The organism is Macrococcus sp. CoH-51_TC_04, assembly GCF_058188655.1.
Map to the genome: position 1 here is coordinate 114,825 of NZ_JBVGOY010000003.1, position 57,671 is coordinate 172,495.

61 protein-coding genes, 1 tRNA gene, 1 rRNA gene and 1 pseudogene (2 of these 64 cut by a window edge) are annotated in these 57,671 nt (G+C 37.0%); 11 read left to right on the forward strand and 53 right to left on the reverse strand.

What is annotated here, in order from left to right; genetic code table 11:
- The 4 genes from ACZ2V4_RS04575 to ACZ2V4_RS04590 form a co-directional block, all read right to left on the reverse strand.
- A protein-coding gene (locus ACZ2V4_RS04575; RefSeq protein WP_490514551.1) for a sensor histidine kinase crosses the window boundary here: on the reverse strand, nt 1-365 show its 5' portion. 526 nt of this gene lie to the left of the window's left edge; only the first 365 of its 891 coding nucleotides appear in the window; it begins with the start codon at nt 363-365; its stop codon lies off the left edge, out of view.
- A gap of 14 nt (nt 366-379) precedes the next feature.
- Entirely contained in the window at nt 380-1,129 is a 750-nt protein-coding gene (locus ACZ2V4_RS04580) for an ABC transporter permease (protein ID WP_490514552.1), read from the reverse strand.
- Entirely contained in the window at nt 1,126-2,034 is a 909-nt protein-coding gene (locus ACZ2V4_RS04585; RefSeq protein WP_490514553.1) for an ABC transporter ATP-binding protein, read from the reverse strand. The genes ACZ2V4_RS04580 and ACZ2V4_RS04585 overlap by 4 nt, the downstream gene beginning before the upstream one ends.
- An 87-nt stretch (nt 2,035-2,121) precedes the next feature.
- Entirely contained in the window at nt 2,122-2,811 is a 690-nt protein-coding gene (locus ACZ2V4_RS04590) for a response regulator transcription factor (protein WP_420493958.1), read from the reverse strand.
- 69 nt (nt 2,812-2,880) lie between these two features.
- Between ACZ2V4_RS04590 and ACZ2V4_RS04595 the strand changes: the two genes are divergently transcribed.
- Nucleotides 2,881-3,576, forward strand: coding sequence for an MIP/aquaporin family protein (locus ACZ2V4_RS04595; protein WP_458620342.1), 696 nt, complete (start codon nt 2,881-2,883; stop codon nt 3,574-3,576).
- Between the two features lie 57 nt (nt 3,577-3,633).
- Here the strand turns inward: ACZ2V4_RS04595 and ACZ2V4_RS04600 are convergent, their stop codons facing one another.
- The 7 genes from ACZ2V4_RS04600 to ACZ2V4_RS04630 all read right to left on the reverse strand — a co-directional run bounded on the left by ACZ2V4_RS04600 (nt 3,634) and on the right by ACZ2V4_RS04630 (nt 6,564).
- Nucleotides 3,634-3,996, reverse strand: a complete 363-nt coding sequence (locus ACZ2V4_RS04600) for a hypothetical protein (protein WP_099482763.1) — start codon at nt 3,994-3,996, stop codon at nt 3,634-3,636.
- Nucleotides 3,997-4,008: 12 nt separating this feature from the next.
- Complete coding sequence (locus ACZ2V4_RS04605) at nt 4,009-4,740, reverse strand: DUF3169 family protein (protein WP_490514554.1); 732 nt, start codon at nt 4,738-4,740, stop codon at nt 4,009-4,011.
- Complete coding sequence (locus tag ACZ2V4_RS04610; RefSeq protein WP_101035854.1) at nt 4,737-4,940, reverse strand: helix-turn-helix transcriptional regulator; 204 nt, start codon at nt 4,938-4,940, stop codon at nt 4,737-4,739. The genes ACZ2V4_RS04605 and ACZ2V4_RS04610 overlap by 4 nt, the downstream gene beginning before the upstream one ends.
- A gap of 105 nt (nt 4,941-5,045) precedes the next feature.
- On the reverse strand, nt 5,046-5,312 hold the full coding sequence (locus ACZ2V4_RS04615) for a hypothetical protein (protein WP_101035858.1): 267 nt from the start codon (nt 5,310-5,312) through the stop codon (nt 5,046-5,048).
- Entirely contained in the window at nt 5,309-5,662 is a 354-nt protein-coding gene (locus tag ACZ2V4_RS04620) for a TIGR04104 family putative zinc finger protein (protein WP_419895117.1), read from the reverse strand. The genes ACZ2V4_RS04615 and ACZ2V4_RS04620 overlap by 4 nt, the downstream gene beginning before the upstream one ends.
- 237 nt (nt 5,663-5,899) lie before the next feature.
- Nucleotides 5,900-6,406, reverse strand: a complete 507-nt coding sequence (locus ACZ2V4_RS04625; protein ID WP_198550632.1) for a GNAT family N-acetyltransferase — start codon at nt 6,404-6,406, stop codon at nt 5,900-5,902.
- Nucleotides 6,407-6,474: 68 nt separating this feature from the next.
- A tRNA-Lys gene (locus ACZ2V4_RS04630) sits at nt 6,475-6,564 on the reverse strand.
- 126 nt (nt 6,565-6,690) lie between these two features.
- On the opposite strand from ACZ2V4_RS04630, the gene ACZ2V4_RS04635 reads away from it, so the two are divergent.
- Together ACZ2V4_RS04635 and ACZ2V4_RS04640 are read left to right on the forward strand one after the other, a co-directional pair.
- A complete protein-coding gene (locus tag ACZ2V4_RS04635) occupies nt 6,691-7,059 on the forward strand; it encodes a hypothetical protein (RefSeq protein ID WP_490514555.1) in 369 nt (122 codons plus the stop codon).
- 6 nt (nt 7,060-7,065) lie between these two features.
- Nucleotides 7,066-7,611 carry a hypothetical protein gene (locus tag ACZ2V4_RS04640; protein ID WP_490514556.1) on the forward strand — a complete coding sequence of 182 codons (546 nt, stop codon included), beginning with the start codon at nt 7,066-7,068 and terminating at the stop codon, nt 7,609-7,611.
- Nucleotides 7,612-7,910: 299 nt separating this feature from the next.
- Here ACZ2V4_RS04640 and ACZ2V4_RS04645 read toward each other — a convergent pair whose 3' ends face one another.
- On the reverse strand, nt 7,911-8,405 hold the full coding sequence (locus tag ACZ2V4_RS04645) for a hypothetical protein (RefSeq protein ID WP_490514557.1): 495 nt from the start codon (nt 8,403-8,405) through the stop codon (nt 7,911-7,913).
- Entirely contained in the window at nt 8,395-8,553 is a 159-nt protein-coding gene (locus ACZ2V4_RS04650) for a hypothetical protein (RefSeq protein ID WP_490514558.1), read from the reverse strand. Before ACZ2V4_RS04650 ends, ACZ2V4_RS04645 begins: the two co-directional genes overlap by 11 nt.
- A 63-nt stretch (nt 8,554-8,616) precedes the next feature.
- On the opposite strand from ACZ2V4_RS04650, the pseudogene ACZ2V4_RS04655 reads away from it, so the two are divergent.
- From ACZ2V4_RS04655 to ACZ2V4_RS04670, 4 genes and pseudogenes are all read left to right on the forward strand, one after another.
- Nucleotides 8,617-9,232, forward strand: a pseudogene (locus ACZ2V4_RS04655) (LysE/ArgO family amino acid transporter).
- 195 nt (nt 9,233-9,427) lie between these two features.
- Nucleotides 9,428-9,637, forward strand: coding sequence for a helix-turn-helix transcriptional regulator (locus ACZ2V4_RS04660; protein WP_420493965.1), 210 nt, complete (start codon nt 9,428-9,430; stop codon nt 9,635-9,637).
- Complete coding sequence (locus ACZ2V4_RS04665; RefSeq protein ID WP_458620345.1) at nt 9,634-10,155, forward strand: DUF3278 domain-containing protein; 522 nt, start codon at nt 9,634-9,636, stop codon at nt 10,153-10,155. Before ACZ2V4_RS04660 ends, ACZ2V4_RS04665 begins: the two co-directional genes overlap by 4 nt.
- Nucleotides 10,152-10,673, forward strand: a complete 522-nt coding sequence (locus ACZ2V4_RS04670) for a hypothetical protein (RefSeq protein WP_120787022.1) — start codon at nt 10,152-10,154, stop codon at nt 10,671-10,673. The genes ACZ2V4_RS04665 and ACZ2V4_RS04670 overlap by 4 nt, the downstream gene beginning before the upstream one ends.
- 13 nt (nt 10,674-10,686) lie before the next feature.
- Here ACZ2V4_RS04670 and ACZ2V4_RS04675 read toward each other — a convergent pair whose 3' ends face one another.
- From ACZ2V4_RS04675 to groES, 10 genes are all read right to left on the reverse strand, one after another.
- Nucleotides 10,687-12,375, reverse strand: a complete 1,689-nt coding sequence (locus ACZ2V4_RS04675) for an IS1182 family transposase (protein WP_490514559.1) — start codon at nt 12,373-12,375, stop codon at nt 10,687-10,689.
- A gap of 158 nt (nt 12,376-12,533) precedes the next feature.
- On the reverse strand, nt 12,534-13,649 hold the full coding sequence (locus ACZ2V4_RS04680; protein ID WP_420496196.1) for an alanine racemase: 1,116 nt from the start codon (nt 13,647-13,649) through the stop codon (nt 12,534-12,536).
- Nucleotides 13,621-14,802: an MFS transporter gene (locus ACZ2V4_RS04685; protein WP_420493968.1), complete on the reverse strand. Its 1,182-nt coding sequence runs from the start codon at nt 14,800-14,802 to the stop codon at nt 13,621-13,623. The genes ACZ2V4_RS04680 and ACZ2V4_RS04685 overlap by 29 nt, the downstream gene beginning before the upstream one ends.
- Complete coding sequence (locus ACZ2V4_RS04690) at nt 14,780-16,423, reverse strand: IucA/IucC family protein (protein WP_490514560.1); 1,644 nt, start codon at nt 16,421-16,423, stop codon at nt 14,780-14,782. Before ACZ2V4_RS04690 ends, ACZ2V4_RS04685 begins: the two co-directional genes overlap by 23 nt.
- Entirely contained in the window at nt 16,408-17,949 is a 1,542-nt protein-coding gene (locus ACZ2V4_RS04695) for an IucA/IucC family protein (protein WP_219493118.1), read from the reverse strand. The genes ACZ2V4_RS04690 and ACZ2V4_RS04695 overlap by 16 nt, the downstream gene beginning before the upstream one ends.
- A gap of 104 nt (nt 17,950-18,053) precedes the next feature.
- Nucleotides 18,054-19,043 carry a FecCD family ABC transporter permease gene (locus ACZ2V4_RS04700; RefSeq protein WP_219493119.1) on the reverse strand — a complete coding sequence of 330 codons (990 nt, stop codon included), beginning with the start codon at nt 19,041-19,043 and terminating at the stop codon, nt 18,054-18,056.
- Nucleotides 19,040-20,035, reverse strand: coding sequence for a FecCD family ABC transporter permease (locus tag ACZ2V4_RS04705; protein WP_256447892.1), 996 nt, complete (start codon nt 20,033-20,035; stop codon nt 19,040-19,042). Before ACZ2V4_RS04705 ends, ACZ2V4_RS04700 begins: the two co-directional genes overlap by 4 nt.
- A complete protein-coding gene (locus ACZ2V4_RS04710; protein ID WP_219493120.1) occupies nt 20,025-20,972 on the reverse strand; it encodes an ABC transporter substrate-binding protein in 948 nt (315 codons plus the stop codon). Before ACZ2V4_RS04710 ends, ACZ2V4_RS04705 begins: the two co-directional genes overlap by 11 nt.
- 444 nt (nt 20,973-21,416) lie before the next feature.
- Nucleotides 21,417-23,036, reverse strand: a complete 1,620-nt coding sequence (gene groL, locus ACZ2V4_RS04715) for a chaperonin GroEL (protein WP_420493972.1) — start codon at nt 23,034-23,036, stop codon at nt 21,417-21,419.
- A 59-nt stretch (nt 23,037-23,095) separates the two neighbouring features.
- Nucleotides 23,096-23,380, reverse strand: coding sequence for a co-chaperone GroES (groES, locus tag ACZ2V4_RS04720; protein ID WP_015912210.1), 285 nt, complete (start codon nt 23,378-23,380; stop codon nt 23,096-23,098).
- A 212-nt stretch (nt 23,381-23,592) separates the two neighbouring features.
- On the opposite strand from groES, the gene mroQ reads away from it, so the two are divergent.
- Nucleotides 23,593-24,348: an intramembrane glutamic endopeptidase MroQ gene (gene mroQ / locus ACZ2V4_RS04725; RefSeq protein ID WP_219493122.1), complete on the forward strand. Its 756-nt coding sequence runs from the start codon at nt 23,593-23,595 to the stop codon at nt 24,346-24,348.
- Between the two features lie 195 nt (nt 24,349-24,543).
- Here mroQ and ACZ2V4_RS04730 read toward each other — a convergent pair whose 3' ends face one another.
- The gene (locus ACZ2V4_RS04730; protein ID WP_219493124.1) at nt 24,544-25,983 is read right to left on the reverse strand and encodes a phosphate--AMP phosphotransferase; all 1,440 of its coding nucleotides are present in this window, start codon (nt 25,981-25,983) and stop codon (nt 24,544-24,546) included.
- 134 nt (nt 25,984-26,117) lie between these two features.
- Here ACZ2V4_RS04730 and ACZ2V4_RS04735 point away from each other — a divergent pair, with 134 nt between their 5' ends.
- Nucleotides 26,118-27,809 (forward strand): M3 family oligoendopeptidase, encoded by a 1,692-nt coding sequence (locus tag ACZ2V4_RS04735; protein ID WP_419895125.1) that lies wholly within the window; start codon nt 26,118-26,120, stop codon nt 27,807-27,809.
- A gap of 64 nt (nt 27,810-27,873) precedes the next feature.
- On the opposite strand, the gene ACZ2V4_RS04740 is transcribed toward ACZ2V4_RS04735, so the two are convergent.
- A complete protein-coding gene (locus tag ACZ2V4_RS04740) occupies nt 27,874-28,782 on the reverse strand; it encodes an LPXTG cell wall anchor domain-containing protein (RefSeq protein WP_490514561.1) in 909 nt (302 codons plus the stop codon).
- A 219-nt stretch (nt 28,783-29,001) separates the two neighbouring features.
- Between ACZ2V4_RS04740 and ACZ2V4_RS04745 the strand changes: the two genes are divergently transcribed.
- Nucleotides 29,002-29,850 (forward strand): VOC family protein, encoded by an 849-nt coding sequence (locus ACZ2V4_RS04745; protein WP_490514562.1) that lies wholly within the window; start codon nt 29,002-29,004, stop codon nt 29,848-29,850.
- 154 nt (nt 29,851-30,004) lie between these two features.
- On the opposite strand, the gene ACZ2V4_RS04750 is transcribed toward ACZ2V4_RS04745, so the two are convergent.
- The 5 genes from ACZ2V4_RS04750 to ACZ2V4_RS04770 all read right to left on the reverse strand — a co-directional run bounded on the left by ACZ2V4_RS04750 (nt 30,005) and on the right by ACZ2V4_RS04770 (nt 33,417).
- Complete coding sequence (locus tag ACZ2V4_RS04750) at nt 30,005-30,862, reverse strand: MurR/RpiR family transcriptional regulator (protein WP_015912217.1); 858 nt, start codon at nt 30,860-30,862, stop codon at nt 30,005-30,007.
- A gap of 135 nt (nt 30,863-30,997) precedes the next feature.
- A complete protein-coding gene (locus ACZ2V4_RS04755; RefSeq protein ID WP_157821018.1) occupies nt 30,998-31,699 on the reverse strand; it encodes a GH32 C-terminal domain-containing protein in 702 nt (233 codons plus the stop codon).
- 68 nt (nt 31,700-31,767) lie between these two features.
- Complete coding sequence (gene tatC, locus ACZ2V4_RS04760) at nt 31,768-32,523, reverse strand: twin-arginine translocase subunit TatC (RefSeq protein ID WP_015912219.1); 756 nt, start codon at nt 32,521-32,523, stop codon at nt 31,768-31,770.
- A 60-nt stretch (nt 32,524-32,583) separates the two neighbouring features.
- Nucleotides 32,584-32,772 (reverse strand): twin-arginine translocase TatA/TatE family subunit, encoded by a 189-nt coding sequence (locus tag ACZ2V4_RS04765; protein WP_099482721.1) that lies wholly within the window; start codon nt 32,770-32,772, stop codon nt 32,584-32,586.
- Between the two features lie 12 nt (nt 32,773-32,784).
- Entirely contained in the window at nt 32,785-33,417 is a 633-nt protein-coding gene (locus tag ACZ2V4_RS04770) for a redox-sensing transcriptional repressor Rex (RefSeq protein WP_041636186.1), read from the reverse strand.
- 151 nt (nt 33,418-33,568) lie between these two features.
- On the opposite strand from ACZ2V4_RS04770, the gene ACZ2V4_RS04775 reads away from it, so the two are divergent.
- Nucleotides 33,569-35,488, forward strand: a complete 1,920-nt coding sequence (locus tag ACZ2V4_RS04775; RefSeq protein ID WP_490514563.1) for an ABC-F family ATP-binding cassette domain-containing protein — start codon at nt 33,569-33,571, stop codon at nt 35,486-35,488.
- A 394-nt stretch (nt 35,489-35,882) separates the two neighbouring features.
- Here the strand turns inward: ACZ2V4_RS04775 and tsaD are convergent, their stop codons facing one another.
- From tsaD to ACZ2V4_RS04890, 23 genes are all read right to left on the reverse strand, one after another.
- Complete coding sequence (tsaD, locus tag ACZ2V4_RS04780; RefSeq protein ID WP_283722410.1) at nt 35,883-36,890, reverse strand: tRNA (adenosine(37)-N6)-threonylcarbamoyltransferase complex transferase subunit TsaD; 1,008 nt, start codon at nt 36,888-36,890, stop codon at nt 35,883-35,885.
- A complete protein-coding gene (gene rimI / locus ACZ2V4_RS04785) occupies nt 36,887-37,309 on the reverse strand; it encodes a ribosomal protein S18-alanine N-acetyltransferase (protein ID WP_490514574.1) in 423 nt (140 codons plus the stop codon). The genes tsaD and rimI overlap by 4 nt, the downstream gene beginning before the upstream one ends.
- Before the next feature lie 11 nt (nt 37,310-37,320).
- On the reverse strand, nt 37,321-37,983 hold the full coding sequence (gene tsaB, locus ACZ2V4_RS04790; RefSeq protein ID WP_101035871.1) for a tRNA (adenosine(37)-N6)-threonylcarbamoyltransferase complex dimerization subunit type 1 TsaB: 663 nt from the start codon (nt 37,981-37,983) through the stop codon (nt 37,321-37,323).
- Nucleotides 37,964-38,425: a tRNA (adenosine(37)-N6)-threonylcarbamoyltransferase complex ATPase subunit type 1 TsaE gene (tsaE, locus tag ACZ2V4_RS04795; RefSeq protein WP_219493134.1), complete on the reverse strand. Its 462-nt coding sequence runs from the start codon at nt 38,423-38,425 to the stop codon at nt 37,964-37,966. The genes tsaB and tsaE overlap by 20 nt, the downstream gene beginning before the upstream one ends.
- Nucleotides 38,426-38,555: 130 nt before the next feature.
- Nucleotides 38,556-38,670: ribosomal RNA gene (rrf, locus tag ACZ2V4_RS04800) — 5S ribosomal RNA — on the reverse strand.
- A gap of 270 nt (nt 38,671-38,940) precedes the next feature.
- Nucleotides 38,941-40,428, reverse strand: a complete 1,488-nt coding sequence (gene lysS / locus ACZ2V4_RS04805) for a lysine--tRNA ligase (RefSeq protein ID WP_219493331.1) — start codon at nt 40,426-40,428, stop codon at nt 38,941-38,943.
- 1 nt (nt 40,429) lies between these two features.
- On the reverse strand, nt 40,430-41,434 hold the full coding sequence (dusB, locus tag ACZ2V4_RS04810; RefSeq protein ID WP_099482366.1) for a tRNA dihydrouridine synthase DusB: 1,005 nt from the start codon (nt 41,432-41,434) through the stop codon (nt 40,430-40,432).
- A gap of 10 nt (nt 41,435-41,444) precedes the next feature.
- Nucleotides 41,445-41,918, reverse strand: coding sequence for a 2-amino-4-hydroxy-6-hydroxymethyldihydropteridine diphosphokinase (folK, locus tag ACZ2V4_RS04815; protein ID WP_219493333.1), 474 nt, complete (start codon nt 41,916-41,918; stop codon nt 41,445-41,447).
- Entirely contained in the window at nt 41,919-42,281 is a 363-nt protein-coding gene (gene folB / locus ACZ2V4_RS04820) for a dihydroneopterin aldolase (protein WP_219493335.1), read from the reverse strand.
- Nucleotides 42,271-43,059, reverse strand: coding sequence for a dihydropteroate synthase (gene folP / locus ACZ2V4_RS04825; protein WP_219493337.1), 789 nt, complete (start codon nt 43,057-43,059; stop codon nt 42,271-42,273). The genes folB and folP overlap by 11 nt, the downstream gene beginning before the upstream one ends.
- Nucleotides 43,060-43,170: 111 nt before the next feature.
- Complete coding sequence (gene cysK / locus ACZ2V4_RS04830) at nt 43,171-44,103, reverse strand: cysteine synthase A (RefSeq protein WP_490514564.1); 933 nt, start codon at nt 44,101-44,103, stop codon at nt 43,171-43,173.
- Between the two features lie 93 nt (nt 44,104-44,196).
- Nucleotides 44,197-45,072, reverse strand: coding sequence for an Hsp33 family molecular chaperone HslO (gene hslO / locus ACZ2V4_RS04835; protein WP_219493340.1), 876 nt, complete (start codon nt 45,070-45,072; stop codon nt 44,197-44,199).
- A 62-nt stretch (nt 45,073-45,134) separates the two neighbouring features.
- Nucleotides 45,135-47,213 carry an ATP-dependent zinc metalloprotease FtsH gene (ftsH, locus tag ACZ2V4_RS04840; protein ID WP_219493342.1) on the reverse strand — a complete coding sequence of 693 codons (2,079 nt, stop codon included), beginning with the start codon at nt 47,211-47,213 and terminating at the stop codon, nt 45,135-45,137.
- Between the two features lie 106 nt (nt 47,214-47,319).
- Nucleotides 47,320-47,859 (reverse strand): hypoxanthine phosphoribosyltransferase, encoded by a 540-nt coding sequence (gene hpt, locus ACZ2V4_RS04845; RefSeq protein WP_283722615.1) that lies wholly within the window; start codon nt 47,857-47,859, stop codon nt 47,320-47,322.
- A 1-nt stretch (nt 47,860) separates the two neighbouring features.
- Complete coding sequence (tilS, locus tag ACZ2V4_RS04850) at nt 47,861-49,072, reverse strand: tRNA lysidine(34) synthetase TilS (protein WP_419895181.1); 1,212 nt, start codon at nt 49,070-49,072, stop codon at nt 47,861-47,863.
- Nucleotides 49,073-49,153: 81 nt separating this feature from the next.
- Nucleotides 49,154-49,540 carry a S1 domain-containing RNA-binding protein gene (locus ACZ2V4_RS04855; RefSeq protein ID WP_219493345.1) on the reverse strand — a complete coding sequence of 129 codons (387 nt, stop codon included), beginning with the start codon at nt 49,538-49,540 and terminating at the stop codon, nt 49,154-49,156.
- A 101-nt stretch (nt 49,541-49,641) separates the two neighbouring features.
- Nucleotides 49,642-50,031 carry an FtsB family cell division protein gene (locus ACZ2V4_RS04860; protein WP_490514565.1) on the reverse strand — a complete coding sequence of 130 codons (390 nt, stop codon included), beginning with the start codon at nt 50,029-50,031 and terminating at the stop codon, nt 49,642-49,644.
- Nucleotides 50,032-50,042: 11 nt separating this feature from the next.
- Nucleotides 50,043-50,309, reverse strand: a complete 267-nt coding sequence (locus ACZ2V4_RS04865; RefSeq protein WP_041636228.1) for an RNA-binding S4 domain-containing protein — start codon at nt 50,307-50,309, stop codon at nt 50,043-50,045.
- Nucleotides 50,296-51,471, reverse strand: coding sequence for a MazG nucleotide pyrophosphohydrolase domain-containing protein (locus ACZ2V4_RS04870; RefSeq protein WP_490514566.1), 1,176 nt, complete (start codon nt 51,469-51,471; stop codon nt 50,296-50,298). Before ACZ2V4_RS04870 ends, ACZ2V4_RS04865 begins: the two co-directional genes overlap by 14 nt.
- A 1-nt stretch (nt 51,472) precedes the next feature.
- Entirely contained in the window at nt 51,473-52,981 is a 1,509-nt protein-coding gene (locus tag ACZ2V4_RS04875) for an oligosaccharide flippase family protein (RefSeq protein WP_490514567.1), read from the reverse strand.
- On the reverse strand, nt 52,971-56,471 hold the full coding sequence (gene mfd, locus ACZ2V4_RS04880) for a transcription-repair coupling factor (RefSeq protein WP_490514568.1): 3,501 nt from the start codon (nt 56,469-56,471) through the stop codon (nt 52,971-52,973). The genes ACZ2V4_RS04875 and mfd overlap by 11 nt, the downstream gene beginning before the upstream one ends.
- Nucleotides 56,468-57,037, reverse strand: coding sequence for an aminoacyl-tRNA hydrolase (gene pth, locus ACZ2V4_RS04885; protein ID WP_099482377.1), 570 nt, complete (start codon nt 57,035-57,037; stop codon nt 56,468-56,470). The genes mfd and pth overlap by 4 nt, the downstream gene beginning before the upstream one ends.
- A gap of 112 nt (nt 57,038-57,149) precedes the next feature.
- A protein-coding gene (locus ACZ2V4_RS04890) for a 50S ribosomal protein L25/general stress protein Ctc (protein ID WP_219493350.1) crosses the window boundary here: on the reverse strand, nt 57,150-57,671 show its 3' portion. 111 nt of this gene lie beyond the right edge of the window; 522 of the gene's 633 nt are visible here — the last part of the coding sequence; the start codon falls outside the window, past its right edge; it ends in the stop codon at nt 57,150-57,152.

The window sequence follows — 57,671 nt, forward strand, 5'->3', positions numbered from 1 at the left end:
AAGTAATGCGTACGCTCCGCTTCTGTCATTGTCTCTTTCTGTATCACTTCCATATATCCACGAAGTGATGTCAGTGGTGTTCTAAGGTCATGTGACACGTTCGCCCACTCTTCTTTTTGAGCCTGCAGATCCTTCTGATAGTGTACACGTTCTGATATTTGTTTATCAATCAGTCCGTTAATACCATCTGTTACGTCGTTCACTCTTTTCAAATGCGTCTCCGTGCGGATGCGTTCATTTGTGTGTGCTCGATGACTCACTTCCGTTAACTGCCGTGCAATACGCTTTAGGTCATAATAGTACATCGCATTCAGTACTACGGATGCGATACATATAAATGTTATAATAATGAATGCGATGCCCATATTTCTCCTCTTTTCTAGAAGTCTTCTTTTTTAAATAGTCGATAGCCAATGAATAAGCTCAAACTTGTGATAATGAGACTGGATATCCAGAAGTCTGCACTTAATTCTACATTATGATTCATAAATTCTGACAGCACTCTATCACTCAGCACTTTTGGTGTGAGGTTGTAGAATACGTCAAAAGCTTTATTTATTTTAGTGAGAATATAAGCTACTGTAGATGTGCCAAGCAGGATGAATATAAATGATACAATTGCTGTTGTTTCTCTTCGAATCACCATATTAAGTGCATGTACGAGACTAAATGCGCCGAGTATTATCGGTGAGAAGTTAATGAGTGAGAGCAGGAACTCCTCTACTGCACGCGTGTCTTTCGGAAAGAACAGCTGTCCACATGTCAGCAGCACAATAGTACCTAGTATACATAGGATTGTAAATGCGATAAGCGCTACTAAATATTTACTGAAGTAGATCGTTGCTCTAGAAATCCCAAACGATATACTTTGTTTTAATACACGCTTACTCTCTTTATTCGTCAGGAATGAATTGATTACTGCACCTATCATCACAATGAAAAGCCACATTCCAAACACATTGTTATAATAGAAATCTGCTCTATAGTACGGGAAGTACTCCCCGTTATGCCCAAAATAATAAAGCGTCAGTGCGGCAATTATCAGCAGCGTAATACAGATTGCATAAGTGATATATATCCCTTTTGTTCTAAGTAACTTATACGCTTCACTTCTCATATAGTTCATCATGGCGTCACCTCTAAGCTTAGGAAGTAATCTTCCAGACTATTGGTCTCGGTCATGATTTCTTTCACATCGATATCATGCTGCATCAATATTCTGTTAATCTGTGCTGCATCTTCTACATGATTATCCAGTTTTAACGTATTATCCGGCAATACTGTATACTTTAAGTCCGCGAAGCTTTCTTCTAATACACGTGCTGCGCGTGATGGATGATCGACAATTAATTTCAGTGATTTACGGTTTCTGTTATGTAATTCTTCTCTCGAGATATCCTCAATAACCTGACCTTTATCGATAAAGAGAAAACGCGTTGCGACGAGTTGTAATTCTGACAAGATATGACTTGATATTAGAATCGTGATATCTTGTTCTTTATTTAACTTGAGCAGTAATTTACGAATATCTGAAATCCCTTCAGCATCTAACCCATTTGTCGGTTCATCGAGTACAAGACAGTCTGGGCCTGCCATTAACGTAAGTGCCAAGCCAAGCCTTTGTTTCATTCCCATTGAATATTCCTTAAAGCGTGTTGCAGGATATTTTGAGAGATCCACGGCTTCAATCACGCGTTTAACCGCATCCTTACTGCTAATACCGCGTTGTAATCTAAAGTAATTCAAATTCTCATAAGCTGTAAGATCTGCAAAGAATTCAGGACTTTCAATCATAAATCCCATACGTTTACGCGCACGATTCGACTCTGTTGCTGCATAATCGAAGAAAGCCATTTCTCCACCAGTTGGCTGTAATTGCCCTGCCAGCAGTTTGAAGAAAGTTGATTTTCCTGCACCGTTCTTACCGATAATCGCACAGATTTCACCTTTGAATAACTGGAAATCAAGTGGTTTTAAGCCTTTATTCGTTGTAAACGTCTTCTCGAGCTGATGTGTTCTGATAATAGATTCCATAATACCCTCCTTAAAGATTGATTAATATCATTGTAATGAAACGACTGTTAAAATCCTTTAAGAAAAGTTTAAAGAAATCATAAAGATTTATATGAGCATGAATCCAATCCCCCATACCGTCTTAATATATGGTTCATCAGTAATCTGACTGAATTTCTTTCGTATATTCGACACATGCACACTGACAGTATTATCATCACCAACATACGTCCCATTCCCGAGTGCGTTGAATATCTTTTGCTTTGATAACGGTACTTCCGGATGCTTCATTAATATCGTCAATATATCAAACTCAGAATTCGTAAGCTGAATCCCTTTATTATTCAGAGTCACTTCACGTTTCTCAGTGTCCAGCTCCAATGCTCTATGCGTGATAAGACTGCCCCCTTTCTCCACATTCCTAAGCTGTACCATAACACGCGCCAGCACCTCCTCCTGATAGAAAGGCTTTGTAATATAATCATCCGCACCAAGAGTCAGCAAGTTCACCTTATGTTCAAGTTCATGCTTAGCCGTAATAATAATCACTTTCGTATTTGTATGATGCTTTATCTCGCCTAGCAACGTTTTACCATTCATGTAAGGCATCATCAGATCCAGCAAGATCAGATCAAACGCCTGTTCCTTAATATACATATAACCTTCTTTACCATCATGTGCCACCGTCACATCATAATGTCCGCTTAATGTAAGCGCTAATAAATCCGCAATATCTCTGTCGTCCTCAATAATTAATATATGTGCCATGACTTCACCTTTTAAGTAAGTTTTACTCATAGTTTAACATCAAATACGATGATGCCAATAAAAAAACAGCATTTGTATTTACAAGTTATTTGTTATAAGATGTACAAATCAGCTTTAGGAGGCAATTTAATGAAAAAGTATTTATCAGAACTATTAGGAACATTTGTATTAGTATTCTTCGGGACAGGGACTGCTGTTATGGCATCACTTAATCCAGACAACAACGTCGGTATATTCGGCATCGCATTTGCATTCGGTTTAACTGTTATCGCAGCAGCATACGCAATAGGTGATATCTCAGGCGGACATTTAAATCCAGCAATTTCGTTTGCGATGTTTTTAGATAAAAGATTATCACTTAAAGACTTTGCGATCTATTCAGTATTCCAGACAATCGGTGCATTACTTGCAACAACATTAATTTGGGCGATTCTTAAGTCATTCAAAACTGAGATTCCATTCTCTTACGGTGCAAACGCGCCTGGCGATTTAACAATCTGGGGTGCTTTCTTAGTTGAAGTTATCCTTACATTTGTATTCGTCTTCGTTGTATTATCAGTAACGAAAACGAAATTTATCGCACCAAGCTTAGCAGTACTTGTAATTGGATTTACATTAACGATGGTACATTTAATCGGAATTCCGTTAACTGGTACATCAGTAAACCCTGCAAGAAGTATCGCTCCAGCGTTATTCACTGGTGGCGAAGCATTATCAACATTATGGATCTTCATCGTAGCACCATTAGTAGGTGCAGCAGTAGCAGCAGTTACACATAACTATTTAGAATCATAAAAAATAATCCAGTACACGTGAATGTGTGCTGGATTTTTTATACACTTTAAAGTTACTTTATTCTTGCTCCGGTTCCATGCCTTTTAATTTTTTCAGCAATACTTTTTTCTGCGACATTGGTATCCAGAAGATTATTTGGCCATCTTCACTCTTTGAAACCTCATATCGATTATAACCTGTTACTTGATACAAACGCTCACGTGGCATATTGAGCCGCTTCACTTCCTGATCAAGCTGTTCATTAATCTCCTCTTCATCGCTTGTCGTGATGAAGAAAGTCATCACTGTACTTATAATAAGGAGCCCATAAGCAATACTCCACCACACACTATCATTTCCCATTACATTAACCATGATATAAATTGTAGATAATATAAGCATAATAATAAATTGTTTCGGTTTTCTCTTTATGTGCCTCATCACGACAGCTCCTTAACGGTTAAACTCTTCGTTCTTCTTATAGTATACAACTGTTGAATAAATAAGTACTGCAGCAATTGCAAACATGGCTAAGTACTGATTTTCCCCAGTAGCTGCTTGATATATTCCTAGCAGCATGAGTATCACTGAAAGCATGAGAATCATAATTTCATATGTCTTTGATAATGAACGTAACATTACTAAGCGTTCACCTTCATCAATGCCATCAATCACTTTCTCCATCAAATTTGGATCTCCAAACTTGATCGACACGTCACTGTTTGTTATCGTCGGATATGCCGTTAACACTTTAGCCGTCTGTTTACTGATGAATGTATAAAATATTGCACAAGCAATAAAGTATACAGCGAATATGATAATATGTGACCTCTCAGGTTCAATTAATATCGTTATACTTAAACAAAGCGATAATAACAATATATGATAGGCATTCACTACATTTGCTGATGCTTTATTATGATGGGTCACTTGGTAGATAAACCGATCATCTTCAGGTAAATTGATATCACTGTTCATCGCTTTAAATTGCTGGACAGACTTAAAGTATAAGTATAAAGCAATCACAAATAATATCGGCACGATATACCAAAGGATTTTTATATTATATGTTGCTTGAAGTGATGTTACTGCATCGTAGAGTGCAGGAATACTGTATCCTGCGATAGCACCGAAAGCCATTCCAATCATTATTTTTAGAAATCCACTATTCTTTTTCTTACTCATAACTCATCCTCCTCAAATATAAATATATCTTCTACCCGCTCATTAAATATTCTAGCGATTCTAACAGCGGTTAGTATAGATGGCATGAAATCATCGCGTTCGATAAGTGAAATCGTCTGCCTTGAAACATGCGCAAGTTTGGCAAGCTGGGTTTGATTATATCCCTCTCTTGCACGGAGTTCCTTTAATCGATTCTTCAATAGGCGCAGCTCCTTTCAATCATTTATAATCTAATTGTAATTTATGATAGTTATTTTGACAATTATATTAGTCAAAACGACTATCACAAATCCCACATGACATTGTCATGCGGGATTATTTTTATCGTAATTTTTGTATTCATAAAGTGTAACTAACGAAATTACAGCAAGTGTGATAGGTACAAAGCTGACATAGCTTAAGAAGATATTATTGTGATTTAATGAATGATATGTATTTCCATCACTATACATATAATCTATATATTCATTTGCAAACCCTAAAATGTATTGCAAAATCACCATCGTTGAAATAACGATGGTATTAATTATGAACATAATAATTGTAGTGATTAGATAATATTGTTTTGTCATAGCGATTTCCTCTTTTGTTTCTTCTCCATCTCCCGAAACTGTTCTTCAAGCAATCCATCTTTCTCAGCGACGAGTTTCAGTGATAACGGAAATAGCACGATGACTAAAGCAAGCGCGATAATCATCAAGACTGTAAGGAGGGGTATGGGTATTTTAATTAGTGGTGCTGCTATGATCAGTATGAGTTCCACTAGCAGCATTAATCCATATGATTTCGCCATTCTTTTGTTTGAGATATATTGTCTACCGCCACACTTCGGACATATGACGATAGTATCCGTAGAAGGTTTCCATGCCGCTTTCATGCGTTCTTTAAAAGTGAATTTGTGATTACAGTGTACGCATTTCATCTTTAAGCCCCCTATTATCTTCTGCTGTTTATTTTGTGCATACACATCATGGCAAGACCAATTTTACCTTTATCAGTATCTAGGCGATGAAAGATTTCATAGGTATTCGTAGAGATAGATTGCTATAGTTAACATCAATACAGAAATTGATAAATAGATCATCATCGCCTTTTTGAATTGGTCACTGAGCACCTAGATCACCTCTTACCTAAAATATACCATATCGAGGATAAAATTCTATATATTTTTTAACATGATAATATCTATCTGTTCGTCGTCGCCCATGAAAAACGCATGTTGGTCGACTTTTGTAAAGCCCATCTTCTGATAGAAATCAATGGCGTTTGTATTCTTCTCCCACACACCGAGCCAGATGTGTTCACATGATAATGCACGCGCTTTTTGAAGAGCATGCTGGTATAGTGCTTTTCCTAATCCATGTTTCTGAAATTGCTTCAGAATATAGATACGCTCAATTTCCAGATGATGTTCATCAAAGGGTTCAGTCTGTGCGTCCTTTATATTTAACTTTAAATAGCCGGCAAGCTGTTCTTCATGAAATATAAAATAGAAGAATGAATGTGGATTTGAAAGTTCTCGTTCTACTTTTTCATCTGTAAAAGCCGTCTTCAAGTAATGATCAATATTTTCTTTTTTATTTTGAGCTCTAAACGTTTCATCAAATGTCTGATATGCGATATGCTGCAATGCTTGCTTGTCCTCTATTGTACATGGTTGAATCATGTCATCACTCCTTTTGTTAAAATATAACACAAAAAAAGACCAGAACATCATGTTCTGATCTCGGTCTACGGAGGGAGAAGGATTTGAACCAACGCAAGCTATAAAGCTTCTAACCGATATAAATATCGGTCCCCTTAACCAGGCTTGGGTATCCCTCCAAAATTCAATTACCTGAATATTATATGATAAAAACAGACATATTTCAAGTTTATTGTTAAATTTTCTTTGTCTAATTTAAAATGTTATTATAAAGTGAAATTAACAGTATATAAAGGAGTGGACACATGAAACGATTAAGCTATATCGTAATATTAACATTATTACTTGCAGCATGTGGGAATGCGAAAGAAAAAGAGGCACCAGATGCATCTGGTGAGAATGTTAAGAAGTATGACCTCGTCTATGCAGAAGTGCTGAATAACGGCAGTGAGAGCAAGATGTCCATGGAAGTCGGTTACAAGGACAACAACAAGTTAAAATCTAAGCGATTTGATACAGAGAATGTCGTAGAACATATTCTTAAAGATGAGAATGCGAAGCCTTATATTTTAGTGAAAAAAGATGATATCCATATCTTCAGACAGCCTTATATCATCTTTGACAACGAAGGCGAATTCGATGCTAAGGTCGAGAAAAAATCTGTTGTGGAGTAGATGACTATGAAGTTATTAAAAATATTTGCGATTGTGATGTTATTGATGCTAATACCCGAAACCATTGATGCAGGGGGTACGACGAGTTCGTCGGGTTCATCGTCAACGAGTTCGAGTGCGAGCAGCAGTGCAGCCCGTGCTTCAACGACTTCAAGAGCGGCAATGAATGCATCACGCATCAACACAATGATTCGAATGAACAGTACATCACGTATGAGTTCTTCGAGAAATATGCAGCGTGCAAAATCAAACGCAGTAACCCTTGCACCTCCTATGCGCAGTAAATTTTCTGGACCAATGAAATATCAAGCTGCTCATAATCAGTTCGTGAACAATCAAATATTTTACGGTGCTATGTACGGACATTCTTCAAACGTGCAAAGACAGCAAGCTTTAATCAGACAACAACTCGGCAACCGAAAAGCGTATACTATCATCGTGAAACGTAATGGGAAAGAACGCTTGTATGTCGTATCAAAAGAAATTTATGACCGTGTTGAAAGTGGCGATACGGTGCATATTAAGAATGGTGTCGTGACATTGAACGAGTGAGGTTGAGACGGTGTTTTGTAGGTGGCGAACTTTTGTGTAGTTCGTCACCTACAGTTGGTTTTGACCTCTTCCACTTGTCTAGGTGTCGGACTTCTGTGTAGTTCGACACCTACAGTTAGTTTTGCCCTCTTCCACTTGTCTAGGTGGCGGACTTCTATGTAGTTCGTCACCTACAGTTGGTTTTGTCCTCTTCCACCTGTCTAGGTGGCGGACTTCTACATAGTTCGTCACCTACAGTTGGTTTTGTCCTCTTCCACCTGTCTAGGTGGCGGACTTCTATATAGTTCGACACTTTTATTTTATAAAAAGCCATTTCCATCTAAACATTCCAGCAAATATTGAAAGTCAGAACTCTGAATATCTTCAGTCATCGTTTCAAAAGGAATGTAGCAAAGTAACAATTCACTTAATTTCTGAGCTTGTCCATAAACTTTAAAATTCGATACCTTTTTTCCGTCTTTTGATTCTAAGACTATAGATACCCCTCTGCCAGAATTATGTCTTCCGATGAGTGATTGATAAGTAAGTTCAGATCCTATAGGGTATGTATCGTCTCCTTTATCTTTATATGCAGCATCTATGATTTTATTAAGTGCATGTTTATCACTAATATGAAATAGTTTATAAATATACAGTGGGTCAACTTCTTCATCATTGTGATAATCATCGTGATGAATTGAATGAACCGGTATTTCAAACGCTTTATATTGTCTCAGCAGTGCTTCAATATTTTCTTTATCATTAGATAACCGCCTCATCTTGTTATAACGTTTGAACATTTCTTCATAAGTCATGATATACCTCCATCAACTTCTTACTTTCAATGATTTCTCTTAGCCACTTTATATTAGGTTCTATCAGCGCTTCATCAATATATTCATATGAAAATCTTATTTTATCTTTATCTGAAGTTGGATAGATTTCTCCTGGTTGACCTGTCATTTTAATCTGGTGGATTTAAACGTATGACTTTTTCTTTATACTATCATAAAGGAGGTCTTTCATATGATTCAATCAATTTTGCACGGATTCTTACTCGCATTCGGGTTAATATTACCACTCGGAGCACAAAATGTATTTGTTTTCAATCAAGGTGCAAACCATAAAAGCTTTAAAAAAAATCATACCAGTCGTCGTTACAGCAGGTCTTTGTGATACTTTGCTCATCTTACTTGCAGTGTTTGGTGTTTCATTATTATTAAATCAATATCCAGCGCTTCAACTAATTATCTATTCTATAGGTTTCATATTCTTACTTTATATGGCATGGTCGCTATGGCATGAATCACCAAGCTCTAAATCTGATAGCCCACCCATGTCCGTAAAGAAACAAATAAGCTTTGCGCTTTCAGTATCTTTATTAAATCCTCATGCCATCATGGATACAATTGGTGTGATTGGTACAAATGCTGCAATGTATCAACACGCTGAAAAAATAGTATTCACTATAACCACTATCTCTGTTTCATGGATATGGTTTATATCGCTCGGACTAATCGGAAAGCTTGTCGGGAACATCGATCAAGAAGGTAAATTCATCTTAGTACTAAATAAAGTGTCGAGCATCATAATTATTGCTGTAGCAGTACTGATAGCGAAAAATATTATTGAGATAATTTAATTTTATTGTTGATTAAAAATGTACTAATAATTACAATTATCAATCCGATGGCGATGTTCAAGACAAGAAGATTAACGTCATATATTACAAGTTAGATTCTTTACCACTCAAAATGTCATATATATTTGACACCATTGTTGTTATGTTATATATTATAAATGTCATATATATACGACTTTCCTAGGAGAAATAAATATGAACAATGTACGTACATACAGAAAGAATCTTAAACTCTCACAGCTCGATCTTGCAAAGAAAGTACAAGTTTCAAGACAAACCATCAATTTAATAGAAAATGATAAATATAATCCTTCATTGGATTTATGCATAAAAATTGCATTAGCTTTAAATACAGATTTAAACACTCTATTTTGGGTGGACATCGAAGGAGAAGATTCAGAATGAAAAGATTGGACACCGATTATCTCTCTTCATTTATGGGGCTAGATATGACAAATGATGAATATCAACGTCAGCAAGGTTATATCATTTTAGCGAACTGTTTTAATTATTTATTTTATCTCATTGCGGCAAGTATGCTTATAAGCTTAATTTGGGATGTCTCTCATCAGATGTTTTCAACTGGCACAATATTAATGTTTTTAATCTTACAAGGAATTAGCATATTCATAATTAATCAAAATAGAAAAACACAATCAGATATTACAGAAGTTTACTCTGATGAAGATTACCAATCCGAAATTAATAAACTAAAGAGACAAAGTGTTAAATTAGGCCTATATTGGGGCACATGCATGTATGTAATGATTGAAATATTATTTAAAATCATTTCCGGAGAAACATATGAGTTTGACTGGTTTAATTTATTTATCTGGATCATCGGTGGGTTATTCTTTGGTTTATCGATGTATTTCATCGGAAAAATGAAAATTAAAAAGGCTACTGAGGATGAGGTGGAATGATGTTTACAATAAACGAAAAATTAATGAAACGTAATGTGGGTTACACTAATGCACGTGATGAATATCAGAAATCAGTGATAGTTAAATTTCTAGCTCAATGTACTGTTATTAGTTTTTATCTATTACTTACGGCATGTTTCATTAGTTTAATTAGTGATGTACTATTTAAACGATTATCTATTGCTACACCTTTACTATTTATGTTACTCCTTTTTGTCTTTATGTATATTTTTACTTTAAGCAATAGATTGGTGAAAACGATGCATAGTCAATATGTGGAGGTTTATGACGCCTCACAATATAATCTTTTCATTAAATCGTTAAAGTTAAAGAGTTTACACATTTTTATTTTTCTAGTTCTATCTAGCCTTATATATGAATTATATATCGGACATTTATTTTTTGAAAAACCTATTATGCTAGATCTATTCGACGTATTAGGAGCAGTTGCTCAAGCATCGATACTAACGGTCTCACTCTACTTTTTAGGTAAGTTGATGATGAGCAGAAAGTTTTAATCAGGATACTCAATCAGAATAGCAAATGAACAAAAATAAGAGTCCGGGACATAAGTACTCCTGATAATAAAAATAGCGATAAAATTTGATGAAAATCAAATTTTATCGCTATTTCTTTATTTTTATTTTTATTTTCACCACGTGAGGTGGCCATTTTCCTTATATTTACTGCCATTAGCGCAAAGCCTATATCTCTCTTCACTTTAGATTTACCACGCACATTCATTCGTGTGTAAACCAAAATAGCTTTCAGAAATCCAAATACTGGTTCTACGTCTATCTTTCTGTTTGCGTAGATTCTTCCGGTATTTTCATCTGAAAGCTTCTTGCGAATCTCTGATTTGAAGTATTCAAGATTATTATTTCTATAAATACTTTTATTGCCCTTAGTATTTTTAGAAATGTATTTATCTCTTAGTGGACAACTTTGACACATCTCACATTGGTATACTTTGGATATACTTCCGAAATCACTATTTTTTCTTTTTGAATAATGAGAGAATCTAAGATTGTGATTTTCGGGACATGTAAAATAATCTTCAATTTCATTATATGGCCAGTTAAATGTATTAAAAATATTTGTTCTGTTTTTCTTTGATTGCTCCGAATAGTATGTATTAAAAGGAATTAAAGGTGTAACTTCAAACTCATCAATCAAAGTCTCATAATTTTCTTCACTTCCATATCCAGCGTCGGCAACAATATATTTAGGAATTTTCTTATGCAAATCTATGAAATTATTCAAGAACGGAGTGAGTGTTCTTGAATCCGCCGGATTTGGAAAGACGTCATAAGCCAGAGTGAATTGATTGTTTGTCGCAATCTGTAGATTATATCCTGCCTTCAATTGACCGTCCTTCATATGGTCTTCCTTCATTCTCATGAATGTGGCATCGCAATCTGTTTTAGAATAGCTTTTTCGATCGCCCAGGATTTTCAATTGCTCATTATATCTTATATTTCTTTCGTAGATATCTTTAATCACCTTATGCGTCTTTTTGATTGGGGTTCTTTCACTTCTTATTCTCTTCTTCTCCGTGACATTCTTTTCATTATCAATCTGAAATATTAAATCTTCGATTTTTTGATTTAGACTTCTTTCGATATGCGCTAAAGAATCTATTGTGATTTCGTCCTTACTTTCATTCTGTATTTCAGGAATGATTTCCTGTTTCAGTAGATCGTCATAGATAGACTTAGCTTTAGAAAGCGAGCCCTCTTGATACGAAAGAATTTTCTTTTTCCATACGAATGTGTACTTGTTAGCACTTGCCTCTAACTTAGTACCATCAATAAAAATTGACTGTTCATCAATCAGTTTATATTCAACAAGTTGTGTTTTGAAATTTACATAAAGAGTTTTCAACAGGTTATCCATCATAGGGTTTACTCGGAATCTATTGATAGTCCTGTATGAAGGCTTCTGTTCCTGTGATAACCACATCATTCGAATACTGTCGTTTAATGATGCTTCAATTCTTCGACCTGAGAAAATAGACTGAGTATAAGCATAAAGAATAACCTTAAGCATCATTTTGGGATGATATGAGGATGCACCTATTCTATTTCTGTACTGTTGATACTCTTCTTCAGGGATTGATTCTACTAGACCATGTACAATGAAACATAAGTCATCCTTTGGAATCTTAAATTCTATATCCATTGGCAGTGTGATTTGATTTGTGTTATAATTTTTGTACATAAAGAAGCTCCTTTTCAATGTTTTTGTGGTGATTACATTATATAAAAGGGCTTCTTTTTTTGCATCAAAAAAGCAGAAATTCCAAATGGAATTTCTGCTTTTATCTTGAGTAGGGTTTGTAAATCGAAGATTTACTTATGTCCCAAACTCTTTCCTCCTCACCCTACAAACACGATTTCTGGTTGTGGGTGTGACAAAAAGTTTATATGGCTGATGTCGTATCCATATGCGCCGGCATTATGGAATATGACCCAGTCTCCTGTGTTTATTGTGTCTACTTCATACTTTTGTCCGAAAACGTCATTTGGTGTACATAGTTTCCCTACGTAATACGTAGAGGCGTTACTCAATGTCTTCTTACGTTTTTGCTGACTATCAGTTTGATATATACTATGTGCATGGTGATGGTTCCATGCTTTTGGAAATCTGAAATGATGTGTCCCACCATTTAGTAGTACAAAGTTTTCGTGATGCATCGTTTTTATGTCATATACATTTGCAGCATAATATCCAACTGGTCCGACGATATAACGTCCGAGTTCAAATTTCATGCGTGGTAATTCATTTACCGCTTCACAAAGCTGTTCAAAATTAAACGTTTCAATTTCCTGATAATCTATTCCAATTCCGCCACCGACATTAATAATTACGTCGCCATCAATTGCAGAATGCTGATAGTTTAATGCCTGTTCAATAAACGCCACGTGTTTTTGTGCATCGAGATTGTTACTCATCGCATGAAAGTGCAGTCCTTCAAAGTGCAGATGTGGCGCATCCTGAATAATGTCCATTGCTTCAAATATTTCTTCTTCCGGCAATCCAAATTGCGTTGCGCCTGACATTTTTAATGTTGCATTTGTGTTCACTGCTGCTAAATTGATACGTAGACTTATATTAAGGTCATATTCATAATATGTTGTTAATGTGCTGAGTGTATCAAGTTCAATCAAACTTTCCACCTGAACAGATGAGACATTTCTTGTAATTGCAAATTCCAGATCTTCACTTGTTTTAACCGGTCCACCGTATATAATTGCTGCATCACTTGATATTTGTCTTACTTTTTCAATTTCACCGATGGATGCGACTTCAAAACCTTTTACATATGGTAACAGTGTATTGAGTATTCGATGATGACTGTTCGCTTTCACAGCATAATATACATCGTGATTGAGCATTGATGTAATGCTTTCGATACGTTCTTCTAATGCTTGTAAGTCGTAAATGTAGTAATCTTTATTCGTATTACTTAACACTTTGTATATATGTTCCATCTCTTTTCTCCTCCCATTTCATATAGATGCATAGTAACGTCACACACACTAATCCGATGAACATTGTTGTAAACATAACATTAATACCGAATGTAGTATATAGATACGTAAGCATCATCCCACCAAGTGGTATAAATCCTCGGTCCATCATCGTAACGGAGAGTACTGTTCCTTTATATTGTTCTTCAGTATATTGCTGCACTAAAACGCGGTGCGTCGTTCTGAATCCTTGCGATGCAAATCCCATTATAAAAATTGCAATCATAAATATATAGGTGTGCTGCACCAGCATCATCACGATGGACAGTGAAAAGAGTACCGACCACTGAATTAATGCGCATATCGTTGTCTGTTTATGCTGATTCATAAAGCACATCAGTACGGTAACAGAACCGAGTGCGAGTACCGCTGTGTACACCGCATACATCAGCGCACCTTGATTTAATGTTTGTTTCACTATAATCGGCAGGACAATTGTGAAGGAAAAGCCGAAAAACATCGATATCATACTCGTAATCATAATATGCAGGATGACTTTATGTGTTTTAAAATATTGCACAATATTATGCTCCTTATATTGGACGTTTTGGTGTGGCAATGTTTTATTGAGTAATATAACGCACACACTGCTTAATACTGGTATGAGCAGCAATAGTTCATATGTCGTGTACGCGAGCAATATTCCACCGATGAACGGACCGATAATTCGCGTTATATTAATGAGTAATGCATTCATGCTGATAATTTGTTTTAATTTGTCTGCTGCTGTAAAGTTCGGCAATACTTTATTTCTCTGTATATTATCAATTGACTGAACGTAAGCACGTACAGCAATAACCGCATAAATCATATAAAGCTGTCGTTCATAAAAACTAAAACAAAGTATCACCGTCAGCAAAATGTTACAAGCATGAACAGTATACATCAGCTTAATGGCCTGCATACAGTCCACTACTTTTCCGGTAATAAACGCGAAGATTAATTGTGGTAATAAGCGCATCATATTCAGCAATGCGAGCGCCATCGGATCATGTGTTATTTGTAGTATCGCCCAGTTAAGTACAATAATATCAATCCAGTCACTCGTCCGCTGTATGAGCTGTCCTAGGAAAAAACGCTGCAGCGGCTGATTATTTCTTAATAAACTGCGCATGTAGCGGGTTTTCCTTATAGATGTATAAATCATTTTTGTCGGACGATAAACGCATCGTCATCAATGCTTTTTGTTTGAGATGCGCTGACGTAAAGCTTTCAAAGTCCTGCTGAATATCATTACCACTCAGCATTTCAAATGTATGCATAAGCAATTCTGCTGCAATGCGCCATAGTTCATCGGGGTGCAGTTCATAATCTTGTGAGATGTGATCGATAACGGTCGTTAAATGATTCGCTATCAACGTATTGACGACCTTTTCGTGCATTCCTTCTGTTGTCGTGCATGTTAGTCCTTCATTTAACTGTAATTTACCTGCTGTTCTTGATATATCAATTCGTAATCCACCGAAGTCTCTATAATATAGATGGACCGGATTACCATTTAAAAATGCGATTGAAATATTCTGCATATGTGCCTCAAGACCAATTCCATACGTCGCCATTAAAGGGATCGCCGTATGGAGCAGCAATTTCGTATAACGATAAAACCATGCTGAAGCACTTTGATTGGACTGATAGATTAAGCGCTTATAAATTTTATCGTCTGTCTCATCACGCTCAAACAGACAAGTCGCAGCGAATACATCATCATACTGTTTGAATTCCTGAGTACTGTTCTCTCTTAATATGAAGGATAAATTACGTTGTTTCGCTTCACTTTCATGTTCATATGTCATACCACCATATTCCATTATCGGCGTACTCAACTGCGCAAGTGCATCATCACTCTCATATATCCACTTAAAATAGTCGCTAATCGCTTTACTGTTGATGACACTATTGTTACTGATGGAACGAATCGTTGATGTCATCTGTGAATGAACAGGTAACTTCACAATCGGATAACGTGCATCAATTGGGCATACCGTCCTGAATGATGATGTACTTTTCACGCGTCCACCTTCGTAATCAAGCATAATAATATCTTGTGCTGCAATCTCTTCTTTGTACACTTCCGGCAATATATGCTCATATTGATACGGATGTACAGGGATCAAATGATATGCATCGTCGATAGCATTCTGATACCCACTGAATGCAATCAACTGCTCTATTTGATCATCTTCTAAATTATTGAACAGTATGTCCTTTTTAACGAGTATCCAGTTCAATTCAAATGTATGATTATACTCAGGCGCATAACGCATGACCGCTTCATATGACATGCCGAGTTTCGTCTTTGCACAAGGATGAATATTGTGACCTGTAACGACCCATTGTTCTCCTTTTAAAAGAGGATGATCCGCCTTTTCTATATGTGCGCAATGAATGAAACTTAATGACTGGTTAATGAGATGATTTTCAATCTTTGCTATAAATGAGGTATAGTCATAAGCTGTTGATTGCGCAGCACACCATTTCAGAAATTCAAGCGGATCAGTAATTGTTTCGTCATTAACAGTTACACTTCCTGTCACTTTATCATAATAAAAGAAAGCATCACTGGTCATAAATGCAGCTTTGTCCTCATGATTTGAAACGAGTGTAAACGGGTGAATTTGTTCTTCTATAATTGCACGGATAATCTTATCCATCGTTAAATGTTTTGCACGCTGTATATCATGTATAATTTTAGAACCTATTTCATTGCTATGAGATTGTACTATGCTTTCCCACATCGAAAGTCCTCCTTCATTAAAGGATTCTTTATTTCTGAATATTTATAATCATAACTATCTCCGTACAGACGCATTTTAAGTAGTGATTTCACTTTAAGTTTTCTTTGTTTCAGAACATTCACAGGTGGCTTATAAGTGTCGTTAATCGTGGCAATCTCCTGATAGATAGTGTCATAGAGTTTTTGTTCATTTGCGAAAGTTGATAAAGGTTTTATGAGCTGGAACAGATGATTGTATAGTACTGCATGTGTGAATACTGAAAGTAAATCTTCAAAATCATTAGTAAATAATCCTGTACGCTTATCAATATGAACCGAATCATCGGATATTCTAATACCTCCAAAGTCACGAATATATATCGCTTTCGGCACACCGTATTCTAAAACGATAGAACTATTCTGCATATGCGCTTCCAGACTGATCTGATGTTCGAGCATGAGTCGATAAGTTGCTTTAAGTAGTATGTGCGTGTACTTTTCGAAGAATATCATTGCTGCCGCTTCACGTGAAATACGCTGATGATGCCTTATAATATCAATCGCCTCAATCACAATTGCCTGATCAGTAATAAAGCTCTTTGAAATTAAGCTTGCACAAACAACCGCATACTGATGATTTTCATAAGAAATGGTTTCTCTCATCATATAACTTAATTTATTTTCGTGTGGTGATTGCTCCAAATAAGTACCGCCCAGATCCTGCTGTATAAAACATCCATCATATTGCTCGTACAATTTGCTGACATATTTCCCAAGTAATACACCGTTATGAATTGATGCTGGGGATACGTTACGCACTGCGCTTGTCGCCTGTGCATTTACAGCAGCTTTAATGACACACTTGAACATTGGTACGTATAACGTTCGAAATGATAACAACGGATAGCCCGTTACTGATAAACTTTCAATCGGGATACATGTTTTGCTATTTAATAACGAGGTATGTTCGTTGAAGTAATGGTTAAGCTGCCATTCATGAATGAATATAATCTCTGGGTGCTTTATATTATATTGTGCTGCTATTTCGTAAATCTGTTCCATATAGCTAACTGGGAGTTGTACAGTTCCGAAGTGTCCTGCTAATGACTTATCGATAATCAGAGGTATAATTTTTACGCAATTTCTGAATTCTGGTGCATAACGGAGTACTGATTCATAAGTTAATCCAAGTTTTGTTTTCGTCATAGGATGAAAAGGATGTCCTAACGTAACACATTGTTCGAATATCGTTGCTTTCACATTAAAATGATGCGCAAATTCGAATATATTTTTAAATTGTCCACCAAATTGCTGTCTGTCTTCTTCGTATTGAATCAAACTTAACGTCAAATTATGTATTGAATCTGTAATTTCTTTTTCAATCTCTCCAAAGTCTTCTGTTTCAATGCGTTCAACAATACTGCATGCTTGAATTCGACCATTGATCTCTCGCTCAGCTTCCGAGTAATATTTCTTTAATGTCTGTTCATCCAAATGTTTAAAGTAATGCAATGCTTTATTTTTTAATGTTTCCGGAATTAAATGCATAAATAAACTCCTTTTTTTGTAAATGAAAAATAAAAGAATCCAGCACAAGACAAGAAAATCATAAAATCATTTTCTTGTCATTGTGCCGGATTCCAATCTATCAATTAACGTTGCTTAAATCGTTTACTAAACAACAAATATATAAAGAATGGTGCACCGATAAGAGCAGTGAATACACCTGCTGGAATTTCAACTGGTAAAAATATTGTTCTACCTATCAAGTCACTTAACAGTAAAATCACACCACCGATGACACCACTCGTAAATACAAACTGCGTAAATGAATGATGCTTTATTTTTTTCGCGATGTGTGGTGCGATTAAACCAACAAACTGAATACCACCTACGAAGCTTACACTTATTGCCGTAAGGATACTGACACAAACAAGCGTTAATATTGTCATGCTTTGATAACTTAATCCTAATCCATGTGACATGCTGTAACCTAACTGATGAATATCCAGATGCCTCGTATAATATGCCATCACAATCATAACGATGATGATGATCAGCGTTATGACAATAACTTGATAATATTCAGCAAGATGTACGGAACCTGTAATCCATATTTGAGCCTGCGCACTTCTTTTATTAGAAGACATAATGAGAAACATTATTATCCCCTGAAAGAAGATATTCATGCAGATACCAAGCAGTATAAGACGTTCCTTTAAGAACGTGCACTTTAATGCGAAGTGATATAACACGAATGTGACGAGAATTGCACCGACAATAGATGCGATACTTTGAAACGCTATCGGAAATAGTAATTGTTCTGTCGCAGTTGTCAGTATAATCAAGAAGAATAAACTACCGACGACCGCTCCTTGTGAAATCCCGATAACGTCAGGTGAAGCCAGTTCATTTTTAGTAATTCGCTGCAGCAAACATCCGGCTACACCAAGCGCCGCACCTGCTATTATAGCAAGCAGTACTCTCGGTAAACGCAGCGAGCGAATAATTAAATTCGTATACGTATCACTCTGACCCGCAAAACTTTTTACAATTTCAACCGGATGAATGAAACCATCACCAAACATTAGTCCTATCATCATTACAAGCAGCAGCAATATAATATTCACGATATATTTCATGACATCTGCTCCTTACGCTTAAGAATCAAATAGAAGAATATCGGTGAACCTATCATCGCTGTTGCAATTCCAACCGGTATCTCCTGAGGAAATAACAGATAACGGCTCAGTATATCACTTGTAACGAGTAGTACTGCACCGATCAGTCCTGCAGCTGGTAACAGCACAATATGATTATGACTTGAAACCATCATTTTCGTAATGTGGGGTGTAATCAGACCAATAAATGCAATCGGACCTGCAATTGCAACAGATGCACCACTGAGTAAAGCAACACTCAGCATAGTAATAAACTTAATACGCAGTATATTCCCACCGACCGACTTTAATGCCGTATCGTCCAGATAATAAACATTCAAATTTTTAATGTTATAAATCGTGAGCGTTATTCCAATAACAATAAAAGGCCATAAATGTGTGAGTATCGATAATTTCTTATTGCTAACTGCACCACTTAACCAGTAGATTACTTGTTCAATCGCTGATTCATTGTAAATGAGTAACCCTTGTGTTACTGCCATACAAAAAGCACTAATACTTGCACCAAACAACGTTAGTTCCATTATTGATAATGGTCTTACCGGTAATGTCGTTGCTCCGACAATCATCGCAGCAACAACACATGCACCGATAAATGCGATAACACTTAATTGAAATGTTCCATTAATATTAAATATGACGATTGCAGTAACAACGAATAAACTCGCACCACTATTAACACCCATAATCCCCGGACTCGCAAACGGATTACGCGTCACGGTCTGAATGAGTACACCACTTATCCCGAGCATCAACCCGATCAGTGCTGCAAGAAGTGTTCTTGGCAATCTTAAGTTCATTAGAATATTGTGATCGTCGATGTGCTGGTTTTGAAATAATGCATGAAACACATCTGACACAGTAAAAACTTTATAACCAAACATTAAACTGCATATCATACTGACAATTAACAGCAATGAAAGTAAAACTAACTTTATGCCATTACTTTGCACTTAAAATTTTGTCCTTTAAATCATCAAGCATCATATGTGCTGATAATACACCACCTGAAGTGTTCCAGATTGAGTCGTCAACTTTCATTGCATGGTTTTGTTTTGAAGCCTTTAATGCTTTGAATGCAGGATCATTAACCCATTCTTTCTCTACAGCTGTAACATCTTCTTTCGGTGTATTGAATGTGAAGTAGAATAAGTAATCGCCATCCATTGCGCTAATACGCTCTTTCGTTAAACCTTTTTCTGCAAAATCATCTTTATCCTGACCTTTAGGACGCTTTAAACCTACTTCATCTAAAATAACACCAGAGAATGTATCTTTATGGTAAATTCTTACGTCACCCGGCATGAAACGAACCATTGAGATTTCTGAATTAATCTTGTCTCCTAAAGCTTCGCGTGTTTTATCAACATGTTTCGTGTAATCAGCTAATACTTCTTTCCCTTTATCTTCTTTGTTTACAGCTTTCGCGTATAATTTGAAGTTCTCTTTCCAGTCACCACGTAACTCTTCAGAGAATACAGTTGGTGCAATCGCTGATAACTTTTTATATTGTGCTTCTTGTCTGAATTTGTTTCCGATAATTAAGTCTGGTTTTAGCTTAACAATACGCTCAATATTGATTTCACTTTCATTACCGACTGGTTCGATACCTTTATATTTATCCTTTAAGTGATCATACCATGGATCTCCAGCGTAAGAATTTGCTGCTCCGACAGGTTTTACACCTAATGCAATAAGCGCTTCAGTACCTTCGTTCGTTAACACGACAACACGCTTCGGATCTTTTGGTACTTCAGTTGTACCCATAGCATGTTTAACAGAAACTGTATCCTTTGAACCGTCTTTCTTCTCTTCCTTTGATGCAGATGGATTACCACATGCAGCAAGTAATGTGATAAATGCGATGAATAATATGTATAACTTTTTCATTCCTTAACCTCCTGTAATTGAGAATTATTATCATTGATAATTCTTCTCAATTGTAAAGATGATAAATAAAATTGTCAACGAAAATTGTACATTTTTTAAGTACATGTTCAAATGATTAGGCTGTTGTCTGAGGAAGTAGCTTTGAGCGAGGAAGATGTTGATTGACTTGGCTCATGTTTTTATTTTATGAGCCAACTTGAGCAGCTCTACTCTGGTCTCAGGGACATCTTGGCTCATGTTTATTTTTTATGGGCCAACTTGAGCAGCTCTACTCTGGTCTCAGGGACACCTTGGCTCATGTTTTTATTTTATGAGCCAACTTGAGCAGCTCTACTCTGGTCTTAGGGGCATCTTGGCTCATGTTTATTTTTTACGAGCCAACTTGAACCACTATCCATAAACAAAAAAACCGACCATCATTTCTGATGATCGGTATATTTTAAATTACATCATTCCTGGCATGCCGCCCATTCCCATGTCTGGTGCTGGGTTTTCTTCAGGCATTTCTGCAACTACCGCTTCAGTTGTTAAGAACATTGCCGCAACACTTGCTGCGTTTTGTAATGCTGAGCGCGTTACTTTTGTTGGGTCAACGATACCTGCGTCGATCATGTTTACCCACTCATCCGTTGCAGCGTTATAGCCGACACCTGTTTCAGCGTGTTTAATCTTCTCAACAATCACTGAGCCTTCAAGTCCCGCATTCTCAGCGATTTGACGGATTGGTGCTTCAAGTGCTTTCAGTACGATCTTCACACCTGTCGCAACGTCGCCCGTTGCTTCAACTGCTGCAACCTTGTTGTAGATAGATACTAATGCTGTTCCTCCACCTGCAACAATACCTTCTTCTACTGCTGCGCGTGTAGAGTTTAATGCATCTTCGATACGTAATTTGCGTTCTTTAAGTTCTGTTTCAGTTGCAGCACCGACTTTAATCACTGCAACACCACCTGCTAGCTTCGCTAAGCGTTCTTGTAACTTCTCTTTATCGAATTCAGAAGTTGTTTCTTCGATTTGAGCTTTTAATTGTCCAACACGTGCATCGATGTTTGAAGCATCGCCGCGTCCTTCAACGATTGTTGTGTTATCTTTCGTTACATGAACTTTACTAGCGTTACCTAACATTTCTACTGTTGTGTCTTTTAATTCTAATCCAAGGTCGTCAGTAATCACTTGTCCACCTGTAAGAATCGCTAAGTCTTCTAACATCGCTTTACGACGGTCACCAAATCCTGGTGCTTTTACTGCTACTGCAGTGAATGTTCCGCGTAGACGGTTCAATACGATGTTTGTCAGTGCGTCGCCATCAACGTCTTCAGCTACGATTAAGATTGGACGTGATGTTTGAACGACTTGTTCTAAGATCGGTAAGATGTCCTGGAATGAAGAGATCTTCTTATCTGTAATTAAGATGTAAGGATTCTCTAAGTCTGCAATCATCTTATCTGAATCTGTTACCATATAAGGTGAAGCATAGCCACGATCGAACTGCATACCTTCAACGACTTCAAGTTCAGTCTTGAATCCTTTAGATTCTTCGATTGTGATGACACCGTCGTTACCGACTTTCTCCATTGCTTCAGAGATGAACTGACCGATTTCTTCGTCAGCTGCTGAGATGCTACCTACTTGCGCGATTTCTTCTTTGCTTGATACTGCTTTAGAGATTGCTGCAAGTTCTTCTAGTGCTACTGCTACTGCTTTATCGATACCTTGACGAATACCAACTGGGTTAGCGCCACTCGTTACGTTCTTCAGACCTTCTTGAATCATGGCTTGTGCGAGTACCGTTGCAGTTGTCGTACCGTCACCAGCAATTTCATTTGTCTTGTTCGCTACTTCAGCAACAAGTTTTGCACCCATGTTCTCATAAGGATCTTCTAATTCAATTTCTTTCGCAATTGTTACACCATCATTTGTAATTAAAGGTGCAACAAACTTCTTATCTAATACAACGTTACGTCCTTTAGGTCCAAGTGTTACTTTAACTGCGTCTGCTAATTTATCTACACCTGCAAGCATTGCTCGTCTTGCATCTTCAGAAAACTTAATCTCTTTAACCATTAGTTAATTCCTCCATTTATTAATAAATTTGTGAATTATATCTTCTATACTTCTATCTGCTATTCTACTATTGCAATAATATCTTCTTCTTTTAATACGATATAAGATTCATCACCAGTCTTAACTTCAGTACCGCCGAATGGCTCATACACGACACGGTCACCAACGCTAACACCAATCTCAACGCGTTCACCATTATTCAGGATGCGTCCTGTACCTACTGCAACTACAGTCCCTTCATTTGTCTTCTCTTTCGCAGAATCTGTTAAGACGATTCCACTTGCTGTCGTTGTCTCTCTTTCAGTCTTTTGAATTACAACACGATTTCCATATGGTTTTAACACGATTTTTTCCTCCTTATAATCACATTAATGATTTTTTAGCACTCTCTTATATGTAGTGCTAATATAATTTCATAATAATCAAAGAAGGTCAAAATTGCAAACATTTTACTTTATTTTTATTAATAATATTTGATTGCTTTCTTATTGCTTTCTAATTAATGGATAGTTACGGTACAATGAATAAGGATATTATTTATTAGAGGAGTTTTAAAGTGAAGCATAATAGAAAATGGATTAACATCCTTACCGTATTACTTTATATCGGATCACAATTATTCGTATTAATACCGACCAGTATCTTTCTTAAGCAAGGGCTTGATAACGATGCAGCGTTCTTAAAATCCATCCCATATTACGTCGGGTCATTTGTCGTAGCAAGTATTCTTGTTATCTATATCAATACGAAAATCAAAAATAAGACACACCTTGAACGTTCAGTTAAGACTGATACGTTATCAACAATCGGGTTAATCATCGGAGGATTATTCATTTCATTATTTACGCAGATGATGCTCGGCATGGTCAATACATATATATTAAATCAACCTATGGAAAGTCAGAATACCACGCAGATTATGGGTATCGCGAAACAAGCTCCTATATTCATTATACTGATTGCAATTGTCGGACCGATATTGGAAGAATTCGTATTCAGAAAAGTTATATTCGGGGAGCTTTATGAACTAATTAAAGGAAACCGCGCCGTTGCTTTTACAATCAGCGTACTCATCAGCGGCTTTATCTTCTCAGCAGCACACAGTGATTTCAATCATACACTCATTTACATGGGCATGTCAGTCGTATTCAGTGGTTTATATGTATTATCGAATCGTATCATCGTGCCAATCGCAGCACATATGCTGATGAATGGATTCGTCGTCTTAATGCAAGTTGTATTCGCTGATAAAGTGATTGAAGCACAGAAACAATTAGAGCAGACAAACTTTATATGGCATTTATTTAACTAAAATAAGCTTGAGACAAATGTCTCAAGCTTATTTTTTAGGATTTTGTTCGTGGCTAAACGCGTGTCACGTCCTTTTTACGGCGTTCCACTCGCTGACCCTTTCGGCATAATGCAAACAACACAGAAAACAAAGAACTTTTTCTTTGCGTTGTTCACATTATGCTTTGGGTCAGGACGCGCGTGTCACGTCCTTTTACTACCAAAGCTTCTTCACATTCCACAGTCGTTCTTCACATACGGAGATGATGGTTTTCAGTGCTTTAATTCGTGCGGCTCGTTTGTTGTTTGCCGGGATAATTACCCACGGTGCATGTTCGGTTGTCGTATTATCAATCATATCTTTACTTGCTTCAAGATATAGGTCCCACTTCTCACGGTTACGCCAGTCTTCATCTGTTATCTTCCATTGCTTCTCAGGGGTAACTTGTCGTTCTTCAAAGCGTTTCAACTGTTCATCTTTATCCAGAACAAGGAAGAACTTAATCACAATGGCACCTTCTATCGTCAATGCTTTCTCAAATTTATTAATCTCATCGTATGCGCGCTGCCATTCTTTATTCGTTGCGAAGCCTTCCACACGTTCAACGAGTACACGTCCATACCAGCTGCGGTCGAAGATTTCGATATGCCCGCTTCTCGGCACATCTGTCGCAAAGCGCCATAAATAGTGATAGCTCAGTTCTGTTTCAGTTGGTGCACTGATGGCATTCACTTCGTATCCTGTTGGATCCAGACTTTCACGGACACGTTTAATATTACCGCCCTTACCTGCAGCGTCCATGCCTTCATATACGAGCATCAGAGGAATTTTACGTTCATACAGTGCATATTGAAGTTCACGGATACGCGCCTGTAATTTCGGTAATAGTTCTTTATATTCTGCTTTAGACATATCATCCGACGTATCCTCGAACATGTCTGTTGAGAAGTCTTCTGTAAAGGCGCCGTCTCGTTCATCTTGCTTAGATTTCTCTTTAGCTTTAAGCGCTTTTTCAAGTCGCTTAATGATGACTTCGTACATTTCATTGACTGCTTTACCACGTTCTGTATAGTCGATATGTGTCCATGGTGCAATCTCTTCTGTCGCTTTCATCAAATCAATCATGCCGTCCTGGTAGACTTTGGTCGGAATACTCGTTTCATATTCCTGAGCTTTCCAGCGTGTCAATGGATTCTTCTTCGTCTGCTCTATATGCTCCTGACGCTTTTGTTCATTTACTGATAGATAAAATTTAATAATCACATAGCCATCATCTGACAACATCGATTCAAACCCTTTAATTTCCTGCGTTAATAAATCATAGTCTTTAATGATATCTTTCTTATAGCCATGCTCTTCAAAATCAAGCTTCTGGGCATACCAACTCCTAAAGAACAGCGTTACCCCGCCTTTTTTCGGAATGTTGTTCCAATATGGGTACAGGAATGGATAGCGTAATAACTCTTCATCCGGACGTTTCGTCGCATAGAAGTTTGTATATTTTGCATCAAGCGTCAGCAAGAGTTCGTTAGATAGTCGTGACTTTCCTGAAGCTGGTATCCCCTCAAATACAATCATAACCGGAATGCCTGCTTCATGTGTCTTTCTTACGAGCTCTGCTGTCGTAAGCTGTAACTGTTTATCTATTTTCGTCATATGACCCCTCCTCAGCGTATTAATTTAATTATACTATTAAATAACAGATTTTTAAGAATTTTTGTATTTCATTATTTCGATTATTGAAGTATTATTAGAATAGTAAGAAAAATTAGACAATGAGGAGCAGCTATATGACAACATTCCAAAACTATAAATATGAGCGACCTGACTTGCATGCAGTTGACCAATCTATCGATCAGTTACTTGAACAGTTTGAAGCAGCATCATCTGCTGAAGCACAAATAAAGCTGATTGATGAGATTAACGTAGTAAGAAAGCATCTTGATACTGCAATGAATCTTGCTTACGTGCGTGCTTCAATTAATACAAATGATGCATTTTATTCTGAAGAGCGAGATTATCTGGATGCACATGGTGGAGAAGTCATTCAGATTGAATCCAAGTTCTATAATGCACTTGCAAATAGTAAATTTAAAGATGAATTGCGTGAAACCTATGGTGACCAGCTGTTTGATCTTGCTGAGCTGTTCGTGAAACAGTACGATGATTCAATCAAGGATCTCTTGAACAAAGAAAATAAAATCTCATCTGAATATAGTAAGCTCGTTGCTTCAGCAGAAATTGAATTTAAAGGTGAAACATACACGTTCGCTCAGATGGGACAATTTCTCGATTCTGCAGACAGATCCGTACGTAAGGAAGCGAAACTTGCAATGGAAGAATATCGTGCTGCGCAGTTAGAGCAGTACGATGCAATCTATGATCGCCTCGTTAAAGTACGCCATGAAATCGCAACGAAACTTGGCTTTAAGAACTTTATCGAACTTGGTTATGTGCGTATGAACCGAGTGGATTACACACCCGACATGGTAAAGAGATATCGTGATCAGATTCATAAGCATGTTGTCCCAGTTGCACAAAGTTTGTATCAGTCTCAAATGAAGCGTAATGGATGGGATAGCTTAAAGCCATACGATGAGAACATTGTGTTCTTATCAGGGAACGAGAAACCAAAAGATGATGGGAAAACAATCTTAGAGAACGGTCGTAAAATGTATAAAGAGCTCAGTGCAGAAACAGATGAATTCTACCAGTTCATGATGGACCGCGAACTGTTTGATGCAGAAGCGAAGAAAGGGAAAGAGGCTGGAGGTTACTGTACGTTTATTCAAGACTATAAATCGCCGTTTATCTTCTCTAACTTTAATGGAACAGATCATGATATTACCGTACTTACACATGAAGCTGGGCATGCATTTCAAGTATACCGTTCACAGGACTTAATTCCGGACTATTTATGGCCGACGCACGAATCATGTGAAATTCATTCAATGAGTATGGAGTTCTTCACATATAAATGGATGGATCTCTTCTTTAACAACCCAGATAAGTTCAAATATAAACATATCGGGGATGCCATCAAGTTCTTACCTTATGGTGTGGCCGTTGATGAATTTCAGCATATCGTCTATGAGCATCCTGAATTAACGCCGCAAGAACGTCGTGCTGAATGGACGAAGCTTGAACAGAAGTATCTGCCGCATAAAGATCATGACGGAATCGCGTCTTTAGAAAGCGGTGCATTCTGGCATCGTCAAGGTCATATCTTTGGGTCGCCGTTCTATTATATTGACTACACGCTTGCACAAGTTTGTGCCTTCCAGTTCTTCAAACGTTCAACAGAGGATTTTGAAGAGGCATGGAAAGATTATCTGCACATCTGTGATATTGGTGGGTCATTACCATTCAATAAAATTGTTGAAGCGGCAAACTTACGCTCTCCATTCCAAGATGGTGCATTAGAAGATACGATGACTTTCCTTGAAGATTATCTTGATGAAATCGATACGAGCAATTTTTAGTTTACTATAAAGATATCCCCATCGATATATTGTATCGATGGGGATATTATTTCATTGTGATACGTTATAATCTTCTTAATAAGATTAATCCTGATAACAACAAACTCACAGATGCTAATACATACATGAAGACATTTTCACCTGTATCGGGCAGCTCAGAATGCTTTTTTACTTTTTGTTTTTGCTTTGAAGTCGTTTTTGAATCCTCGTCTTGATGGTTTTTTTTAGATTTACCAATTTCACGTGTCACGAGGTCACACACTTGTTTATCAAGCACTGCATAATACGCTTCGCCATCTGTTGGTTTAAACTTTCCTGGCTTAATGCCAAGCAAATCATCATCTTCTTCAAGAGAAGGATGTTCCGGCTCACTATCACTAGGTTCTACTGGACTCACCGGAGTATCAGGCAACTCAGGAATATCAACTGTGCCTGCTGACGGTTCATTTAAAGGTGACTTCTCTCTCACCGATTGATTATCACTATCTTGTGGAGGCGTTATTACTGAATCTGTAAACTCTTCACCTGTAGGTGATTCTATCGGTTCTTGGAGTGCTGGACCCTCTGTTGTTGGATGTTCTGTAACGGGATATTCTGCTGTTGGGCGTTCAGTCGGTTGATCGACTTCAACTGAAGGTAATTCTGTCGTTAATGTCTGTTCTTTGGATGGTAATACTGTGGTCATTGCTTCTGTTGTTGGTGCTTCTGTTGTTGGTGCCTCTGTTGTTGGCATTTCTGTCGTCTCATCATCCTTGATAATTTCAGTAGACAAAATTTCAATTACCGGGCTTTCTGAACTTTTGTCTTCAGTCGATTTCAATGAAGATTCGGTATTTATAGATTCTACTTGCTCACTTGATGGCTGTTCTACTGTCACTGAGTTATCTGCTGCTTCAGTCAGCGCTGCATGGTACGACGTTAAACCGAACGTACATACCAATGCCGCAACAGCTTTCACCTTAAATTTGTGCATTTTTAATTCCTCCAATTTCCACTTAGATTAATTATAATGGAGAATGTACACTTTTTCTATGATGAGGATGCATTGTTACACACATTTAACATTTCATATATAAATGAAACATATCAAAATCTAATGCCAGAAATGAATGTTTTGCAATTCTAACAAATTTTAGTATAATTAATATATCAAATATAAAATATATATAATACATTGTAAAGAGGGATAATAATGGAGAAACAATTCTTTTCGAAAGACACACATATTGGTGCTGTACATCTTAACGTTAACTTTATGGATAACAGCGTAAAGTTTTATCATGAAATATTAGGTATGGATATTATCGAGCATACCCCTTCATTTTCAGCACTTGGGGTTAATGATAGCGTTCTAATCTACTTATATCAGACGAATCATGCGCGTGTTCAAACTGCAGGGCTGTTTCACTTTGCACTATTAGTTCCTTCTCGTGCTGCGCTTGGCAATATTTTCTACCACCTCATTAAGACTGAATATCCGTTAGCAGGTGCGAGCAATCATGATGTTTCAGAAGCCATCTATTTGCAGGACCCGGAAGGTAATGGGATAGAGATTTACAGAGATGTGCCAAGCAATGAATGGCAGTTTGAACCAAATGGTGATATCGTCATGGGTACATCTGAGATGGATTATGCAGCTGTTATTGAAGCGAATCATAACCGTCCATTCGATGGTATGCCGAAGGACACAATCATCGGACATATGCATCTATCAGTCATTGATTTAAATCAGTCCATTGCATTCTATAATGAATTGTTTGGATTAGATGTAATGACTCGCTATGGTAGTCAGGCGGCATTTATAGCAACAGCCGGGTATCATCATCATCTCGGATTAAATACATGGCAACATCAGACCGAGCGCGCGCGTCTTGACTATCCAGGATTAAGGAAATTTGATCTGAATATCCCGAACGAAGAAGACCTCCAGCACTTTTTAGAAACATTATCAGAAAAAGGATTAACTCAGTCAAAAGACGAGAATTCAAATATTATATATGACCCTAGCGGCATTGGAATTAGAATAATGACAAAAAATTAGAAGTGTAAACTATGGGATTATTTAAGAAAAATATAGCAAGCTTTTTAGGCACTATGAGAAGAATGAGGACCGTTTCATCATAAAAAATAAAAGCATCTATAAAAAGCTGCAGGTATAGCACCGATAATTCGGTACATACATGCAGCTTTTTATATTATAAGTTCTCTTGTTCGTGCGTAATTTTACGTGTTTCATTTAAATTCTGCATATTAGATAATACTGTATCCTTTAAATACGCACAAACTCTTAAATAAAGTACGTCCACAATTGTAAGTTGTGCTGTACGTACTGTCATATATCCTAAATTGATTTCATTTTCTTCTTTCGCCATCGCAAGTACAATATCCGCCATACGAATAGCAGGAGATGAGAACTTTTGTGTTAATAATATAATCTTAATCCCTTTCTCTTTTGCATATTTACAAATATCTGTAATAACCTTATTCTTACTTGTTTCAGATGTAACGAATAATACATCTCCTGCTTCATAGTGTCCTAATAATGTAATCGCAGATAAAAGATCTGTTGCCAGAATTGCAGACTGATCAATATTCATCAGCTTTACATGCAAATCTGTCGCAACAACTCTTGAGTTCCCGACGCCAAAGATCATAACGCGTTTTGCACTTGTAATTGCCTGGGCCGCTTCATCAATTACTTTAGCAGAAATGACCTTCTCTGTATTATAAAGTGCTTGAATTGTATTGTTGAAGACTTTCTCTTTCATTACTTCTTCATCGTCTGTTAATTCAATCTTCGTCGGTACCTTTTTATCTGCAATTGTGTGAAGTTCACGTGCGAGCTCCACCTTAACCACTTTAATCCCAGATAATCCAAGACGCTTACTGAAGCGTACAATGGCTGCTTCACTTGTATTTGAAAGATGTGCAATTTCTTTGATTGGTAAGTTGACCACCTTTTCAGGGTACTCAATGACAACGTCGGCAATCCTTTTTTCAACTGGTGTAAAGCTATCGTACATCTTTGTAATTTGACCTAATACTGAATACATAATTTCAGCTCCTTACATCTTATTCAATTAATGTTATGCCCTATTTAATTTCAATTCGCTAGCTTCACTTCAGTATAAATATACTATTTGCTGAAAACAATTAAAACAAAAATTTTCTAAAATTTGTGGATGTTTTTATGCATCCTTTAAATCATACTTCCATAGCTTCAAATAAACATCCCCATGAACCGCCGATGTTCTAATGCCATCTGCTGATTCTGATGTATTAATACGCGTGGACATTACTGCTTCTCCATCATTGATAAATATCTCTATCGTCTGTTTATGAACAATGCAGTGTAACTTTGTCAATGGTTCGTGCAACGTAATAAACTTTGTATAGGGTTCATCAATCAAACCACTATCCGAACGATCCACAGTAAATATTCTTTTCTCTGTGTCATAGATCAATACCGTGCGCTCTTTTCTTGAAACACGTAATTCAAGTATATATTCTAAGGCATTATTCTCTATAATCTCAGCGACAAGTTCATAATTATTGCCTTCATAAGGATGCAGGCGAACATTCTTCCTTGTGGCGTAACCTTCTGCTGTTTCAAGTTTGCCTTGCCTACTAGAAGAAAGTAGTGGCCGTTGTCTTAGCTGTCCATCCTCGATTGACACAATCCTTGGTGTAGCAAGTACATCACCAATTCTGCCGATTAATAGGCAACGGTCTTGTTCATCCAGCATAAAGGTGACGGGCTGATAATCGAATCCATGGTCAGCAATATTATAATTCAATTGTGATGGATACACATCTAACTTGCTGCCGACTTGCGCTTCAAGTTCCTCTAATTCCTGCTCTGTTAATGGCACTATCTGGGATTCCTTCATCATAATTCTCCTTGAAATATATTACTTATATTCTATCAGAAAATATAAAAAAAGAAGTAGCTTTGTCACTACTTCTCAAGTTCTTCTTCAATCAGTTTCTGTTCACCTTTTAAATATTGTCTATAGCCGATCTTGCTTATTTGGATACTCACTTCATACAGCAGTAACATCGGCACAGCGAACATTAAATACGTCATAAAGTCAGCAGGTGCAATTAATGCGGCAAAGACAAATAAAATAAAATAAGCATACTTACGGTTCTTACTTAAGAACATCGGTGTGACGATACCAAGTCGTGTTAAGAACAGTAAAAGAATCGGTAACTGAAAGACAAACCCGAAAGGCAGCGTAAAGCGCAGCATTTCGTTAAAGTACTCTCTTACACCAATCATCTGGTTGACACCAATCTCGCTTGCGAGCCCTAACGTAAAGAAGATGAGGTAAGGAAATACTAAATAATAACTGAACAATAGCCCAGCAAGAAATAATATAATACTGATCGGAATATATGCTAACGTAGCGCTTCTTTCTTTGGGATGCAGTCCGGGTGAGATAAACGCCCATATTTGATACAGAATAACAGGCGAGATTAAGATGAGTGCAATTAACATAATCACTGTAATATAAATTGTCAGCGGATCACTTACTTTAAAGTAATGTAAAGTAATTTCTTTTGGCACATCATCCTTCGTCAAGTACTTTGTGACCGGCTTTCCGAAGTAGAATCCGACGATAACGCCTGCTACTAAGAAGTAACAGACTGTCATAATTCGTTTACGCAGTTCTTCTAAATGCTCAACTACTGTTAAATCATCTTTATTCATGTAAGGAATTGACCTCCTCATACAAAAAGCGGCACTACATCGCCGCTTTAAAATTTCAATTTATTTGATATCTTTGTTATCTTTATCTTCGTGATCCTTCATGATGCCATCTGTTGCATCTTTGAATTCTTTAAGAGATGTTCCCATGGCACGACCAAACTCTGGTAATTTCTTAGGACCAAAGATAATTAAAGCGATAATTCCTAGAAATATAACAACTGGTCCTGATAATGCTAAACCTAAAAACATATATTTATCCCCCTAATGATTTTTCATAAAGAAAATTAATGATTGTAATTCTACGCCGAGATCAATGTGATGTACATGTACTCCGCTCGGTACATTTAAACGTTCTGGTGTAAAGTTTAATATACCTTTTATTTGTGCTTTTGTCACTCTATTTGCGACGTCTTGAGCAACACTACCTGGAACCGTTAAGATAACGACTTGAATCCCTGTAGCTTCTACAACCTTCTCAAACTCTTTCATATCCTGAACTTCAATCTTGCCAATCTTACGACCAATCGCTTCATCATTCACATCGAATGCTGCTGTTATCTTCATTCTATCATTAATCGAGAAGTTGTAGTTCACTAGTGCTGTCCCTAAATTACCGACACCGATAATCGCGACCTTCGTAATCATATCTTGCTGTAACGTCGTCTTAAAGAAATTTAGCAGGAATTTAACGTTATATCCGTATCCTTTCTTGCCAAGTTCTCCAAAATAAGAAAAATCTCTGCGTATTGTTGCAGAATCAATCTGTAATCCTTCACTTAATTCCTTACTGCTCACTCGTTCAACATTTGAATTATATAACGTATTAACAAAACGATAATATAAAGGAAGTCGTTTCAAAGTGGCTTTAGGAATCTTGATTTGGTCCTTCGACATCCTATTCACCCGTTTCTATTTTTTGTGATAACTTTCACATCGATATAATTATAACATCTATACTAATAAATGACTATGTGAAATTATGAATTAACGATAAATGATTCCCACTGATATCACACTACTGTACAATAAAAGAGAGGTGAACAAAGTGATACTATTACAAGCTAGTAATTTAACAAAATCCTATTCAGGTGAAAATATATTCTCAAATGTAAAATTTGAAGTTAAATCCAATGACCGTATAGCCATTGTCGGCAGAAATGGTGCCGGAAAGACGACATTAATGAAGATTCTTGCTGGAACTGAAGACTACGATTCAGGTCATCTGTCTATTGCTAAACATGTAAACGTTGGTTACTTAACACAGCAGATGACTTTAAATGCTGAAGGTACAGTCTATGAGGCTATGAAGAAACCCTTCTTACATTTAGAGCGCATGCAGCAGGAGTTAAATAGCATCGCCACTTACTTAAGTGAACAGAGTGAAGATGCACAGAGTGATGCATATCAAGAGAAATTAGCAGAATACGAAAGACTGCAGCAAAAGTTCGAATCACAAGATGGTTATTTATATGAAACGAAGATCAAATCTGTCTTAACAGGATTAAGCTTCACAGAAGAAGACTTCCATAAGAAAATAGATAACTTCTCTGGCGGACAGAAGACACGTCTCGCACTTGCTGAGATGCTACTTCATAATCCCGACTTACTATTACTTGATGAACCGACGAACCATCTTGATATGGATACAACTGCATGGCTGGAAAATTACTTAACGACGTACAACGGTGCCATCGTCATTATTTCACATGACCGTTATTTCTTAGATAAGGTTGCGAATACAGTATATGATGTCGCGCTCGGACAAGTAACGAAATATGCCGGTAACTATTCAAAATTTATTGAACTGCGTGATCAATTCTATGATAAGATGCAGGCCGAATATGAGCGTCAGCAGGCTGAAATCAAACGACTAGAAACATTCGTACAGAAGAATATTACACGTGCATCGACGAGTGGCATGGCAAAGTCCCGCCGCAAAGTATTAGAGAAGATGACAAAGATCGATATGCCAAAACAAGACGACCACTCAATGAACCTGCGCTTTACTATAGATAAAGAAACAGGAAATGACGTACTGCGTTGTACTGATCTTGCAATCGGCTATTCAACGCCTCTTGCAACCAATATCAACTTTGATGTCTCTAAACAAGACGCAATCGCATTTATCGGCCCGAATGGCATCGGCAAGACAACGCTCATCAAAACAATTGCTAAATTATTAAAGCCTCTTTCTGGAGAGGTTCATTACGGTGCAAACTTGTCGATTGGTTATTACGATCAGAAACAAGCTGAATTCTCATCGAACAATACCGTGCTGGAAGAATTATGGCAGTACTATCCTGCAATGCCTGAGAAAGAAATCAGAACTGTGCTTGGACGTTTCTTATTCGTACAAGATGATGTCAAGAAAATCATCAATGACTTATCCGGTGGCGAAAAAGCTCGACTCCAGCTCGCAAAGCTTAGCCTTGAAAATCATAACGTGCTCATACTCGATGAGCCGACGAACCATTTAGACATCGATGCGAAAGAAGTACTGGAAGATGCACTCATCCATTACCCAGGAACATTGCTCTTTGTCAGTCACGACCGTTATTTTATCAACAAACTCGCAACGAAAGTATTCCATATGGATAAAGAGGGCGGGCGTATGTTCCTAGGCGACTATTCTTACTTCATTGAAAAAGAAGAAGAACGTATGGCCATACTTGCACATCAAGCAGAAGAACAAACGAAATCCGTAAATAAAGAGAACGACTATAACGCATTCAAAGCGAACCAAAAAGAGATCAGAAAGCTAGAGCGACAAAAAGAAAAGCTGGAAACGCAAATCGAAACAAACGAAGAGCGTATCAATGAAATTGAACTCGAACTTACAAAGCCAGAAGTATTCAGTGATATCGAAAAAGCAAACACATTCAATGAAGAACTTATTATACTCAATAGTGAAAATGAAAAATTACTTGAAAAATGGTCAGACATCGAAATGGCATTAGAAGGATAATTTTTCATTAATACACGCTATTTTCTGAAAACAGATATTCACACAGTTATACACAATAAAAATGTTATATTATAAGTAATCCACAAAGTTATTATACTTATCCACAGATTTGCAGCAAAAACATATCGCTTTTAATGTGTAAAAAGTACTATTGACATATAGTTATGCACATTTTGTTAACAACTTGTGTACAAGTACGTATGTTCGTGTTTTTTAATCAATATATATTCTATCGGTTAATTTATAATAAATTAGGCATAGCGTGCATGTATGGGAAGCATTATTCTTTCTAAATTATTAGATTTCTATGCTATGATTTTACAATAAAAAGGAAGTCATCCATTACGATGACTTCCTTTTTATTGTGACAGCTACTTTACTATCAACTTTGTAACTATAGATCGATATTTGAACGTCCATTTAAGTCCATCGTTCCAAGCTTGCCTGCAATATATTGATAATAAGCTGCTGCTCCAATCATTGCCGCGTTATCTGTGCATAGATTTAACGGTGGTATTAATAGTTTAACATCATTGCTATCACACATCGTTTCCATACGTGCACGGATGCCACGGTTTGCCGCCACACCTCCACATATAAGTAACTGTTTAATATCATAATCTTTTAGCGCTTTAAACGTCTGTGTAGTTAATACATCAATAACACTTGCTTGAAAACTTGCAGCAACATCTTCTTTGTTGTAGCTGATCCCTTTTTGATTTAAATTGTGCAGTTTATTAATGACTGCACTTTTAAGTCCACTGAAGCTAAAATCATAATCATCCATAATCGGACGTGGAAATTCTAGTACATCTTCCCCACTTGCAGCAAGTCTATCGACATGAGGCCCGCCTGGATAAGGTAAGTCTATCGTTCTTGCTACTTTATCATATGCTTCGCCAACTGCATCATCTCGAGTTTCGCCAATCACTTCAAAAGCCATATGATCCTTCATGAGCACAAGTTCTGTATGTCCTCCGGAAATGACGAGTGCAAGCATCGGGAATGTCAATCGTTCTTCAATATGATTCGCATAGACGTGTCCTGCAATATGATGTACTGGTATCAGAGGTTTACTGTGTGCGAGTGCCAATGCCTTCGCCGCATTTATACCGACAAGCAATGCACCAATTAACCCTGGTCCTTCAGTCACAGCTACAGCATCAATGTCATCCCAAGTCATATGCGCTTCAACAAGTGCTTCTTCAATAACCATCGTAATATTCTCAACGTGATGTCTACTCGCTACTTCAGGTACGACACCACCAAATCGCTTATGTGATTCAATTTGAGAATTGACGACGTTACTTAATACTTCATAGCCATTACGTACAACACTTGCTGCAGTCTCATCACAGCTTGTTTCTATTGCCAAAATCGTTATATCTTTCTCACTATTCATCGTAATTTCACCCACATCACTTTCGCATCCTCACCAGTACCATAATAGTCGCGTCTAATGCCTCCATAGGTAAAGCCAAGACTTTCATACAGTCCTCGTGCTGCATTATTCTCTACTCTTACTTCTAAACTCATCATTTCACATGTTATTCGTGCATAGTTCATTACATACTCTAGTAATAGCTTTCCATAACCAAATCCTCTAAACTGTTCATTCACTGCAACAGTCGTAATTTGCGCCTGATCTACCACAATCCACATGCCTAGATAGCCAATCACTACTCCATCCAGAACAAGTACAAAGTAGTGCGCAAATTCATTTTTCTCCAGTTCATGATAGAAAGCATCCAATGTCCACGATCCACTCGGAAAGGCCTTTTGCTCAATATCATATACTGACGGGACATCTCCCGGTTCCATCTTTCTAATAACTAATCCTGTTTGTTCAGCCAATTGCGTTCTGCCTCCGATATCCTTAAATATGTCGGTTCAAATGTGTGAACGTTCACTGGATGATCTATATCAATTAAACGACGCATTTCAGCACTTCTAGGAATACAATAAAATACAGGACCCTTTAACGTATCTTCAAGTTTCACAGCATCCATCCCTAAGAATATATAAGGTAAGTGCTGGGCCTTTAATTTAGCATTTAATTCATCTATAGAAATATAACAATCCTCTTCAACACGTTCTAATCTAACACCTTTATAACGATACATTCCTGTATACACATGATTTCTACGCGCATCAAATATAGGAATTAACAGGAATTCATGCATCCTTACAGTTGCCGCTAACGCAGCTAAGCTAGAAACTGAATATAAAGGGACATTCAAAGTATACGCCAACGTCTTAGCAGCTGTCACACCGATACGGAGACCAGTATAAGATCCTGGTCCTGAAGCAACGACGATGCCTTCAATATCTTTCATCGTTAACTGTGTATACTTCAATAAACGCTCGATCTGACTCATTAATGTAATAGAATGATTAATACGCATACCACTGTTAAATTCAGCAAGTACACTATCACCATCAGTAATACTCACGGATAAAGGCTGATTACTCGTATCAATATGCAGTAACTTCATCAATAATCTGCTCCTTTAAGCGATTTCCTCTAGAACCCATCGCCTGAATCTCTATTTCACGTTTTGAATCTTCAATATACTTAAGATTAAGCTCAATATAATCTTCTGGAAGGAATTCTTCAATCATCTCAGGCCATTCAACAATTGTGACACCATCTCCGTAGAAATATTCATCAAATCCAAGATCATCTTCCGCACCTTCAAGACGATAGCAGTCCATATGGTGAAACGGAAGCTTACCTTCGTACGATTTTATAATATTAAATGTAGGAGAAGTAATCTTCTGTTCTATACCAAGTGCTTTCCCAAAAAATTGGCTGAAAGTCGTCTTACCAGCCCCTAGATCACCATGGAGCAACAACACGTCCCCACGCGTAACAAGCGTCGCAATTGTTTGTGCGAGACGCTCTGTATCTTCAATTGAATTTATCGTTATTTTCATGTAACACACTCACTTCAATTTATTTTAAATATCTATTATTGTAACACATTTAATTTACTTAAATTAAGACATAAAAAAAAGAGACCTAACAGGTCCCCAATGTGCGGCTCATCGCATCCATTTATATATTGCCCGGCAACGTCCTACTCTCGCGGATCGTAAGACCAACTACCATCGGCGCTAGAGAGCTTAACTTCTGTGTTCGGTATGGGAACAGGTGTGACCTCTCTGCCATCGTCACCAGACAAATTTTCAATACTTATATAAGTATAACAGCTTCGAAGATATTTTCAATAGTAAATTTTACACTGCGTTCATGAACTTTACAATTGATTTATTTTCTTTAATGCCACTCGTTTCAAGCGACTTTTATATCTTACAAAATACTCATGTTAAAGTCAACACTTTTTCAATACTTTTTTTCTCATTCTTAAAGTTTTATTTTTCTGATAAATAATTATGCAATAAAAAAACGCTAAAAACCCTTGTTTAAAGGGATTTAGCGCTTAAATTCATTATTTATGTCTCATGTATGGGAATAATAATACATCTCGGATTGATGCACTATCTGTAAGCAACATTACTAAACGGTCAATACCGATACCGAGTCCTCCTGTTGGTGGCATACCATATTCTAATGCTTCGATGTAATCTTCATCCATTTCGTGCGCTTCGTCATTGCCTTGGGCTTTCTCTTCCATTTGCGCTAAGAAACGTTGTTTTTGGTCAATCGGGTCATTTAACTCAGTAAATGCATTCGCGTGTTCACGACGTACAATAAACAATTCAAAACGATCTGTGAAACGTTTATCTTCGGGATTTTGTTTTGCAAGTGGTGATACTTCAACAGGATGGCCATATATAAATGTTGGCTGCACTAAATTTTCTTCTACTTTTTGTTCGAAGAATTCATTTAATACATGACCGTATTTCATATTCGGCTTTACTTCTACACCATGTTCTTTTGCAAGCGCATGTGCTTCTTCGTCTGTATTTACATTATAGAAATCAACACCTGTAAATTCTTTTACAGCATCAACCATATGCCATCTACGCCATTTTGGTGCAAGGTGAATCTCTTCACCATCATACGTTACTGTTGTAGATCCAGTTACTTTCTCCGCAATATAAGCTACCATCTCTTCAGTTAAATCCATAATATCGTTATAATCAGCATAAGCTTCATATAATTCGATCATTGTAAATTCAGGATTGTGACGTGTTGAAATTCCTTCGTTACGGAACACGCGTCCAATTTCATAAACTTTCTCTAATCCACCAACGATTAATCGTTTTAAGTGTAATTCAATCGCAATACGCATGTATAATTCCATGTCTAACGCATTATGATGTGTAACGAACGGACGTGCTGCGGCACCTCCGGCAATTGTATGCATCATTGGCGTTTCTACTTCTAAGAAGCCTTTTGCATTTAAGTAGCTACGCATCTCCTGAATAATTTTACTACGTGTAATGAACGTCTGTGTTGATTCATCGCTTGTAATTAAATCAAGATAACGTTGACGGTAACGTTGTTCTACGTCTTGTAAGCCGTGGAATTTGTCAGGTAATGGGCGTAAAGCTTTCGCAAGCATCGTAAATGATGTTGCCTTAACAGAAAGTTCTCCAGTATTCGTCTTAAACATTACACCTTCAACACCTACAATATCTCCTAGATCAGCACTGTTCCATAAATCGAACTGTTCATCACCCACTGCGTCTTTGCGAACGTAAATCTGAATTTGTCCTTCTAAATCTTTGACATGGGCAAATCCTGCCTTACCTTTACCACGCTTCGTCATAATACGTCCTGCAATCGAAACGTGAGACTCCGCTTCTTTATCATGTAATTCTTCTTTAGAAAAAGCATCCCAATCTTCTTTTAAGCTTTTAGATGTTGCTGTTCTTTCAAACTTCTGTCCAAATGGATCGATTCCTAAATCCAATAAATCTTGCATTTTTTGACGGCGAACCAGCATTTGGTCATTTAATTCTTCAGTCATATTATTCTACTCCTTCTAAAATTTTAGATTCTGATGCTTCTACTTCTTGTTCGAATGTTCTAAGTATATCAACTAATTCATCGCGTGTCTCAGCCTGATTGATTAATTTTCTTGCTTTACCGTTACCTCTAATACCTTTTAAATACCATGATGCATGTTTACGCATTTCCATTACCGCTACCTTTTCACCTTTTAAATTGATCAGACGGTCTAAATGCAATACTGCAACATCCATCTTCTCTGAAATCGGTGGTTCTGGCATAAGTTCTCCAGTTTCTAAATAATGTACTGTTCTATAAATCATCCACGGGTTACCCAGTGCTTCACGACCAATCATAACTGCATCTACACCGGTCTCATCCAGCATCTTCTTAGCAAGTTCCGGACTTGTAACATCACCATTCCCGATAACCGGGATACTTACCGCTTCTTTTACTTGGCGAATGACGTCCCAGTCTGCATGACCTTCATACATCTGCACACGTGTTCTACCGTGTACTGCTATTGCTGATGCTCCTGCTTTTTCAATCATCTTCGCATTCTCTACAGCGTAAATATGTTCATCATCCCATCCAATGCGCATCTTTACAGTTACCGGTTTATTTACTGCTTCGACTACAGCAGAAACCATTTCATAAATTTTCGGTGGGTCCAATAACCATCTGGCACCCGCTTCACATTTAATAATTTTAGAAACCGGGCAACCCATATTTATATCGATAATATCTGCAGTTGTATTTTGATCAACATATTTCGCTGCTTCAACAAGCGTCTCTTTTTCTCCACCAAAGATTTGAAGTGACAATGGGCGTTCATTTTCATCAATATACAGCATCTTCATCGTTTTTTCGTTGTTAAACAAAATTGCTTTATCACTTACCATTTCAGCGCATACTAATCCTGCACCAAATTCTTTAACCGTCAATCTAAATGCCGCATTACATACACCAGCCATAGGCGCAAGCACTACTTTGTTATTAATTTCAATATCTCCAATTTTCCACATATCATTACCCTCACTTATATTGTCTTACTTCCGGGTCCATAGTTACAAGTTCTCTAATTTTCTTATTTAAGACAGGATGTACTGCTTCAGATGCAATTTCAGCTAACGGGATGAGTACGAAGCTTCGCTCATGCATAAAAGGATGTGGTACTTTCAACCTATCATGTTCAATAACAATCTCATCTATTAACAATACGTCTAAATCTATCGTTCTCGGACCCCAATGAATTTTACGTTCGCGACCTAATTCAAGTTCAATACGCTGAATTTCATTTAAAAATGAAATCGGTGTTAAACTCGTTTCAACAACCGCTGCACCATTTAAAAAGTCGTCCTGCTCAACCCCACCAACAGGGACAGTTTCATACAAAGATGATACTGCTAAAAGCTTTGTATCTTGAATTTGCTCAAGCTTTCGCAATGCTTCGTTTATTTGATATTCTCTATCACCTATATTGCTGCCAAAGCTAATATAAACTTTCATTTATTGACGCTCCCTGACGATTTCTACACCCACACCATCATACACACCAGGTATTGGTGGATTTTGTTTTGTAATCTTTACTTTTAACGCCATTATCTGATTATAGTGATTGAAGAGTGTTTTTGCAATACGTTCTGCTACATGCTCAAGTAGTTTAGACTGAATTTGCATCTCGCGCTTCACATCTTCATATACTGCACCGTAGTTTACAGTATGTTCCAGATCATCTGTTTCGCCTGCATGCTTCAAATCTACATCAAGAGAAACGTCTACGATAAAGATCTGACCTATTTCATTTTCCGCTTCAAACACACCATGATACGCATAGAATTGCATTCCATCTATAAATATTCTATCCATCACAATCTCCTTTTAGTTGATCCATTACACGTAAAAATCTACTATTCATCAAAACATTATGAACGCGCACCGCATCTACACCTGCATTCACACCAATTGCCGTTGTTGCAAGTGTCCCTTCATCACGATCGGCAGGTACTGAGTTGTCGTTCAGTAATTCTTTCACCATACGTTTACGACTAGTAGCTAACAATACTTTATATCCTATTTGCGTAAGTTCTTCAAGCCTTCTCATAACCTCAACTTCTTGATTACGGTTCTTTGCAAACCCAATACCTGGATCAAGCCAAATTTTATCTCTTTCAATGCCAGCTTGTTCTGCTGCTCTTGCTTGTGTACATAAATCTGTGATCATATGTTCCATCACATCACCAACGACTTCCGTCTCTGCATTGTGCATCAATACAATATCTGCATCGTACTGTGCTACAACATCGAACATCGACTGATCAAACTTTCCAGCCCATTGGTCATTAATAATACTGCATCCTGCCTTCAGAGCTTCACGCGCTACTTCACTACGAAAAGTATCTACTGAAAGCAGTACCTTTTCATCTTTCAGCGCTTCTATCACCGGAATAACGCGATTTAATTCTTCTTCGATAGAAATCTCTGTATATCCAGGTCGCGTTGAATAGCCACCGATATCAATAATATCCGCACCTTCTTCAATCATCTCTCGCGCATGACTTACCGCGGTTTGTAAAGTATTATATTTTCCACCATCCGAAAATGAATCAGGAGTTACATTCAGGATTCCCATTACTTGTGTTCGTTTCACTTATCTCACCTCATCTTAGTTTGTAAATATTATATCAAAAATAGACAAGGTATAAAAAAATAACAAAATCCCACAAAAATCAATCGATTTAAGTGGGATTCAATATGGTTATTAATCCGCTAAGTTAGCAAATAATACTGTTGATAAATAACGCTCCCCGTTACTTGGGATGATTGCAATAACATTTTTATCTTCACCAAGTTCGACCGCTTTATCAATTGCAGCTTTGACCGCAGCACCTGATGAAATTCCTACAAGAATACCTTCTTCTTTGGCTATTTTTCGACTCATTTCCATCGCTTCATCATTCGTTACTTGCTGAATGTTTGTATAAACCTCTGTATCTAAAGTTTGAGGTACAAAGCCTGCGCCGATACCTTGTATTTTATGCGGTCCAGGTTGTCCGCCACCTAATACTGGAGAATCGGCAGGTTCTACCGCGACAATCTCAACATCTGGATTATGTTTTTTTAATACGCGTCCAGCACCTGTTAGTGTTCCGCCCGTACCAACACCTGAAATAAAGGCATCAATCGATAACCCTTCCATCGCTTCAATAATCTCAGGTCCTGTCGTCAGTTCGTGCACTTTAGGGTTGGACATGTTTTCAAATTGTTGCGGCATAAAGTAACCATTTTGTTCTTTAAGTTCATTCGCTTTTTGAATTGCACCCTTCATTCCCTCAGCGCCAGGAGTAAGTACGAGCTCAGCACCATATGCACGTAACAATGTACGACGCTCTTGACTCATCGTATCCGGCATAACTAAAGTCGCTTTATAACCTTTTGCTGCTGCCACCATTGCAAGACCAATTCCAGTATTTCCTGACGTCGGTTCGACAATCGTATCACCAGGTTTAATAATACCTTCTTTTTCGGCTGCTTCAATCATCGCAAGTGCGATTCTATCTTTCACTGAGCTTCCTGGATTTTGATACTCTAACTTTACATAAATATTTGCTGCTCCAGCTGGAACAATATTGTTCAACTTAACTAAAGGTGTATTCCCGATTAAGTCTGTAATGCATTCAACTCTTTGTGTCATGATAATTCCTCCAAATTGTAATTTTATTCTTATTACACTTATCGGATTTATTATATCAAATTCACACACAAGATAAAAATATTCAAGCTTATATTAATCTGTAATCAATGCTCTAAGATCTTCTTCAGAATAATGATATTGTTCTCTACAGAAATGACACTCTACTTCTGCACCATGATCTTCTTCAATCATGCTTACAATTTCCGCCTCTCCTAAGCCTTTAATAGCAGCAAGAAACTTCTCTCTACCACAATTACATTTAAATTCTATAGGCATCTGATCGAGTATACGAATATTGTCTTCTCCAAGCACTTCTTCAAGCACTTGTTCAGGAGACAAACCACGATCAATCAAAGTTGAGATTGGAGTTAAGTTCGCAAGACGCTCTTCTAATAAAGAGATTGTTTCTTCGCTCGCACCAGGCATCAGCTGAATGATAAAACCACCTGCTGCTTCAGTAACTTCTTCAGGTGTACATAATACACCGAGACCTACAGCACTTGGTACTTGTTCACTTGTCGCAAAATAGTAGGTAAAATCTTCAGCAATTTCACCATTATGCAATTCAGTAGATCCTGTAAAGTAGTCTCTCATCCCTATATCTTTAACCACTCGTAAAAACCCATTTGCTCCCACTGCGGCACCAACATTCATCTTACCTGGACGAATAGATTCAACTTCTATATGTGGATTTTCTACGTAACCTCTTACTTCACCTTTACCATTCGCATCAACAACGATTTGTCCTAATGGTCCGCCACCATTAATCGTTATCGTCAATTTTTCTTCATTCTTTAACATTGCACCCATCATCGCTCCAGCAGTAATCGTTCTACCTAACGCCGCTGTTCCTACACGCCATGTGTCATGCTTTTGTCTTGCAGTTTCAACTGTATTTGTAGTACGTACACTAAAGGCACGTACTTCATCATTAAATGCTAAGGCTCTTACTAAATAATCTTGTGTCATCTTGACTCTCCTTTAAAAAATCCCTTTTCATCTCATAGTAAAGAAGAAAAGGGATTGGTTTGTTAAAATTTATCTTTATCTAATCTATCTACTTTAGGTTCTGGTTCTTGTTCATTTTCTTCAACAGGTACATCTGGATTTTTTAACTGCTCTTTCACTTCTTCATAAGATGAGCCTGTTTCTTCTTCATCTTCATCCTCATCCTTAATCGTAACACGGCTATTATCTGAAGTATTGTCCATTACTTTCTCATCTTTTTCTTTAATATGATATAAATGAGAATCATCGTAGCTTACTTCTGGTAGTGTCCCGTTTTCAAATAAGCTATTGATTTGGTTGGCAACTAGTGTTTCTTCTGTTAATAACGTCTTAGCAATTAAATTAAGTTTGTCTTGATTTTCAAGTAAAATCTGTTTACAACGTTCGTAACTTTCTTTGATGATACGTTGTACTTCAAGGTCAATCTCATAAGCAATCTGATCTGAATAATTAGCTTCGTGACCCATATCACGTCCAAGGAATACTTCACCTTGTGATTGGCCGAATTGTAATGGTCCAAGCTTATCGCTCATACCATATTCAGTTACCATTTTACGAGCAATTCCTGTCGCACGCTGGAAGTCATTGTGTGCACCTGTAGATACTTCACCGAATGTAATTTCTTCTGCTACTCGTCCACCAAGTAAACCAACAATCTTGTCTAACAACTCAGGCTTCGTCATGAAATAACGATCTTGCTTCGGTAACATCATTGCATATCCACCGGCATTTCCACGTGGAACGATTGTTACTTTGTGAACCATCTCTGCTTCATCAAGTACACAACCGATAATGGTATGACCTGCTTCGTGCCATGCAACAATATTTCGTTCTTTTACCGAGATAACACGTGATTTCTTCGCTGGACCAGCAATTACACGGTCTGTTGCTTCATCAATATCACGCATATCAATTTTAGTCTTACCTTGACGTGCCGCAACAAGTGCTGCTTCATTTAATAGATTTTCTAAATCTGCTCCAGAGAACCCAGGAGTACGTTGGCTAAGTGCCTTTAAGTCTACTGTTTCATCGAATGGTTTGTTACGTGCATGTACTTTAAGTACTGCTTCACGACCCTTAACGTCCGGTGCACCTACTTGAATTTGACGATCAAAACGTCCTGGACGAAGTAAGGCAGGGTCAAGTATATCCGGTCTGTTCGTAGCTGCAATCATAATGATTCCTTCGTTTTCACCGAAACCATCCATTTCAACTAATAACTGGTTTAATGTTTGTTCACGTTCATCGTGACCGCCACCGACACCAGCACCACGTTGACGTCCTACTGCATCAATTTCATCGATAAAGATAATACATGGTGCATTCTTCTTTGCATTTTCAAATAAATCACGTACACGACTAGCACCAACACCGACAAACATTTCCACGAAGTCAGAACCACTAATTGAGAAGAATGGTACGCCTGCTTCACCAGCAACTGCACGTGCAAGCAATGTCTTACCTGTACCAGGAGGTCCTACTAAAAGAACACCTTTAGGAATTCTTGCACCCATCTTCTTAAATTTACGATTGTCTTTTAAGAAATCGACAATTTCAACAAGCTCTTGCTTCTCTTCATCAGCTCCAGCAACATCGCTGAAACGTACTTTTTTCTTCTTATCGTCATATAATTTGGCTTTCGATTTACCGAAATTCATAACACGGCCACCGCCGCCGCCACCTTGTGATTGAGAGAGGAAGAAGATAAAGACGAATGCTAATAATAAAATCGGGATTAGTGTACTTAACATACCTAAAAATACATTTTCTTTATCAGCTGGTTTAATATCAAACTTTAAATCACCTTTTTGATCTTCGGCAATTTTAGTAATCTTCTCTAAATCTTTCTGGTTGTTATACATCAGTACAGAAGTAAATGTTTCATTTGCTTTTGCACCTTTTAACTTTCCTTTTACGAGGTAAACTTCCTGTCCTGGCTGAATTGTCATTTCTTCAACTTCGCCTTTTTCAAGTTCGGACATGAGTTTTGTATATGTCATTTGCTTGGGCATTGATCCAGTGCCGTTAATCATCGAGAACACACCGAATATTACAATACCAACAAGCGCTACCATTAAAATACTACGAAAGGCTTTTTGCATTCAAATTTTCCTCCTACTCCATATATAAAGCTAAAAAGCATTTTACCATATTTAACTATATTCAATCTACTATTTAAACTTAAGGGGAAATAACAACATTTGAGTGTTATTTAGTATATACTTCTTCTTTCAGCAAACCGATATACGGCAGATTTCTATAATGCTCTTGATAGTCAAGGCCATATCCTACTACAAACTCATCCGGTATTTTTTCACCTACATATTTTGCTTCGATATCTACCTTTCTGCGCATTGGTTTATCGAGTAATGTGACGATTTCGATTGAGTTAGCCTTGCGATACTTTAATAAGTCTACAATAGCATTTAACGTAGTACCTGTCTCAAGAATATCTTCTATGATGATCAAATCACGACCTTCTACAGAAACATCTAAATCCTTCAAAATCTTTACTTCTCCAGTGGATTCCATTCCGCCATGATAACTAGACACATCCATAAATTCTAATTCAACATGGGTATCAATATTTTTAATAAGATCTGCCATGAATAAAATTGATCCCTTTAATATACCGATACACAGCGGGTTTTTCCCAGCGTAATCTTTAGTGATTTCACTTCCTAACCGTTTGCAAGTATCTTGAATTTGTTCGCTCGTTAAAATTGTACTTTTAATATCATTGTGCATATTAATACTCCTTTGAAATTTTTATATGTTGATTCATAAAATGGTTACTCGACTTTAAATTTCCAATAGCAATGATTATTCCCTCATATACTATGAGCGGAATAGTGTCTCTTTCATATATGGGAATCTTTAAATCTTTCATTATTCTAGAAACCTTTTGATGATGACCATCAGTAGAGAGCACATCTCCTTCTTGACGATTCCTTACTATTATATCACTTTTTAAATAATTTACTTGAATCATATATTCATTAAATTTATACTTCCCTGGTAACGAAATGTGAAGAAAGTTATTCTTCTCTTCTTGTTTACGCACCGTAATGTGGTCATAGGCCATATACAATGTATATTCTCCAAATGTATATGACGCGTGCGTAGCCTCCGTCTTCATCACTCGTATGATCTCATCAACTTCACGCACACTGATAGATTCATCTATAAAATGACTTAATAATGACTGGATGACATATTGCTGCACAAGATGATTCTCTTTCTTTAGCTGCGTACGGTTAACACTGTTAATTTCTATACCTTCTGAATACTTCACCGCACATTGTCTGACCAATGATTGTGCCAAGTCTATGTAATGGGCAACGTGTAGCAAGTTATCTTTTGAAAGCTTTGCCTCATCTAACTTATCTATAATTTCATTCCTTATGTAATTACGAGTATACTTTATCTCTTCGTTTGATTCATCTTCCATAAATGGAACACGTTCACGCTCTGCATATTGATACAATTCTGATTTAGAATAATTTAATAGTGGCTTCCCGTAATTCACCGTACCCTTTACAATCATCTGCATACTTGGAGGCTGAAAAGTAAAACGGTTAGATAGCAACCTGAAGAATATCGTTTCAATCTGATCATCTTTATGATGCGCGGTCAGAACCCAGCTGATACCTTTTTCTTTTGCAGTCCACTCAAAAAAAGCATAGCGGAGTTTCCTCGCTTTGTGCTGAATACTTTTGCTTAAATCGAAAGTTCCTTGTGGTATCGTATAGACGATAAGTTCGAGTCCATGTAATGTACAATATCGTTGCAACATCTCTTGTTCTTCTTGCGATATATCACGTAACTGATGATTAACATGCAGTACATATAACTGCTTAAAGCACCCTGATTGTCTTATTTTATCGAGTAATACCATACTATCAACACCGCCCGAAACAGCAACGCCAATGTTCTCATCTTTTTTCCAGAAACGTTCCATTTCATCACCTTTTATCAATAAAATAAAACAATCTCACTAAAGTAATATTTAAGTGAGATTGTTTAATGCTAAAAAATAATATTAGCGTTTTGATCCACGACCACCACGACGAGATTCTGATTGTCGCTTAATTGAAGTTTGTCTGTCTTCACTGTCTTTTAGGAAGTTTGATAATTGTTTCTCAAAATCTTCTGGTTTTTTTTCAACTTTAGGGGCTACAGGTTTTTTAGGACGCTCTTTTGCTTTCTTAATAGAAAGACTAATTTTACCATCCTGACCAATCGTCAATACTTTAACTTCTACTTCATCGCCGACTTTTAAATGATCTGCAACATTCTCTACATAGCTATCTGCAACTTCACTGATGTGTACAAGACCACTTTTTCCTTCAGGTAATTCAACGAAAGCACCGAAATTTTTAACACCTGTAACTTTACCTTTTAATTTGTTTCCAACTTCAATTGACATAAGATTAATAAATCCTCCTGATAAAATTCTTCATAATATACCATTATATGCTTACTCACTACTTTTTACAACGCTATAAATCTAAATAGTCAGTGAATTCTTTATTGCCCTTCACTATCTGACTTCGAATCTTTATTATCCGGTAACTTAAAGATTACTTCTCCATCATTGCTCAGGAAATATTCACTTCTTGCTATTTTCTCAATATATTCTTTACTATTGAGTTGTTTTAGCTTTTCTCTAAGTACAATCTCTTTTTCCTGCAATTGCTTATATTCTGCACGTTGCTTAGCATGCTCTTCTTTTAGGTGGTTATTGACACTTATCTGATATAACAACACTCCCGTTAGAAGTAGCAAGATACTCAATAATCCTCCACCGAATACGAACAACCTTTTCTTTATTACTCGATTATTTTTTCTTTTCCTTCGTTCTCGCAACGCTTTTTCTGAAGTATAGTCATTGTCCAGATTACTCACTTTTTTTGCCACGCATAACACCTCTATTCATCAGCGTGTATTTTTTCTTCTGACACCACTTCAAACATACCTTTTGCATTATCTTTTGTTGCATGCTCTTTTAAATCAGTCACTTTAACCGTGATAACACGTTGTCCAAGCCTTACTTCCAATACGTCATCAATCGTTACATTGCTTGAGGCCTTAGCCACATTGCCATTGATTTTAATGCGTCCCTGGTCACTGACTTCCTTTGCTAAAGTACGTCTTTTTATCAACCGTGATACTTTTAAATATTTATCGAGTCTCATTCTCTTCACCTACCAATACTTTAAGTGCTTGCTGAACTGTCATTTTCTGATTGTTAACCAAATCATATAATTTTAAATATAAATCTGCAAAAATTTTCTCTTGTTTTATCTGTTTTTCTTCTTTACCTTCTGATTGCTTTGCATTTTTCCACACTTGATTTAATTCTTCAATGCTGTTTACTTCTACTCCTTCTCCAAATATATGCGGATGACGTCTAATCATCTTTTCGCTAATAGCCTGGACAATTTCACGTGTATCAAACATCATTGACTTCTTGCCAATCGCACCATGGAACACTACTTGAAGAAGTATATCTCCTAACTCTTCAAGTATATGGTCGATATCATCATTATCAATCGCTTCAAATAATTCATATGTCTCTTCCAAAAGGTAACGTTTCAAGCTAGAATGGGTTTGAACTTTATCAAATGGACATCCGTCATCTGCAACTAATCTATCCATAATGGATGTTAAATATTCAAAATCTCCAACATAATGTTCTTGACTTAACGCAGGTACAAAAAGCGAAGTTAAATTAGATAGCTCAAAGTCATGATCCATCTCATATAAAGGGCACCACTTAACTGCTGATCCTTGCCCTCTGGCACCTGTAACTATAGCAACTTTGTGATCGTCAGGGTATTTCTCCATCAATGTAACTTTCACATCTCCTGCTATCATCTGATCGTATACTTGCGTGATGATTAATGCATTTCTAATATTAATCGCTTCACTTGTCATCATCGTCCCGTCCAGCATTTGAAATCCATTATTAGGATCAAATGATACTGCCTGGAATAAGTCATCGATAAAGCTTTTCCCACCTAACACTTCTATATCGATAGCTTTATCCTGTAATAATAACTCCGTTGTAGATTCTGCCACCATTGGATGTCCAGGAACTGCATAAACAATATCATCATCCATCGCTTTTTCTTTTAAAGTCTGAACAATTTCTGCATATACTTCGCTAAATTGATTATGCTTTTCATACACTTCATCGAAACTGATCCACTCGATATCTTCTAAATCTTCTACTACCGGATGCGTTAATGTACGAACATATACTTTATCTACTTTATTTAAAAAGCGATAAATACCAAACGGTAGTTCATCTAACCCATAGTTCCCTAATCCTACCACTGTTATCTTACCCATCAAATCATCCTTTCATTAATTTTATCATTATATTTCCAAACGGTAGATGATACCACTCTTGTACACTGATAATCTTCCATTTCACCATAGCATACAATACAACAGTCAATCCTATAACCACACCCATAATAGATACACCCATAGCTGTAAGTCTTGTACTATAAGGAATCACTAATATGCATTGAATGGCGATACTCATTACAGTAAGTGCTAGCAACCAGCGTTTTATAAAGGTATTTAATTTTAGTTCATATATTTTTTGTACTTTGTAATAAAGACATAGTGTATACATTACAAGTCCAGCCACAGTAGCTATTGATGCCCCTGTGATGTCGAACTGTGGTATTAACAACAAGTTAAGCAGAAACTTCGTCATGATTCCGGCTATGACAGCTACCAACTGAATACGAAATGCGTTATAGATTTGTAGCATGGCTGTAAACATAATAATCAGTGATACGAATATTACAGATAACATATATATGGCTAACGCTTCATATCCCGTTATCGTTTCAAATAAAAATAAATTTAGAGGACGAATTAAATTCATCAATCCTACAGCAGCTGCACTACTGAAAACGATTGTTATCTTCAAAGCACTATCCGCATAAGATTTCATTTCAGTTAATGCATTCTTAGCTCTGCACTCTGCTAATACTGGAATGAGCACGAGCGAAAATGACGTTGTTACTATAAGCCCCACTTGAATTAACGAGCTGCCTCGGTCATAAACTCCTTTTAGTTCTCTTGCTTCATCTAAACTCATTATTTGTTTCAGTTGATTAATCATCGTAAAACTGTCAACCAGCTGCCATAAAATGAGTACTAAATAACTTAAGCTATAAAAAAATATTAAAGTAAAGAAATCGAGATAATAGGTTCGTACCTCATTGTTTTGATAATTACTTTCAAGATGCGTAAACCCTTTTACCTTTAAATAGATATAAGCAGCACTCAAACCTAAAAACGATCCGAATATACTGATGCTACCACTTTCATACACTGAAAAATCAGCTTTTACAAACAAGGTAATTGCAAACAATATCGTTATAACCCTAACAATCTGTTCAATAACCTGACTGACAGCAATATGCTCCATTTGATGTTTTCTTTGAAGCTGTCCACGCGCCAAAGCCACAAATGGAAATGGTAGGAGTACTAATGCAGATACTTGCAACATGCGCTCAAGCTCTGTATCTCCCATAAGAAATGCAATATGTTTACTAAATACAACAATTAACACTAAACTCAGTAAACTAACCATCGCCAGTATACTTCTTAACTGTTTCATAAATAAAGTGTCATACTGCGACTGACTGACAACGGAGGGAATCGCATTTAAAGATAGCACTGAGACAATTGCAATTAGCGGATACACTTGTTGATAAGCATATAACCCGGTATCCCCTAATACATTTTGGTATGGCACTCTATATATTGCACTTAATACCTTTACGAATAGCATTGTAAGCGTTAAGATAATTACGCTATTAAAGACTGGCTTATTCTCCATCCATCATAATTCCTTCCTGAATTCGATGAGATAGCTGCACAAGTGCAGATAACCAATTTGATTGTTTCTTTAATATAAATGTCAGTTTATTATCTTTGTATTCAATCTTCAAATCTCTGCCAAAAGATTCTGTCGCTTTAAATAAACGCTCACCATTAACTTTAGTCGTTGTTGCTTCTGAAGCTTCCAGTTCAATCGATTTTCCTGTGTCTCTCACTTGTACAATACCGAAGCTTAATGCATTTACTTTAATTTCAACAATTTTCATGAGGTGATCTACGGCTTCTGGATATTCCCCGTAACGATCGGTCATTTCGTCTTGGACATCGATCAGTTCCTGCTCTGTCGTAACACTACGTAATTTCTTATAAAATTCAATCTTTGCCTGTTCTTCTCTTATATATTCTGCCGGAATATATGCATCTATTTCTACATCAACCTCTAATTGTGGCACCGCTTCTTCCTCTTTAATCCCCCGTTTTTCATTCACTGCTTGCTGTAGCATTTCTGAATACAGGTCATATCCCACTGAGTCAATGAATCCGTGCTGTTGTTTTCCTAGTAGATTCCCTGCACCACGAATATTTAGATCACGCATCGCAATTTTAAAACCTGAACCAAGTTCAGTAAATTCCTTAATCGCTTGTAGTCTTTGCTCTGCAACTTCAGTGAGTACTTTATTCGGCGCATGAAGGAAGTATGCATAACTAATTCTATTACTACGACCAACACGTCCGCGCAGTTGGTACAGCTGACTTAATCCGAAACGATCTGCATCTTCAATTATCAATGTATTTGCATTCGGCACATCCACCCCTGTTTCGATAATCGTAGTTGTAACAAGAATATCATATTCGCCATTAATAAAGCCGAGCATCGTTTCTTCCAATTCTCTTTCAGACATTTGTCCATGTGCTACCGCAATCCTAGCATCAGGCATCATCATCTCGAGCTGTTCTGCCTTTTGATAAATGGTAGCAACGCGATTATAAAGGTAAAACACTTGTCCATTCCTTGATAATTCTCTTTCCATCGCTTCTTTTATGAAGTTATGCTGGTACTCAAGTACGTAAGTCTGCACTGGGAATCTATTTTCTGGCGGCGTCTCAATCACCGATAAATCTCGTACACCTAACAAACTCATATGCAATGTTCTTGGAATTGGTGTCGCTGTTAGAGTTAATACATCTACATTCGTCTTTAATGCTTTAATCTTTTCTTTATGCGTCACGCCGAAACGTTGCTCTTCATCTACAATCAGCAATCCCAGATCTTTGTATACGATATCTTTCCCGAGTAATTTATGTGTTCCGACAACGATATCTACAAACCCTGATTTGAGTCCTTTCTTTGTTTCATTAACTTCTTTCGTCGTTCTAAAACGACTCATCATCTGCACTTCTACCGGATAATCCTGCATACGCTCAATAATTGTTTCATAATGTTGCTGGGCTAATATTGTTGTAGGTACCAAGAACGCAACTTGTTTCCCATCCATAACAGCTTTAAATGCCGCGCGGATTGCAACTTCCGTTTTACCGTATCCAACATCTCCACATAACAGACGATCCATCGGCTTACTTTTTTCCATATCACCTTTAATTTCGATAAGACTTTGCTTTTGATCATGCGTCGGTTCATACGGAAAGTCCATTTCAAAGTTTTCTTGTTCTTCAGTATCCGGACCAAATTGATACCCTTCTATGCGTTCGCGTTCTTGGTAGAGCTTTAATAATTCTTCCGCAATATCCTCAACGTTCTTTTGAACACGCGCTTTCGTTTTTTTCCACTCTGTTCCGCCAAGTTTATTGAGCTTTGGATCCTTATCTTCTGAACCAACGAATTTTTGTACTTGGCTCATCTGATCAACAGGGACAAACAGTTGATCCGTACCTTTATATTGAATCTTAATATAGTCTTTATGCAGTTTATTAACGAGCAATGTCTCTACACCAAGATAACGGCCAACACCGTGATGTGTATGAACAACATAATCACCTATATTTAGTTCTTGATACGATTTTATTTTCTCAGCATTTGATAATTTTTTTTGAGTACGTTTTGGTTTTTCTTTACGTAACTTAAACAGTTCTCGCTCCGTTATAACAACTAGTTTCATATAAGGAAGTTCGAGCCCTTCTGAAAGATCCCCTTGTACAATTGTAGATATACCAGGCTTGCTTTCATCGATATTAAATGTTACTGGAAGATTCATATCAGTGAGCATCGACTTAATCTTTTCTTTTCGCGTATCATTTGTTGCTAACACCACTATATTAAAGTCATTCTTACGATAACGATCAAACTCTGAGAACATTAAGTCATATTGACCATAAAATTGTTGCACAGGTTTACATGAAAACTTAAAAACCTCATCGATCACTGCAGTCATACTTGCAGTAAATAAAGTGAAGTACGCAACTTTATGTTTATTCGTAAGTGCTTCTAAACTACCTTCTTTGATAAACGTCTGACCAATAAATCCACGACCAGATTCGATCAGTGATTCCATAAATTCGCTGTTTTCTCGAATCGCCGCATCTTTAGCCTCTATCACACGATTATATTCATCAATCACAATGATGGCATCCTCTTTAAAATAATCTGCAATTGTCGTCTCTTCACGATAGGCAAATTTAACCATGCGACGCAGAATATTATGACTAAACAACTCCGTCATATTAAGTTTTACCGTTTCATAAGTTTCTCTTAAATCATCTCGGACATTCGTCTTAATCTTCGTACGTGTGTTCTCAAATGCTTCGCTGAGATTATCTGACATCAACTTTAAATCTTCAGCAGAAAAAATAAATTCACTTGCAGTCGATAACTCCACCTTATCTATATTATGCAACGAACGTTGACTATCAATATCAAATGCACGAATCGAGTCTACTTCGGTGTCAAATAGTTCGATACGTACAGGTTCACCAATCATTGGGTATATGTCAATGAGTCCTCCACGAACGGAAAATTCTCCTAATGTTGTTACACGTTCTGTCTTTTGATATCCCATATCAATGAGTCGTTGCTGCAATTCCACTAAGTCTATATCAACACCTAACGTAATTTCTAAATGATATTTTAGGAATGTTTCTTTTTGACTAATTAATTTCTCAAGCCCATTCACCGGAATGAGAAATAGCCCATTTTGGCCTTTTGCCAAATGGGTGAGGGTTCTTATACGCTCTTGCATAAGGTCCGGACTCTTTGTAGAGAATTCTTCAATCATGATATCTTGTACAGGAAATTTGAAGACATCTTCTTCATTGACGAGCTGTACGAGATCTCTTTCTAACCTTTCAGCCTGATAAAGGTTGCTTGTAACAACAACCATCTGTTTTTGATGATGCATATAACTTTCAGCGAGCATCATTGCTTTTGCAGATGGGTTTAATCCAGTGATTAGTATATTTTTATTACCGATTGCATTGTTATAATCTTGAAATCGCTCATCTTTATATATGAGTTTATCTATTATTTGTTTCATACATCACCATTATACTGATTCATAATATTTTCAAATCTTTCACCTGCGATGAATGCCTCTACCGCCTTAATAGTCTGATCTATTACTTTATCCATAATAATCATTTCATCATGGGTAAATTTCTGTAAAACAAAGTCAACGACCTTTAAATGGCCCGTCGGTCTACCAATACCGATTCTAATTCTTTTAAACTGATCTGTTCCTAGATGCTGAATCAATGATCTAATACCATTATGTCCCCCAGCAGATCCTTTTTGGCGTAAGCGTAGTCTACCAGGCGGCATATCTAAATCATCATATAATACAAGTAAATCTTCTGTTGAAACATTAAAGTAATCCATCAATGGCCTCACTGCTTCGCCAGACAAGTTCATATATGTCATTGGTTCTATTAGCAGGACTTTTTCACCATTTATCATCGCAATTGTATAGAGTCCTTTAAATTTCTGTTGATTGAGCTCTAAATTATATGATTCAACCAAACGATCAACTACCATAAAACCTATATTATGTCTTGTTAATTCATACTTCTTTCCAATATTCCCTAAACCAACAATGCACTTCATAAATTATTCCTCCGAATTAATAATACTTCCATTATAGACAAATTATAATAATAATTCATTAAAGACACAAAAAGAGATGAGACTATAAGCCTCATCCCTAAAAACTAACGTATTATTCAGCTTTTTCTTCGCCTTGAGCGTCCTCTTCAGAAGCTTCTTCACCTTCAGCAGCTTCGCCTTCTTCTGACTCTACTTCGACTGTTGGTGGAACTACAGATACAATCGCTTCATCGTCTTCATTATTAATTGTATAAGCTTTACCTGATTTCAAATCTCCTACCATAATTGAATCTCCGATATTTAATTCAGTTACATCAACTTCAATCGTTTCAGGAATTTCATCTGGTGTAGCTGTTACAGATAACTGGAACAGTGGCTGTTGAACTACGCCACCTTCTTTAACACCTTGAGCTTCGCCTGTTAAGTTTATAACAACATCTACCGTTAATTCAGATTTCATATTAATTGCTAAGAAGTCAATATGCGTAACCTTATTTTTAAGAGGATCGACTTGATAATCTGAAACCATAACTTTAATAGTTTTTGCACCCACTCCTAGTTCAATAACTCCGTTGCGCCCAACTTCACGAATAACTTTAACGAATTCAGGCTCATCTACTTTAACTGAAGTATT

Excerpts from the sequence above, each read along its gene's own strand:
- ACZ2V4_RS04580 (WP_490514552.1), bottom strand. The coding sequence starts at position 1,129 with ATGATGAACTATATGAGAAGTGAAGCGTATAAGTTACTTAGAACAAAA.
- ACZ2V4_RS04585 (WP_490514553.1), bottom strand. The coding sequence starts at position 2,034 with ATGGAATCTATTATCAGAACACATCAGCTCGAGAAGACGTTTACAACG.
- ACZ2V4_RS04590 (WP_420493958.1), bottom strand. The coding sequence starts at position 2,811 with ATGAGTAAAACTTACTTAAAAGGTGAAGTCATGGCACATATATTAATT.
- ACZ2V4_RS04595 (WP_458620342.1), top strand. The coding sequence starts at position 2,881 with ATGTACAAATCAGCTTTAGGAGGCAATTTAATGAAAAAGTATTTATCA.
- ACZ2V4_RS04600 (WP_099482763.1), bottom strand. The coding sequence starts at position 3,996 with ATGAGGCACATAAAGAGAAAACCGAAACAATTTATTATTATGCTTATA.
- ACZ2V4_RS04605 (WP_490514554.1), bottom strand. The coding sequence starts at position 4,740 with ATGAGTAAGAAAAAGAATAGTGGATTTCTAAAAATAATGATTGGAATG.
- ACZ2V4_RS04615 (WP_101035858.1), bottom strand. The coding sequence starts at position 5,312 with ATGACAAAACAATATTATCTAATCACTACAATTATTATGTTCATAATT.
- ACZ2V4_RS04620 (WP_419895117.1), bottom strand. The coding sequence starts at position 5,662 with ATGAAATGCGTACACTGTAATCACAAATTCACTTTTAAAGAACGCATG.
- ACZ2V4_RS04625 (WP_198550632.1), bottom strand. The coding sequence starts at position 6,406 with ATGATTCAACCATGTACAATAGAGGACAAGCAAGCATTGCAGCATATC.
- ACZ2V4_RS04635 (WP_490514555.1), top strand. The coding sequence starts at position 6,691 with ATGAAACGATTAAGCTATATCGTAATATTAACATTATTACTTGCAGCA.
- ACZ2V4_RS04640 (WP_490514556.1), top strand. The coding sequence starts at position 7,066 with ATGAAGTTATTAAAAATATTTGCGATTGTGATGTTATTGATGCTAATA.
- ACZ2V4_RS04645 (WP_490514557.1), bottom strand. The coding sequence starts at position 8,405 with ATGACTTATGAAGAAATGTTCAAACGTTATAACAAGATGAGGCGGTTA.
- ACZ2V4_RS04650 (WP_490514558.1), bottom strand. The coding sequence starts at position 8,553 with ATGACAGGTCAACCAGGAGAAATCTATCCAACTTCAGATAAAGATAAA.
- ACZ2V4_RS04660 (WP_420493965.1), top strand. The coding sequence starts at position 9,428 with ATGAACAATGTACGTACATACAGAAAGAATCTTAAACTCTCACAGCTC.
- ACZ2V4_RS04665 (WP_458620345.1), top strand. The coding sequence starts at position 9,634 with ATGAAAAGATTGGACACCGATTATCTCTCTTCATTTATGGGGCTAGAT.
- ACZ2V4_RS04670 (WP_120787022.1), top strand. The coding sequence starts at position 10,152 with ATGATGTTTACAATAAACGAAAAATTAATGAAACGTAATGTGGGTTAC.
- ACZ2V4_RS04675 (WP_490514559.1), bottom strand. The coding sequence starts at position 12,375 with ATGTACAAAAATTATAACACAAATCAAATCACACTGCCAATGGATATA.
- ACZ2V4_RS04680 (WP_420496196.1), bottom strand. The coding sequence starts at position 13,649 with ATGGAACATATATACAAAGTGTTAAGTAATACGAATAAAGATTACTAC.
- ACZ2V4_RS04685 (WP_420493968.1), bottom strand. The coding sequence starts at position 14,802 with ATGCGCAGTTTATTAAGAAATAATCAGCCGCTGCAGCGTTTTTTCCTA.
- ACZ2V4_RS04690 (WP_490514560.1), bottom strand. The coding sequence starts at position 16,423 with ATGTGGGAAAGCATAGTACAATCTCATAGCAATGAAATAGGTTCTAAA.
- ACZ2V4_RS04695 (WP_219493118.1), bottom strand. The coding sequence starts at position 17,949 with ATGCATTTAATTCCGGAAACATTAAAAAATAAAGCATTGCATTACTTT.
- ACZ2V4_RS04700 (WP_219493119.1), bottom strand. The coding sequence starts at position 19,043 with ATGAAATATATCGTGAATATTATATTGCTGCTGCTTGTAATGATGATA.
- ACZ2V4_RS04710 (WP_219493120.1), bottom strand. The coding sequence starts at position 20,972 with ATGAAAAAGTTATACATATTATTCATCGCATTTATCACATTACTTGCT.
- groL (WP_420493972.1), bottom strand. The coding sequence starts at position 23,036 with ATGGTTAAAGAGATTAAGTTTTCTGAAGATGCAAGACGAGCAATGCTT.
- ACZ2V4_RS04730 (WP_219493124.1), bottom strand. The coding sequence starts at position 25,983 with ATGACGAAAATAGATAAACAGTTACAGCTTACGACAGCAGAGCTCGTA.
- ACZ2V4_RS04735 (WP_419895125.1), top strand. The coding sequence starts at position 26,118 with ATGACAACATTCCAAAACTATAAATATGAGCGACCTGACTTGCATGCA.
- ACZ2V4_RS04740 (WP_490514561.1), bottom strand. The coding sequence starts at position 28,782 with ATGCACAAATTTAAGGTGAAAGCTGTTGCGGCATTGGTATGTACGTTC.
- ACZ2V4_RS04745 (WP_490514562.1), top strand. The coding sequence starts at position 29,002 with ATGGAGAAACAATTCTTTTCGAAAGACACACATATTGGTGCTGTACAT.
- ACZ2V4_RS04750 (WP_015912217.1), bottom strand. The coding sequence starts at position 30,862 with ATGTATTCAGTATTAGGTCAAATTACAAAGATGTACGATAGCTTTACA.
- ACZ2V4_RS04755 (WP_157821018.1), bottom strand. The coding sequence starts at position 31,699 with ATGAAGGAATCCCAGATAGTGCCATTAACAGAGCAGGAATTAGAGGAA.
- tatC (WP_015912219.1), bottom strand. The coding sequence starts at position 32,523 with ATGAATAAAGATGATTTAACAGTAGTTGAGCATTTAGAAGAACTGCGT.
- ACZ2V4_RS04765 (WP_099482721.1), bottom strand. The coding sequence starts at position 32,772 with ATGTTTTTAGGTTTAGCATTATCAGGACCAGTTGTTATATTTCTAGGA.
- ACZ2V4_RS04770 (WP_041636186.1), bottom strand. The coding sequence starts at position 33,417 with ATGTCGAAGGACCAAATCAAGATTCCTAAAGCCACTTTGAAACGACTT.
- tsaD (WP_283722410.1), bottom strand. The coding sequence starts at position 36,890 with ATGAATAGTGAGAAAGATATAACGATTTTGGCAATAGAAACAAGCTGT.
- rimI (WP_490514574.1), bottom strand. The coding sequence starts at position 37,309 with ATGGAACCGGGAGATGTCCCGTCAGTATATGATATTGAGCAAAAGGCC.
- tsaB (WP_101035871.1), bottom strand. The coding sequence starts at position 37,983 with ATGAAGTTACTGCATATTGATACGAGTAATCAGCCTTTATCCGTGAGT.
- tsaE (WP_219493134.1), bottom strand. The coding sequence starts at position 38,425 with ATGAAAATAACGATAAATTCAATTGAAGATACAGAGCGTCTCGCACAA.
- lysS (WP_219493331.1), bottom strand. The coding sequence starts at position 40,428 with ATGACTGAAGAATTAAATGACCAAATGCTGGTTCGCCGTCAAAAAATG.
- dusB (WP_099482366.1), bottom strand. The coding sequence starts at position 41,434 with ATGTGGAAAATTGGAGATATTGAAATTAATAACAAAGTAGTGCTTGCG.
- folK (WP_219493333.1), bottom strand. The coding sequence starts at position 41,918 with ATGAAAGTTTATATTAGCTTTGGCAGCAATATAGGTGATAGAGAATAT.
- cysK (WP_490514564.1), bottom strand. The coding sequence starts at position 44,103 with ATGACACAAAGAGTTGAATGCATTACAGACTTAATCGGGAATACACCT.
- hslO (WP_219493340.1), bottom strand. The coding sequence starts at position 45,072 with ATGACACAAGATTATTTAGTAAGAGCCTTAGCATTTAATGATGAAGTA.
- ftsH (WP_219493342.1), bottom strand. The coding sequence starts at position 47,213 with ATGCAAAAAGCCTTTCGTAGTATTTTAATGGTAGCGCTTGTTGGTATT.
- hpt (WP_283722615.1), bottom strand. The coding sequence starts at position 47,859 with ATGCACAATGATATTAAAAGTACAATTTTAACGAGCGAACAAATTCAA.
- tilS (WP_419895181.1), bottom strand. The coding sequence starts at position 49,072 with ATGGAACGTTTCTGGAAAAAAGATGAGAACATTGGCGTTGCTGTTTCG.
- ACZ2V4_RS04855 (WP_219493345.1), bottom strand. The coding sequence starts at position 49,540 with ATGTCAATTGAAGTTGGAAACAAATTAAAAGGTAAAGTTACAGGTGTT.
- ACZ2V4_RS04865 (WP_041636228.1), bottom strand. The coding sequence starts at position 50,309 with ATGAGACTCGATAAATATTTAAAAGTATCACGGTTGATAAAAAGACGT.
- ACZ2V4_RS04875 (WP_490514567.1), bottom strand. The coding sequence starts at position 52,981 with ATGGAGAATAAGCCAGTCTTTAATAGCGTAATTATCTTAACGCTTACA.
- mfd (WP_490514568.1), bottom strand. The coding sequence starts at position 56,471 with ATGAAACAAATAATAGATAAACTCATATATAAAGATGAGCGATTTCAA.
- pth (WP_099482377.1), bottom strand. The coding sequence starts at position 57,037 with ATGAAGTGCATTGTTGGTTTAGGGAATATTGGAAAGAAGTATGAATTA.